Consider the following 56,558-nt stretch of genomic DNA (forward strand, 5'->3'; position numbering starts at 1 on the left):
CGTCGCGCTGACCGGGGCCTCGACGAGCCGGCACACGCCGGTGGTGTGCTCGCGGGAGGCTCTGGAGCGGCTGCTCGGCGTCGGGGAGGCGGTGACGGCCGAGCGGTTCGAGGAGGTGCTCGACGCGCTGGCCGACCGGGCGCTCGCGCTGTCGGACGGCACCCGGCTCCTGCTGCACCCGGGCGTACCGGAGCTGTTCCAGGCCCCGCTGGGCCGCCGCCACGGTGCCCACGCCCAGCGGCCTAGGACGGCGCCGCTGGAGCCGGCCAGGATGGTGCCGAAGACGCAGCCGGTGGACCAGACGAGGCGGGCGGGGGTGGCCGCGGCTGCGGCCGCCGCCGCGCTCCAGCGCGTCGACCGGCTCCTGGAGGTCTTCGCCGAGCCGTCGTGGCCCGAGCTGAAGCAGAGCGGCGGGATCGGTGTCCAGTCCGTCCGCCGCCTGGTCCGCCTGCTGCACGTCCCCGAGGGCGAGGTGCGGCTGTGGCTGCACCTGGCCGCCGAGCTCGACCTGATCGCCGTCGTCCACGGCCGGTGGACGCCGACGAAGCAGGCGGCCGCCTGGAAGGCGGCGGAGCCGGCCGCGCGCCTGGTCGACCTGGGGCGCGCCCTGCTGGGCCTGAGCGCGATGCCCCTGGCACCGGTCACCGATCCCGACCGCCCCGGTTGGCGCGCGGCGACTCTGAGCAGGGATGCCCACGTCTACCGCGCCCCCGAGGTCCACCACGCCGTGCTGCGCGTCCTGGCCGACCTCCCCGACGGCCACGGCATCCTCGACGACGACCAGCTCGCCGCCGCCGTCTACGACCGCACCCCCACCGTCTTCGCCCCCTACCGCCACCGCCCGCCACTGTCCGACGACCCCTTCTGCTCCCACCTGAGCATCTGGTGCGGCTCCTTACTGGAGGCGGACATGGTCACCGCCGCGGTGCTGCGCGAGAGCGAACTCCTGGCTTCGTGACCGCGGTCTTCTTGGGTTGGCGGGGCACGGTCTTGGCCTTGTCGAGGTACCCGTACACCGTCGACCGGGGCACGCCGAACATGTCGGCGATCTGCTGGACGGCCTTCTCCCGCTCGTCGTAGAGCCGTTGTGCGAGCGCGGCCTGGTCCTCGGTGAGCTTCGGCCGGCGTCCGCCGACCCGGCCGCGGGCCCGTGCGGAGGCGAGCCCGTCGTTGGTGTTCGCCACGATCAGTTCGCGCTGGAGCTCGGCGAGTACGGACAGCATCCCGAACATCGCGCGGCCCTCCATGGTGGCGGTGTCGATGCCCTGCTCGATCACGTGCAGGCCGATGCCTCGTCGGCGTCCCACTCGACTTTGTCTCTTTGCAGCTCAGGCAGTCGACCGGCGGCAAGATCGGATGAAAAGGGACACCCGCGGAGTAGGGGGCCCCTTCAGCCTGCCAACTGCTGTAGCCATTCGCGCAGCAGGGCCGTCTCCGTGTCTCGCAGAGGTACCCCGGTGCTGAGCGCGGTTTCAAGTGCGGCATCGAGGGCGAGTGCGTGCGAGGCCAGGTCGGACCCGGATGAGGCGGGCGAGTCCGTGGTGACCGAGGCCATAACGGTGTCCCGCAGCCGTGCCGAAGTGGTCAGGTCCCGCTGCGAGGGCTCTTCGCCGATCAGCGCCAGCGTGGCACCCGTCGTCGCCGCATGGATGACGCGGGTCGCCTGCTCCACCGGAACCCGAAGGCGCCCGGCCTCGGCCGCCCGGCCCAGCAGTCTCACCAGCAGGGCGTGCGCCTCGTCCGCGGCGGGGGGCCGCCGCCCGGGCCGCGCAGTGCCATACATGAGCACGTAAAACGCGGGGTGCCGCAGTCCGAAGTCGACGTGCAGGTCCCAGCCGCGGTAGAGGTCGGCCACCGGGTCGTCCGGGGTCAGCGCCAGTGCCTCCCGTTTCTCGGCCAGATAGATCTCGAATCCGTAGGCGGCCAGCTCGGCCAGGAGTCCGTCCTTGTCGTCGAACATCCGGTAGAGCGCGGGGGCCGTGATGCCCGCGGCTGCGGCGACCGCGCGCGTGGAGACCGCTTCGCTGCCGCCCTCCTCCAAAAGCTTGGCGGCCACCTGCAGTACCTGGCGTCGCGCGGCGCGTCGTCCCTCGTTCATGGAACAACGATATCGCATTTTGCGTATCGCCGTCTTATCGGTGCTACTGTTTGGAGCGGAACGACGATCCACGCTGATGGTGGTCGGCGCCGGCCCGCGACACCTGGGCATGCCCCGCACCCCGGCCCGGGACGTCGGCCCCCACTCGTGGAGCAGTGCGGCCGACCGCCGCACCGGGCAGCTCATCGTCTGCCGGCACACCACCGAACACGCCGCCTCGCGGCAGGATAGGAACACCCGTGTCCGACATCTCGATCGTCATCGCGTCGCATTCCGGCTACGGCCACACCGCGCAGATCGCCACTGCCGTCGCCGACGGCGTGCGCTCCATCGCCGGGACGCACGTCCACCGTGTGGACGTCGCCTCCCTCAGCGACGCCGACTGGGAACTGATGGACGCCGCGGACGCCATCATCTTCGGTACCCCCACCTACATGGGCACCGCGTCGGGGGCGTTCCACGTTTTCGCCGAGGCCACCAGCAAGCGGTGGATGACCCGCGCCTGGAGCGACAAGCTCGCGGCGGGATTCACCAACTCCGGCTCCATGAGCGGCGACAAACTGCACACCCTGCAGTACCTGGCGCTCCTGGCGGCCCAGCACGGAATGCTCTGGGTGAGCCTGAACCTCCTGCCGGGCTGGAACACCACCACATCCGGCCCTCAGGACGACAACCGCCTCGGCTTCTACCTCGGCGCCGGCGCACAGAGCTTCAACGACACCCCCGCCGTCCACGACGCAGACCTCAACACCGCCCGCCACCTCGGCCGGCGCGTCGCCGAGCACACCCGCATCCACCGCGCCGGACTGACCGCCGCAGCGCACTGACACAACGGTCCGCCAGAAAATGCCTTCTGGTGTCTTTCCGAGGAGTGAGTCATGCAGCACCGGACACTCGGAGGCCAGGGCCTTGAGGTCTCGGCGATCGGCTACGGCGCGATGGGCCTGACGATGGCCTACGGACCCACCGACGAGGAGGCCGGCGTCGCCGCCCTCCGCCGCGCGCACGACCTGGGCGTCACCTTCTTCGACACCGCCGAGATGTACGGCTGGGGCACCGGATCCAACGAGATCCTCGTCGGAAAGGCAGTCAGGCACTTCCGCGACGACGTGGTCCTGGCCACCAAGTTCGGCGTCGACATGTCGGTACCGCCCGAGCAGATCGGCGGCCCTCTCAACAGCCGGCCCGACAACATCCGCAAGGTCGCCGACAACAGCCTGCGCTACCTCGGCGTGGACCACATCGACGTCTTCTATCAGCACCGCGTCGACCCCAAGGTGCCCATCGAGGAGGTCGCAGGCACCGTTAAAGAACTGATCGACGCGGGCTGGGTGAAGTACTTCGGTCTCAGCGAGGCCGGGCCCGAGACGATCCGCAGGGCGCACTCCGTGCAGCCGGTCTCCGTCCTGCAGACCGAGTACTCCCTGTTCGAACGGGACGTCGAGCAGCTCTTCCCGGTCTTGGACGAACTCGGCATCGGCTTCGTCGCCTACTCGCCCCTCGGCCGCGGGTTCATCACCGGCACCGCCAAGCCCGCCGGCCGGTACGAAGGCAACGACATACGCAACGTCGACCCGCGCTGGCAGCCGGGCGACTTCGAGAAGAACGTCGAAGCCGTCGACCGGCTCGCCGAGCTCGCGGCGGCCAAGGGTGCCACCGCCTCCCAGCTGGCCCTGGCTTGGCTCCTGACCCGGGGCGAGCACATCGTGCCCATCCCCGGCACCCGCAGCCCGAAGCGCATCCGGGAAAACGTCGGCGCCGCCGACCTCACCCTCACCGACACCGACCTCAAGGCCATCGACGAGGTCCTCCCCCACGGCGGCTTCGGCGCCCGTTACACCGAGGGGTACGTGCCCACCTGGATCTGAGTGGGCGTTTTGCGAGCGTTCGCCGAATTTCAGTTTGAGTTGGCTTCTGGGGCGCCTGGCGCCGCCTTGGCAAGGGTGAACAGGCCGGGCTCGGGTTCGATGAGGATGTCACGGTTCACCAGGCGTTTCAGCTTGGCCCGGGTGTTCTCGGTGTGCCGTGGCTCGGGGCCGAGGTCAAGTGCCCGGGAGACGTCCCTGGCACGGAGTCCTTCCCCGGCCTGCTCGAAGAGTGCCAGGATCTCGCGGTAGCCGGCGGGCAGCGGCTCGGGTGCTGGGGTGCCGTTCTCGGCGGTCAGTTTCAGGATGGTCTCCCAGGTGGTCTCCAGACGGTTCAACGTCCTCTCGGCCGCGGTGAGTTGTTCGGTGAGCCGAGCAATCTGGTCACGCAGTTGCTCGACGGTCTCGCGGACGAGCCGCTGCCTGGTCTCGATCTTCTCCAGGAGTTCCCTCATCGACGCTCCCGCTGGTCGGGGATGCTGGCTGCCATGTCGGCGGGTCGCGCCAGGTCGGGGTGGAGGCGCGGGTGAGGCGGCGGAGCATGACGTCGGTCATGGACCAGTGGATCATTGCCACCGAGCTGGCCGGCCGTGCTTGGTAGTCGCGTGTCAGGCGCCGGTGGAGCATGAGGGTGCCCCAGGTCTGCTCGACGATCCACCGCTTGGGCTCGGGTACGAACCCTCGTGCACCGGGCTCGCGTTGAACGATCTCGACATCGATACCGAGACCGGCACCGTGGTCGGTCACCTGGTTCTTGAACCCGGCATCCACCCACGCCTTCGTCACAGTCGGCGCGCAAGCGGCGACCTTGTCCAGCAGCACGACGCCGATCGCGTTGTCGTGAACGTTGGCCGCGACCACGACAGCCGCGATGACCAGGCCGAGAACATCGGTGGCGATGCCTCTCTTGCGTCCCGGGCTCTTCTTCCCCGGATCCAGCCCCGTCGTCTCCTTCGGTGCGTTGACGGATGCGCGCACGGTCTGGGAGTCCATCACGACCGCGGTCGGGTCCTCATGGCGCCTGCGGCTCTCGCGGACCTGCCAGCGCAGCAGGTCATGGATGGTCTCGGCGGTACCGTCGTCGCGCCACTTGCCGAAGTAGTAGTACACCGCGCTCTTCGGCGGCAGGTCGTGGGGAAGGTATCGCCACTGGCAGCCGGTGCGGGCCTGGTAGAGGATCGCGTTGACGATCTCCCGCATCGCGTACTGGCCCTCATGCCCACTGACCGAGGGGTGACGAGCCTTCCAGGCAGCGATGACCGGCCGGATCAACTCCCAGGCCATCCGACAGATCGCTCGGGTACGCAGGACGCTCACCCACGTCCACCAGCACACCGCAGCGACAGCGAACCGCAAGGCCCCGAACCGGACAACCGTCCGTCAACAGCTACGAGAACAGCCGAACACTCGCGGAACACCCACTGAAAGGCCCTTTCAGGGACTGGGTACCGCCATCGCGAAGCTGCTGGGCTCACTGGCAGAGGCCCACCGGGTGTGTGCGCGTGACCAGTTGCGGGGTCCCGGTGGTGTTCTCGACCCAGATCACCTGCCGGCCGCCGGGGCTGGCGACCCCGGTCTGTTCGCCGGGATCGCAGGAGACCCGCTGTTTGGTGCCGTCAAGCGAGAACTGCCATAGCTTGCCCTGGGCGGAGACGTTCAGCGCCTCGTCGGAGGCCGCCAGGTTGTCGGCCTGCAGCGCATCGGGGCCCGTTCCGGGGCTGAGGTCCACCACGTTCGTGCCGTCCAGGTCCGCGCGGCGAACCGCGGTCTCCCCTCTGTCGCGGTCCTCCTGCACGAGCCAGTAGACGTGTCGGCTGGTGATCGCGGTGGACCGGTAGCTCGTGGGGCGGCTGAGCTGTCCCATCATGGTGAATGTGCCCGTGGTGGTGTCGAAGACCTCGGTGCCGTAGGTCAGGGGGGCCTCGGGCTCGGTTCGGTAGTACATGGTGTAGGCGATCCGCCCGTTCTTCACCGAGGGGTTGAAGCCCTGCTTGCCGCCGTCCTCCGGCAGGACGCGGTGACTGGTGTGGCTCTCGTCGCTCAGCCGTATGTAGCGCGGGGTGCGTCCGCCGGGGTGGAGCCGGGTTCGAAGACGACCAGGTCGCCATCCACCGCGAGTTTGACCACCGCCCGGCGGCCCCACCACAGGGTGGTGACCGGTCCGCCGTCGATCGACCTGGCCAGGATGGCCGTGGTCCGCCTGTCGTGCGTCAGCCACACCACGGTCTTGCCGTCGGTGACCGGGCTCACGTGCGAGCGACCGTCATCCGGGCTGATCCGCTGGGGAGTGCCGGTACCGTCGGCCCGGCCGGCCCACACGGCCGACTGCCCGGTGCCCTCGTCCGCTTTGGACGCGGCCCACCAGCCGCCACCGGCACCGAATCTGTCGTTGGCATCAACCCGGTCCAGTAAGACGTCGAAGTCCTTGGCCGACGCCGGCTTTCGAACGCTCTCGACCAGTGCCGGGGCGGCGCTGCGCTGCGCGGTGACCATCTCGTCCACCCCGGCCGGCCTCGCGACCGCAGGCACCGCCGAAACCATCAGGGCGGCGAGGCCCAGCATCGCCGCCGCGCCCGCCGCGCCGCTCCGACGTCTTGTCGTTCCCATCCGGCTCGCCCTCCGCGGGAGGCGCGCCTCACCCACGTTGGGTGTCTTCGGTCTTGCGCCACGTACTCCCAATCCGTACACGACATCCCCTTCCATCCCGTAACCGGTCCGGGGTATACAAGCGTGACGCCCGCCGGCACGGCAATGACGCACGGGAAGAGACGGCGCTTTCCAGCCCCTGCTCACAGGGGAGCCCCCGCCCAAAGATCCAGATGAGCGGTTCGGACACAGGTGCACAGACCAACGTCCGAGCGTGGATTACCGGGTCAGAGCAGACTGATGTGTCTGCGAGTTGCGCGAGACGGGGTTCACGTCGGTCGACCTGACGGCGGCGACCTTCGACGCCTGCACGATGAACTTCACCGCGTTCGACAGTGGCCGGTACGCCGGCTGCGACCTGCGCGGCAACCACCTCTCGGCCGTGCGCGGGGTGGCCAACCTTCGACGGGTGGTCGTCGACCGGCCGCAGCTCCACCAGCTCGCGCAGGCCCTCGCAGGGGACCTGGGCGTCGCCTTCGGCGAGGACCTTTAGGACTGAACCCTCACGTCCGGAGGAACCGTGCGGATTACGTTGTGCGCATCGTCCAGCCACACGTGTTGTCCTGTCTTGTCGACCATCAGCCCGAACCTGCGAAAGCCGGGCCGTCCCTGCTCCGCCCACCAGGCGTGCGCGGCCTCGATCTCAGCCCACAGCCGGCGTCGACCGTACTGGTAGACGGTGAACCGGGTCCGGTCATCGCGGAACAGGACACAGGCCCACGAGCGGTCGTTGAGGCTGAGGAGCCACACTGGGCGGGCGCCGCCTTCCTCCGGCCCTCTGGTGTGGACGACATCGGGTACGCGCAGATCGAGAGCGAACTAATTGTCATCCCAGGCCGCCGCACCGAGCACGTCGTCGTGCGCCAAGGTGGTGTGGGATTCGTCGGCGCCCGCTTTCGCCTCGGCGGTCACGTACGCGTCGTACGCGTCGACGGTGAGTCGCTGGGCTCGGGCGCGCATGAACGTCACCCGCTGTGTGAAGGGGCCCTGTGCCGACGTTCCGTCTTCGGCGACGACGAGGCGTGCGGTGGCCTCCGTCGGGGTGAAGTGGATGCCCCCAGGGATGAGGAGCACGCCTCCCGGTCGCATCTGCTCCATCAAGGCGTACGGGATGGTGCGCAGTCCGCACGTCGCGGTGATCCGGTCGTACGGTGCTGCCGCCGGGTGCCCGGCGAGGCCGCCGCCGTGGATCACCGTGACGTCGACGCCGGCTCGGAACAGGGCGCGGCGCGCGGTGTCGGCGACGGTCGGGTCCACCTCGATGGTGAAGACCCGTCCGCGGCCGGCTCTGACCAGGCACCGAGGCACGGGGCAGCTACGGTATTCGGCCGATGCGCTCTTCAGCACTTCATCCCTTCGTGTGAGTTACGCGATGCGGTGAGCGTGTCCTTGGCTGTGCTGGTCACCAGAGCTGTATCGGCTGCGCCGAACCGCGGTGCGGCAAGACCCCATCGGAGGCAGAAATGAGTGACAGTGGTGGGCTCGTCGACGTGAACGAACTGCTCACGCCCAAGGGCCCCGTCGCCGAACTCTGCAAGGGAGTCCTGGGAGTCGGTGTGGGCGGGAAGATCTCCCAGGACCTGGAAGATCTCCCAGGACCTGATCGACAAGGCCCAGCAGGTCAAGGACAAACTCCCCTCATAGTCCCGACTGCCTGTCCCGGCCATCCCAGCCGGGACAGGGGGCGACAGCGTCCAGGGGTCTGCGCACGGCAAGCACGACGGCTGCCGGAACGAGGACATCCGCCAGGCGACCGGGTGGCACTCCTCGCAGGCCGGACTCCAGTCAGACCGCCGAGTTCCGGGCGTGAGCAAGGTCTTCGGCGAACGCGCGCTCGGCCTGGGTGGGCACCCACGTGTGGGCCTCGTTCTGCGCCAGGAGCGCAGAGACGTCAGCAGTCGTCATGCCCGGGCCAATATCGGGGGTGAGCGCAGGGAACGGGCCGCCCGACGTCGAGAGCCTCGCCACTCCCCAGGCCGCCGAAAACCGGGTCCTCCCCCAGGAATGGCCCGGGTCGGCGGGGCGTAGGCGTCCGGCCACCTGCCGGGCGGCTTCCGGCTTGACCGGGGGTCGTCCGGCCTACCGAGCGCAGCCGGCCGGTGTCGTCGTGGCGGCCCAGGAGCAGCATCTGCGGATGGTGGAGGGTGCCGGTGACGCCGCCGGTGATCGCCTTGGTGGTGTGGCGCCGCCGGACCTTCACCAGCCGCGACGACCCTGCTCATACCTCTGTTCGAGACCCTTGGCTACGACCCCTTCGACGCCCGGGACTTGGGTCCAGGTGCTCATCCACGGATGCGCCTCCTCGACATCGCCGCTCACCGGACACAGCGCCCACGGCGGGGCCAGGGAGTGCTCGGTGAACAGCGCCTCCAGCAGGGCGCGGCGCTCGCGGCAAGGGCGGCTGAACAGTTCTCGGCCGTCGAGCTGGGGGACGTCGAAGGCGATGAAGTGCGCGGGCATGGATTCGGCGAGTCGAGGGACATCGCGTCGGCCGGCGGACGCGCGGCGCTGCAGCGCCTCGAACGACAGCGCTCCCATGTCCCACACCACCAGCTCCCCGTCCGCGACGAGGGCTTGGGGTAGTTGGCGGGCCGCGGCGGCCAGGTCGGGGAAGCGGGCCTGGATGAGTGCAACCGCGCCGCGACTGCAGCAGCACGGCGCCGCCGGTCTGGCTCGGGGTGAAGACGAAGCACCTGTACCCGTCCTCCTCCAGACTCGGTGTGTCTCATGAGACGACAGCTCGCGTCTGCGCCGCCCCATCTCAGAAACGATCAAGCACCGCAGGGGCCGCTCGTGTCAGGATGCTGGGCATGTCTGGTCGCGCCCTGAGTTTCGGAGTGGTGGCGGCAGCATACGAACGGTTCCGGCCAGGGTATCCCGTGGAGCTGTTCGACATGGTGATGGCCTATGCGGGCCACCCGGTTCGGACCGCCCTCGAGATCGGTGCCGGGACAGGCAAGGCAACCCGCCTGTTCGCTCGACGAGGGGTCGTGGTCACCGCCACTGATCCTGACGGGGCCATGCTCGCCGAACTGCGCGAGCACGTGCCGAAGAGCGTCAGATCGGTGCAAGCCGCGTTCGAGGACTTGCGATCGGGCGAACGGTATGGACTGGTCTATGCGGCAGCAGCGCTGCATTGGACGAACCCGGAGGGTCGGTGGTCGCGCGTGGCCGCACTGCTGGAACCGGGTGGCGTATTCGTCTCATGCGGCGGGCCATTTCAACTGGCTGACCCGGCTGTGGAGGAAGCTGTCCGCGCGGCGCGAGCACCTTTTTTGGAGAGTGACGAAATTCCGTCGCCTGACGGGACGCCACCGGATCATGAGATGCAGTGGCCGGGTACGGAGCTGCAACAGTCCGAGTGGTTCACCGGCGTTCAGCAGTCCGTGATCGAACGGCGAGTGACGATGAGCGCTCGCGACTACGTCAGTCATCTCTCCACCATCTCGGCTTATCTCGTCTTGCCGACCGCGGAGCGAGAGCATGTATGCAGCCAGATCATGCAGGTACTACCGGACAGAGTCGAGATGACCGCCGACATCACCGTCCATCTCGCGCGTCGGCGCCACGGTATGAGCTCTCACCGAATCTGACCCATGCTGAGCGGCACTGAACCGCGGTGGATCAGATTCGGTGAGCCATGAGGTAGCCGACCATATGTCAATGAAGTCGATCCGCCTCTGGTCAGACGGAAACAAGGCCTCAGCGGCGGTCGGAGACGCGCCGAGCACCGTTGCGGATGGCCGACACGGTCAAGCCTGTTACGACCATCCGCTCTACGGGTCCAGACGCCGGCGCGGCGGCCTCGCGGGCATAGTCGGTGAGCTCTTTGGGTTGACGGCCCGGGGCCTCCCGGGCGTGGACCTTTACCTCGCCGTCGACCGGCGGCCTCTCGACAACCAGTGTGCCGGTGTCGGCCTCGGGCACGCCCCGGGAGCTTCGTGACTACTTCAACCGTTGGCGGATGCGTTGCCGTGCCCAGGTCGCCGGGACCGTGGGCACGATCGCGGGGCGTTCATCGCGGCCGGAGGCTCAGGAAACAGCGACGTTTGTGGGCGCGGTCCAGCCGGTAGCTCGGATCCACTCGGCCAGGTCCAGGGGGGCCGGCTCGATCGAGCGCACCGCCGCGGGGCTCGAAGGGTATTCCGCCGCCTTCGCGAACTCACGGAACATCGCCTTGTCGAGGTCGTTGGGAAGCACGCTCAACGGGAGGGCCTCGTACCGTGCCGGGAGCCCGGCGCGCGTGCCGAACGCCGCGGCGATCTGGGGGCCCGTCAGCTCGTCGCCGATGAGCTCGACGGCTCCGCCGGGCGCCTCCGCGGTGTCGAGCAGGAGCGCGGCGGCGACCCGGCCGATGTCCCTGACCGAGATCATCTTCAGGGCGACGTCCTCCGGCAGCGGCATCCTCAGCACGATCTCCCCACGTTCCAGGCTCGGTGCCATCACGCTCGTGAAGTTCTCCATGAAGGCGGTCGCGCGAACTATCGAGGCCCTGAGGCCGGACTTCCTCAGGTGCTCCTCGATCGAGTGCTTCGAGTCGTGGTGCGGCACACCCGACTCCCGGTCCGTTCCGAAGACCGAGTTGAACACGACGTGCGGGACGCCCGCCTCGACCGCCGCGTCGACGAGCGCAGTACCGATGCGGATCTCCGCCTCGACCTCCTCGAGGCTGTTCGCCTCCGGGGTCATGAAGTAGAACCCCTCGACCGTCGCCAGTGCGGCGGCCAGCGACGCCGGGTCGTCGGCCCGGATGGCTGCCAGCTCGACGCCGCGGGCGGCCAGCGCCTGAGCCCGGTCGGACTGCGGGTCGCGGACCAAAGCCCGCACCCGCGCCTTGTGGTCCAGCAACGCGTCGACCACCGCCCCGCCCTGCTGCCCCGTCGCGCCGAAAACCGCGATCGTGCCGGTCGTCTGTGTGTTCATCGCTGCCACCCTTCACTAGTTCACGCCATGAACGAAATTAGTTCATGGCGTGAACATCGTCAAGGTGTGGGTGTAGCGGGACCTCACGGTGTGACGGGTTGGTTCGAGGTGGGCGAAGAGAGGTCCGAGGTGTCCACGATGGCGGTGGCCACGCGCTCGAAGTGGCGCTGGTCGTCGGCGTCGAGGTTCCCCGCGATCTCGGGCAGGCGCTTGGCGACCTCGGCGTAAACGGCCTCGGCGAGCACCTTCCCCGTGGGGGTCGCACTGAGCATGACGACCCGTCGGTCCTGCGCCGAGCTTTCCCGGCCGACCAACTCGCGCCGCGCGGTGCGATCGACCAGCTGGCTCAATGCGTTCTTGGTCATGCCCAACGACGCGGCCAGGTAAGCCATCTGCCGCGGCTCGTTCCTGACTGCGCAGAGCAGCGTGGCCTGCGAGGGGGTCAGGTCGAATTCGGCGCAGATCTGCGCGTACTTGCGTTGAATCACAACCGAGAGCCAGAAGAGCTTGTCGCCATAGTCCACGCCGGCCTCCCCGGTCCGATGACAAACGATCAGCCTACTCGTCGCGGGCCGGCAGACCACGCCACTCACCAGGAGATGCACACCTCTGCGAGACAGGCCTGGCACCCCTACCCCAACCACTTTAATCGACTTACCCTGCCCCTCCACCCACAGGTGGCGCCTCCACCGGCGCGCGCCGGTGCCATGTCACTTCTGTGCCGCGTCGAGGGTGGGATAGCCGGTGTATGCGGTGTGGTCGCCGCCGTAGACCGTGGCCGGGTCGGCCGCGTTCAGCGGCGCGTGCGCCTGGAGGCGGGCCGGCAGGTCCGGGTTGGCCAGAGCGGCCGCCGCGACGGTGACGACGTCGGCCGGCCCGACATCGAGGTCGGCGATCCGGCCCTCAGGGGAGCGCGGGCGCGGTTGAGGAGCAGGACCGCAGGCCATTCACGGCGCAGCCCCACGACGAGGTCTTCGTCTCCGGCGTGGATCATGTGCAGGTAGGCCAGGTTCAATGCGGCCAGGGCGGCGAGCAGAGCCGGGTATACCTGGTGCGTGTCGTGCTCGGTGCGGTCGTTGTACGAGTTGCCCGGCGAGACCCGCAGGCCCGTACGGGCGGCGCCGATCTCGTCGGCCACCGCCGAGGCGACCTCGACGGCGAAACGGATGCGGTTGGTCACTGCGCCGCCGTACTGGTCGGTGCGCTCGTTGCCGATGGAGACCTTGCGCTTCTCGAAGTGCGCGAGGAAAGCGTCCCATTCCTCCTCGGTCGGCGTCCGAGACTCTTCGCTGGGCCGACTGGCCCGGTGACGGTCGATGAAGGCGCGGTGGGCCTTGATGGTCTCGGCCGGGCAGATCGTCTTGTAGCCCATCGTCGCATCAAGTCTCCGATGCCCGCAGAGCACTTGCGCGATGCGCGGTGGCAGACCGTTCATGACGGCTTCGGTCACGAAGATCCTGCGGAGGTCGGGCGCTCTCACTGGTGGCGGTGTCGATTGTCTCGTCGCGATCGTCCGCCGCTACGGCGAACTGACGGACCGCCTGACCGGTTCGACCCCGTACGCCGCCCGCAGCATGCGGAGGTCATCCGGTGCCTGACGGCGGGTCATGGCCGCTGCGGACCCCGGAACGGGAGCGTCTGCCGGTACACCACGCTGGTGGTGGTGCTGCCCAGGCCGGCCAGCTCGTCCATCAGCACCTCCAGGTGCTCCATCGACGTCGCCGCCACCTTGAGGGTGTAGCAGTCGTCGCCGGTGGTGCGTAGGCACTCCAGGATCTCGCGCCGCTCGGCGAGCAGCCGGTGCAGCGGCTGGTGGCGGTTTCCGGGGTACTTCAGCCGCACCAGTGCCAGAAGTGGGTAGCCGACCTTCGCCAGGTCCACCGACGCGTAATAGCCGGTGATCACGCCCAGCGACTCCAGCGCGCGCACCCGCTCGGTGGTGGCCGAGGCGCTGAGGCTCACCCGCCGGCCCAGCTCGCTCAGCGAGATCCGGGCCTCCTGCTGCAACTGGGCGATGATGGCCCAGTCGGTATCGTCGAGGGTCGCGGTATTCACGGTCACGACGCGAGACTACCGGCAGATCCACGGCGGAACGAGGCTCATGCCGGGAAGATCATATTCCTCTGGCCGTGATCACCGGGATAGCCTCGAATCATGCAACTGGGCGTGAACGTACCGAACTTCGGACCCGGCACCGATCCGGGCGTGCTGCGCGACTGGGCGAGGATCACCGAGGGGCTCGGATTCGACCTGCTGATGGTCTCCGACCACCTGGTGATCACGCCGGATGTGGCCGAGCGCTACCCTGAGCCGTTCTACGAACCCTTCACCACCCTCTCTTGGCTGGCCGGCCTGACCACCCGGGTGCGGCTGGGCACCACCGTCCTGGTGCTGCCATACCGGCACCCGCTGGCGGTGGCCCGGATGGCCGCCAACCTGCAGCAGCTGAGCGGCGGCCGGTTCGTCCTCGGGGTGGGCGTCGGCTGGGCCCGGCGGGAGTACGACGCGCTCGGCGTGCCGTTCGGCGCGCGCGGGCGGCTCACCGACGAGTGCCTGGGCGTGCTGCGCGAGGCGCTGCCCACCGGGTACGGGCGGATCCCGGTCTGGATCGGCGGCAGCAGCGCGGCAGCACTGCGGCGCACCGCCGAGTTCGGCGACGCCTGGCACCCGCTGCGGCTGACGCTCGGCGCGATGAGCGGCGTGCTGGCGGAACACCGGCTGCCCGGTTTCGCGCCCCGGATCGCGCTGCGGCTGACCGATGCGCCGGTCACCGCCCCCGACCGGCCCGCCGGGGTCGGCACGCTGGAACAGGTCCTCGCCGACCTCGAGCAACTGCGGGCGCTCGGCGCGGACTCCGTCGTCTTCGACCCCTTCCACGGCGACCCCGAGGAGACCCGCCGGCCGCAGCCGGCCTGGCGGGACCTCGCCGCCGTCGCCGCCCACTGGAGGACCCGACCGTGATCACCACCGCCGACCAGGCCCTGCTGCGCCGCGCCATCGGCCTGGCCGCCCGCGCCGTCACCCTCGGCGACGCGCCGTTCGGCTCGCTGCTCGCCGGGCCCGACGGCACCGTGCTGGCCGAGGACCACAACACGGTGCGCCGCGACAACGACATCACCGCCCACCCCGAGCTGAAGCTCGCCCGCTGGGCCGCCCGCGAGCTCGACCCGACGACGGCCGCCCGCACCACCATGTACACCAGCTGCCAGCCGTGCAGCATGTGCGCCGGCGCCCTGGTCCGCTCCGGTCTCGGCCGGGTGGTGTACGCGCTGGCGACCGAGCAGCTGGTGGAGCTGCACCCGGCCGCCGGAGACTGGCCGGTGGTCGCGCAGGACGGCCCGGACCTGTTCGAGGAGGCCCGGGCGCCGATCGACGCCTACTACGCCTGACCAAAAGGCGCGAACGGGTCAGCGCCGCCGGGCGACGGTGATGCAGGCCACCACCAGCGCCGCCACCGGGCAGGCGTTCGCCGGCACCAGCACAGCCCAGCAGAGCGTCAGAGGCGGCAGCTGGGTCTCGCACTACGACGGCGCCGCGGCCCACGACGCCAGCGCCCTGGACATGGACCGCGTAGTCCAGCTCGCCGAGAACTGGGATTCCGGGGCTTCCCAGTGGACCGCCAAGGAGCGTCAGGAGTACGCCAACGACGAGCTGGCTTGTCGCTCGTCCTTGGGCCGCGAGCGGGACGTGAAGGAAAACGGGGGTGGTGTGTGAGAAGCTGCAGGTCGCTTGAGCGCTCGACGGTCCAACGGTCTGAGGCGTCCCCCGCGCACCGGCCGCCGGCTGGCCGGCTCGTCCCTGGTCCCCTCGGAGCCACCCGGCTGGTCCGGTGGGGCCCGGCAGGACGACGACCGCTACGGGCCCGCGCCAGGGCGAGCTGATGCGGCCGACGCGGGGCGCCGTCGTAGGAGACGTCAGGGACGCGCTCGACGCGGGAAGCGCAGCGCGAGCGTGCCCAGCGCATGGCGCGGCTCCCTGCACCCCGCGCCGACGACCAACGCGCGGTGCGGGCCGGGGAGTTGGGCCCGGCGGCGTGTTCCTCGGCGTCCACCAGTGCCAGGACCGGGGAAGTTGGGCGGTGCGGGTGTTCCAGATGGCCTGGCTGCCGTCGTAGATCACGACGTTGCCGTCGTCCTGGACGGCGAGCCGGGAACCAGGGTGGCCGGCGGTCTTCGATGAACGCCGTCGTTTCCGCGCTCGGCGGAGGCGAGGCGCTGACGGCCCACAGCAGGCGGCGGCCATGACCTTCTCCCGCAGTTCCTGGCGCATCTGCTCCCGCGCCTGCTCGGCCGTGTCGCCGGCCGTCCCGGTCCGGCGGGACAGCTACGCCCGGTAGTGCCGGAAGAGCATGTCGCAGATCCGGGGAACCATGACGAACTCGGTGGGCCGGACCAAGGGAGACGTCCTCGAAGAGCGTCGACAGATCGCGCGTCGACAGGTCGCCGGACGCCGCGAAACAGGCGAGTCCCCCTTGGTGAGCGTCCCGACAGCACGCCCCTTACCATCATGTGGCTCAGCGGCAGGTAGATGAGCACGATGGCCGGCCGCACCGGCTGGCCCGGTACGAAGTCGACCCACACCTGGCGGGCCACACGCTCGGTGTACATGGCCCCTTGGGGGGCGCAGGTACTTCCCGAAGTGTAGATCAGCGCGCCGGTCGCCGAGGCGTCGGGCACCCGCGGCAGCGGCGGCAGCGCCCTTCCCCGCTCGACGACCGACGCCAGCGTGTCCAGGGCCGCTCCCCGGCCCCCACCGCGAGCCGGGCGCGCGCGGACTCCAGCTTCTCCTGGTGGGCGGTGGCCTCGGGCCGGTGGCCGATGACGACGATCCGGCCCAGCCAGGGGGCGTTCACCGCGAGTGCGAGCGCGACGTCCAGCTGGTCGACGTCCAGCACGAGCAGGCGCGGCCCGCTCTGCTCGACGACGGGGGCCGGATGCGCCGCCGAAGCACCCGGCGGCCGGGGGACGGACACCGCGCCGGAGCGGACGCAGGCCAGGTCCGCCACGATGTACCGGGCACTCGGAGACCCGAGGCCGCGATGGTGGCGGCTCGGGCGGCCCGGCCTTCCACCGGAGGATTCCCTCCTCGTCACTGCCATGCCCACGATCACGCCTGGGACCAGGGGTATTGGCGTATGCCCACGCGCGGCCGGTCTGCCGGTACTCCTCTGCCGGGATCGGCTCGACGCCGGGCCGCATGCGAGTGGTGTAGAGCAGGCCCTCGAGATGGTCGATCTCGTGGGCGACGAGCCGGACGAGCCCGCGCTCGTACACCGTGGTCACCTCGGTGCCGTCCGGCTCGGTGGTCCCCCGCCCGCCCTCGATAGGGTCCGGCGGTGGAGATCTTTCACCTGCGCTACTTCGTGGCGGTCGCCGAGAACCTCAGCTTCTCCCGCGCCGCGCGGCAACTGCACATGGCCACCTCGCCGTTGAGCCGGCGAATACGGGACCTGGAACGGGAGCTCGGCCGGCAACTCTTCGACCGGGATTCGCATCACGTCGCGCTGACCCCCGCCGGTGCGGCACTGTTGCCGGCGGCGAAGGACGTCCTGGGCCGGTTCGACGACCTTCCCTGGCGGCTTCGCCAGGCCCTGGGGGCGGAGCGGCGGGCGGCGTACGTCGGCGTGGTGCCGGTCCTGCACCCACAACTGCGGGAGCGCCTGGCGCGGCTGGAGACGCGCTGCGCCGACGGGTACGACGTCAAGCGCTGGCCCGGCAACAGCGCGAACCTCGTGGCCGCCGTACAGCGTGGCGACCTGGCCATGGCACTGGTGCACCTGCCTGTGCACGCGGAAGGCATCGAGGTGCTGGAACTGCTGCACGAGCCGTTGGGCGCGCTGCTGCCCGGCGCCGAGTTCGGCGGGCGGAGCTCGGTGTCGTTGAACGAACTCACCGACCATACGTACGTGACGTCCGCGCCCGGCACTCTCCCCACCTATTTCGACCAGCTCAAGGTGCGGTTGAAAGCCGCGGGAATCCACCGGGAGATCACTCTCGATATCGGGGATTACGCGAGCGTGCGCGAAATCGTGGCGAACGGTTCGGTCTTCGGTATCACGCTGCTCAGTGCGGGCAGCCGTGGGGAGGGAAAGGACACGAGCATCGTCCTGCCGTTCCGCGATTTCTCGCCCGCCCTGGCGACCGGTCTGGTCTGGCGCCGCGACCGCGCCCGGCCGGACGGCGACCTGCACGCTCTTATCAGCACGGCGGAAGCGGTGTTCGCCGCGCCCCTCGACCCATGCGAGGACGCTTCCGCCGGCGCGTCGAGACCTACTCCCGCCGACTCTCCTGACCCCCCTCCTCCTGGCTCCGACTCCCGCCCTCCGCGCGGTCTGTACTGATCAGCCCGCCCCCGCCCCCATCACCCCTCCGCTCCGCCACTCCGCCACCGCCCTCGCACTCGTCCCGGAATACGGCGTGACCATCCTGGTCACGCCGTTTTTCGCGCATCGGTATCACCGATCACTTGGGTTCCCCCGTCCCGCGGATCTAGCGTTTTCCCTGTCACCGGGGAAACCCGTGAAGCTCTCCGATCCCTTTTCCTGTCCCGTCTTCCTGTCTTCCGTGCTGGAGTGGTGATGGAATCCGCTGAAAACACCGACGCGCCGGGCGGCCCGCTCGCCGGAGTGCGCGTTATCGACCTGTCCACAGTGGTCATGGGCCCTTACGCGGCCCAGATCCTCGGCGACCTCGGCGCCGACGTCGTCAAGATCGAGTCGCCGAACGACACCGTGCGGATCGGCACCCTGCACCGCACGCCCGGCATGACCCCGCTGAACCTGAATGTGAACCGCAACAAGCGCAGCGTGCGGCTCGACCTCAAGGACGAGGACGAACGCGCCAGGGCACTGGACCTGATCGGCACCGCCGACATCCTGATCACCAACATGCGTGTCGGCGCCCTACGCCGCCTGGGCATGGACCACGACAGCCTCGCCGCGGTCAACCCCCGCCTCATCCACGTCCACGCACAGGGCTTCCGTTCCGACTCCGACCGGGCCCGGCTGGCCGCGTACGACGAGACGGTGCAGGCCGCCTCCGGTCTCGTCGACCTCGCCCAGCGCGCGGGCGACGTGGGGGCGCCGGTGGTGCTGCCGAGCATCTTCGGCGACAAGGTCGCGGCGCTGACGATCGTCTACGCGGCGCTCGCCGCCCTCGTGCACCAGCGCGCGACCGGCCGCGGGCAGCGTGTCGAAGTGCCCATGGTGGACACGCTGCTGGCGTTCAACCTGGTCGAGCACTTGCAGGGCCGGATCTTCGAGCCGCCGGCGGGCCCGACCGGTTTCCCGCTGTCCATGAACAAGGGGCACCGGGCACGTCCGACCAAGGACGGCCTGGCGATGGTCATGCCGTACAGCCCGGAGAACTTCCGGGACCTGTTCGTCGCCGCGGGCCGCCCCGACCTCGCCGAGGACCCGCGCGTCAACGGGGAGTTCATCGACTCCACGCGGGACGGCGAGGCCCTGGCCGAGCTGCTGGAATCGGTGACGCCCCAGCTGACCACCGGGCAGTGGGCGGCAGTCTGCGCCCGGCACAACGTCCCCTTCGGCCCCGTGCTGCGCCTCGACGAGGCCGCCGACGACCCGTACGTGCGGGAAGGCCACCTGCTCGACGTCGCCGAGCACCCCACCGAGGGCGCCTACCGGGTGATCGGCATACCGCTGACGTTCTCGGCCACCCCGGCCTCGGTGCGCCGGCACGCCCCGCTGCCCGGCCAGCACACCGACGAGGTGCTCGACGAACTCGCCCAAGGGGAGGCCGGACGGTGAGCGAGAGCACGCGTACCGCGGCACCGGAGCCCGTCCGTACCCGCGCCGTCGGCCGCACCCTCGTCGTCACCATCGACCGGCCGCGGGCCCGCAACGCCGTGGACGCCGAGGTCGCGCGGGGCATCGCCGCCGCCGTGGACCGCCTGGAGTCCGAACCCGGGCTGCGGGTGGGCGTCCTCACCGGCGCGGGCGGCACCTTCTGCGCGGGCATGGACCTCAAGGCCGCCGCCCGCGGCGAAGAGGTGACCGTGCCCGGCAAGGGCTTCGCCGGGCTCGTCGAGGCGGCCACGTCCAAGCCCCTGGTCGCGGCCGTCGAGGGCCACGCGCTGGGCGGCGGCTTCGAACTCGCCCTCGCCTGCGACCTGGTGATCGCCGCCGAAGGGGCCTCCTTCGCGCTCCCCGAGGTCGGGCGCGGGCTGATCCCGGGAGGTGGCGGGGCCGTCCGGCTCCCCAAGCGCGTCCCCCACCACCTGGCCATGGAACTCCTCCTCACCGGCCGTACGGTGACCGCCGCCCGCGCCCGCGAACTCGGCGTCGTCAACCGCCTCACCCCCGACGGCCGGGCGCTGTCCGCCGCCCTGGAGCTCGCCGAGGAGATCGCCGCCAACGCGCCCCTGGCCCTGGCCGCGGTGAAGCGGACCGTCCGGCGGGCGGACGGGATCCCGGAGCAGGAGGCGTTCGCCGCGCAGGCCGCCGAGATCGGCGCGCTGCTGCGCTCGGCCGACTTCGCCGAAGGCGTGCGCGCCTTCAGTGAAAAGCGCGCGCCGCGGTGGAGCGGACGGTGAACCGCGCACCGGTCCTGCGAACCCTCGACACGCCCCTCACCGCACCCGCGTACGCTCCCGCCACCGTCCACTTCACCGACCGCGAGTACCCGAGCGTCGCCTACCGCACCGACCCCGACGCGCCGCGGGCGATGGTGCCCGAGCCGCTGCGCGTCGACGCCGACGAACCGCGGGTGCGGTTCGAGGGGATGAAGACGGGCCACGTCACCTCCTACGGGCCCTACGCCGAGGCGGGGCAGGCGATCGCGGTGCGCTTCGGGGCCAAGCGGGGCGAGTACCCGCACGCCATGGACCCGGACAGGTTCGCGGCCACGGCCGCCGGCCGCGAGGTGGGCGCCTACCCCGAGGCGATGGACAGGCCCGCGCTGTACGCCGGACAGGCCGCGCTGATCGGCACGCTGAACCACGGCAGCGTACCGGTGGCCACCGCCACGATGGTCTACACGCACCGCCCGCTCCACCCGGCAGCCGTCCGCGAGCGGATCGCCGTGCCCACGTACCTGCTCAAGGCCGTCCCCTGCCACGACGACACGCCCGTGTGTGCGAGCTCGTCCATGCCCGGATCGCCGACCTGACGGTCAGGGAGGCCCACACCGGGCCCACGCGGCTCCAGTTGTTCCCGCACGTCCTGGCGCCGCCGGCGGACCCGCCCGCGTCCGGGATCGCCTCCGCCAGCCACGCCGTCACCAACCCCACCCTGGCCCCCGCCGTCCCCGTCCACGACCAGCTCACCGAGGAGACCCCCTCATGACCACCACCCGCCCGCCCGGGACCGCCGCCGTCGTCGGCGCCGGCACCATCGGCCTCGCCTGGGCCGCGCTGCTCGCCGCATACCGCTGGGAGGTGACCATCACCGACCCACGCCACGACCTGGACCGGGCCGTGGACGAGGCACTGCCGATGCTCGCCGCCGGGCTCCCCGGCAGCGACGCGGCCGGCCTGCGCGGCCGCATCCGCACCACGCACGACCTGGCCGAGGCCGTGGCCGGCGCGCGGCTGGTGCAGGAGAACGGGCCGGAAGACGTGGAGTTCAAGCGGCGGCTGTTCGCCGACGCCGCCCGCCACGCCCCGGCCGACGCGCTGCTGGCCACCTCCAGCTCCGGCATCGTCGCCACCCGCATCGCCGAGCGGCTGCCGGACGCCGTCGCCGCGCGGCTGCTCGTCGCCCATCCCTTCAACCCACCGCACATCGTCCCGCTGGTGGAGATCGTCCCGGGCGAACGCACCACGGAGACGACCGTGACGGAGGCCCTCGCCCTCTACCGGTCGCTGGGCAGGACGCCGGTACGGCTGCGCGGGGAGCTGCCCGGGTTCGCGGCCAACCGGCTGCAGAGCGCCGTGCTCCAGGAGGCGTTCCACCTCGTCCTGAGCGGTGTCCTCGACGCCGCGGAGCTCGACACGGTGATGAAGACCTCGCTGGGCGGCCGGTACGCCACCGTCGGCCCGTTCGAAAGCTTCCACCTCGGAGGCGGCCCCGGCGGCGTCCGGCACATGATGCGGCACCTGGGCCCGGGCCTGGCCGAGGGCTGGCGTCGGCTCGGCCACCCGGAGCTGGACCCCGACGCCGTCGCCACGCTCGTCACCCAGACCGAGGCCGCCTACGGCAGCGGCCCCGAGGCGTACCGGCGGCGCGCCGCGCTGCGCGACCGCAAGCAACTCGCGCTGAACGAGGCGCTGCGCCGGGCCGAGCAGAGCTGAGCAGAGCTGAGGCGCCCGTTTGACGGAGCCGTAGCGCTCGTCTGACGGAGCTGAAGCGCTCGTCTGAAACCGCCTGATACCCGCGGGGCCGGCGAGGCCGCGCCCCACCGCCCCCACCCTAAGGAGAAGGAGTCACCCATGTCCAAGCCCGCCGATCCCACCCCGGACTTCTTCGGGTACGCCGACCTGCTCGACGACGCCGACCGGGAGGAACTGGCCGCCATCCGCGACCACCTGGAGAAGGAGATCAAGCCGCTGGCCGACGCCGCATGGGCGCGGGCGGAGTTTCCTTTCGAGGCGGTCGAGAAGTTCACCAGGATCAACCCGGCCGGCTACACCTACCCGGAATTCGGCGACGGCCGCGACCGTGGCGCACTGTTCTCCGGTTTCCTCACCCTGGAGCTCAACCGTGTCGACCCGTCACTCGGGGTGTTCTGCGGCGTCCACACCGGACTGGCGATGGGCAGCATCCACGGCGGCGGCAACGACGAACAGCGCGAGCGCTGGCTGCCGGACATGGCGGCGATGAGGAAGATCGGCGCCTTCGCCCTGACCGAACCCGAGGGCGGCTCGGACGTCGCGGGCGGCATGCGCACCACAGCCCGACGCGAGGGCGACACCTGGGTACTCAACGGCGCCAAACGGTGGATCGGCAACGGCACGTTCGCCGACCTCGTGGTGGTCTGGGCCCGCGACACGGCCGACGGCAACGTCAAGGGCTTCGTGGTGCCGAAGGACACCCCCGGCTTCACCGCCACCAAAATCGAGGGCAAAATCGCTCTCCGCACCGTGCAGAACGCCGACATCACCCTCAAGGAGGTACGGGTCCCAGAGGCCGACCGCCTCCAGCGGATCGACAGCTTCCGTGACACCGCCGCCATCCTGGCCCGCACCCGCGGCGGGGTGGCCTGGCAGGCGCTGGCGATCGCGGTACGCGCCTACGAACTCGCCCGCGCCTACGCCGTCAACCGCACGCAGTTCGGCCGGCCCATCGGCGCCTTCCAGCTGATCCAGGACCTGCTGGTGAAGATACTCGGCAACGTGACCGCCATGTTCGGCATGACCGTCCGCCTCGCCCAGCTGACCGAGACCGGCCGGGACACCGCCGAACAGGCCGCCCTCGCCAAAGCGTTCACCACCGCCCGGATGCGCGAGTGTGTCGCCTGGGCCCGTGAGCTCTTCGGCGGCAACGGCATCGTCCTCGAATACGAGATCGCCAAGTTCTTCGCCGACGCCGAAGCCTTGTACTCGTTCGAAGGGACCCGCGAGATGAACACCCTCATCGTCGGCAAGGCCGTCACCGGGCACAGCGCCTTCGTGTAACACCCGCCTCCGAGTGACGCCCGCATCCGGAAGGCCCCGGACGGCCACGCCAGGGGCTGGTGACCCACCGTCACCAGCCACCCTGCCTGGCCGAGGCAGCCGCGCGGGGCGGCATCCCGGCCGTCGAGACCGAACCGCGTGCCGCACCACCGGCGACGGGGAGAGGGTGAGGCGCCCTTATGCTCCTGCGCCACACGGCGTGTTACCGACGGTAGGGGGTTGCGGTTCTCATGGTCGAGCAGGGCGTGAAGGGCGCGGAAGCGGGCAGCGAGGCAAGGTTGAAGCGCGGAGGCACCGCCCGGAGGGCATTCCTCGGCGGGGTCACGGCCGCCGCCGCGGCCTCCGCGCTCGGCGGGACGGCGGGGGCGGCGGCCGCGTCACCCCGGACCGGGCCCGCCCGGCGCGGCGGCGGACGCCGGGGGCCGCCGGCCGGACGGTCGCCGTGCTCGGGGACGGTGTCGCCGGCCTGACCGTCGCCCACGACCGAGATCGACCGGGAGCAGCTGCGCGCTGTGAAGAAGGGCCGGCGCTCCCCGCTCGCCGCCCTCCAGCGGCAGTCGGCCTGACGAGCACCGGCGGGAAGCGAGGGTGCCTCTTCCCCCGCGGGGAGGGAGCGAGAAGGAGGCACCGCCGTCCCACACGGGCGCATCGCTGTCCTGAGAATCGGGAAACACACGTGGGCTGAGGCTGTGGTCGGCAGGATGGGCGTATGGGTCATGGGAAGATGCAGCCCGACGGGGTGCGGCCGATCAAGGTCAGGTATCCGGCGGGTCCGGTGGAGGCGGTCGTGGAGGCCGACGCGCTCGACGCCGCGCTGGAGGTGGACACGGTGCTGGTGCGGGGCCCGTTGTTCGGGGTCGTCGCACAGGACGCCGGCGAGGGGCCACGGTGGCGAGTCGTGATCGCGGTGCAGGACGGCTTTCCGCAGCTGGCCCGGGACGGTCTCAACTCGCTGTTGTGGTTCCGGGCGAAGGACGAAGCGAAGGACACGGCGGAGCGGCAGGCCCTGCTGGCGGCGGTGGCCCGGCTGGAGAGCGAGCGCGTCGACGAGCTCACCGTGCTGGGGACCCGTTACCGGGTGGTGCGGGCCGAGGAGTACACGGGGCTGGGGCCGGACGGTATTGAGCAGCCCCGGCCGAGCGACTACGAGCCTGCCGTCCCCAACTGGGACCGCGGCGCCCGGGACGCGCACATCGATGACGGCTTGGTCCTGGACCCCGACGCGCCCCTCACGCCCCTCCAGGCCGCGGAACGCCTGGCACTGCGCGATCTCGGCTACGCCGGGGGCCACTTCCCCGACAACGTATGCGAGGACTCCCGGCGGGCGCTGGCGACCCATCCGGACGTGATGCTGCTGCCCCCCGTCTTCCGGATCGTGGAGCAAGAAGAGCAGGGGTGGAAGGCCGGCGGCGGCCCGCACGCCACCGCCCACGACGCCCGCAAGTCGCTGGACTTCGCCCTGACCTGGCTCGAGCCCCGCCGACAGGGCCTGATCCCCTGGGACTGCGACGACAGAACCGTTGACGCCCGTGCGGTCGCCACGCAAGGGACCGACCCCGCGGCCGAACAACTGGCCGCGTATGCGCAGGCTGCCGACCGACTGCGGACCGAACGCGCCAACCAGCTCGAGGCCGGCGGCACCCTCTACCGGATCTGCCGCGCCCGCCGACTCCTACGCTGGGGCCCCGACGGGCCCGAAGGCCCCCGCCCCTCCGATACCGATGGCCACCCACCCTCCCAGATCCACCCCTACCTCGACGAAGACGGCAACGTCCACTACGACGACGACAACGACGAAACCTGAGGTCGATGGACTGGACAGCACCAGTGAGCGCGGCGGTCGGCGGTCCGTTCGCCGTCATCGCCACCCTCCTCGCGGACCGCACACGCCGGGCAGCCACACCCGGCAGTCGCTGAGCGGTGGCCACCGTGCTCTGGGCGATTGTCAGACGGTGATCACGCGGTGGGAGGAGAGGGCCGCCTGCCCTCATCCCTTCGCCCCCGGAGAGGATGGACCGCTGAGATCGACATAGGCGTGTCGGTCTCCCGGAGGTTGGGCGAGCTGCAACACGGTGTGCGACGCACGTCCCTGACCCCGCCTTTGGACGAGAGTTCTTGCAGGTTGGGGCTGCAACACACCCTGTGTTGCAGGGCTGTGTTGCAGAGTGCACCTTACTCACGGCATAACGCGGGTCCCTCGCCGTGTGGCGGCCCGCACGGAGACGGTCCGGCCCCCGCCGAATCGAGCGCCCGCACCGCCGGTCAGCTCCCGAGAACGGCGGGCTGCCGCCTGGGAAACGCAAGCGCTTCGGAGGGCGAAACGCTCGGTCAGCAGCAGTTGGGGAAGTCCCAAGGCGTCCAGCTCGCCCCAGGGACGGAGCGCGTCCTGCCCACCAAGGCGCCGTTGCTGTTGCGGAGGGTGATGGCCGTTTGCGATGTGCCCGGCTGGTCGGTCACGGTGACACGGCTGGTGGCACGGGCGGAACCGGCCGGATCCGGCATGCCCAGGGACACCCATCCCGTCCACCGCTCGTCCTTGGTCCAGCGCGTCCACACCGCGTAGTCGGCGCCGATCACGAACTGTTCCTTCTCCCCCTTCGGGAGCGCATGCTGCGTCACCCCGTAATCGCATATGTACCTGCCGCCGCCCCCGGTGGAGCAGACATCCGCCGCCTGCGCCGGTGTCACGGTGACGGACATTCCTGCCGCGGCGACGACGGCGACGACGACCGCCTTGAATCTCTTCATCCTGAACGCCCTGTTCTCTCGACGTAGATCCCCCGAAGGCCGGCTGTCCCCGACCCGCATATGACACGCCGTCAGCCTACTGTCGCCGCACCATCGTTGATCACCGGTGTTCCGGCCACCCTCGGCATCCGTCACACAGCGCCACGTCCCACCACCGGTCAGATGCGGGCCCAGGGGTGTCCTTCTCCGCCGCAACGTACAAGGCGTGCTCCTGCCCTCGGTGCGGTCGAGGTCAAACCAGCCGGACGTTTCTGCGAGGAACGCGCCCGCGCCCGTCCAGGCCGGCGGGACGTGGACCTCCCGACGGTGCCGATGTTCCACCGACAGCGCCCGCGAGTGGATGCCGACGGTCGAACGGCCGTGCCCGCACGTCAGGCACCAAGGCGGGTCATCGAGCGCGGCCGGGTCAGCAGGTGCTGATGCGCGCCGCCACACAGGGGTCTTCGTCGCGGTAGCCAAGGCGGGTGTAGAGCCGGTCGGCGGGGGTGTTGTCGGCCAACTGCCACAGGGTGCACAAACCTTGGCGGCGGACAGCATGGCGAGTCAGCCACGAGGTGAGTGCCGCGCCGAGTCCCTGCCCGCGCAAGGCCGCGTCGGTAGCGACGGACGCCAACAGCGGTGCACCGCTGTCCCGCAAGGTACTCAAGGCGCCGCACGCCACCAAGCGCCCGCTTGGGCCACGGATCGCGGCCCAGCGGCTGACATCAGAGGAACCGGGCCCGGTGGAGTGAGCCGGGCTGTGCTTGCCGAGGAAAGCACGTAGCTCGCTGTGGTCTGCCTCACCCAGCTCTCTCACCTGTTCCTCCCCGGGATGCAGTGGTGGCTCATCAAGCGTCCAGCGGAACGCCCAAGCAACCGGATCAGTCACTGCGAGGTGACGGCCGAGCAGCGCATCGACACCCCGCGGCCCCGTGAATCCCCTGATTTTTCCCGGGAGTTGGTGCGCCGCGCGGAGCATGAGGCCGGCCGCGGCGGCCGGCTCACCGACACTCCACACATGACCGCGCGGTTCATCAAGCCAAGCCACCGCACCATCACCGGACCAATCGAACCGGCCGGCCGGGCGCGGCCGCGCGGCGCCGAAGCGCAGCAGGGCCGAGCCGGGCTGCAGTTCCAGATCCTGGGTAAACAGACTTGCGGTCCGGGGAGAAAAAGTCGTGACCTGCATCGGCTTTCCGGGGAAAAAATCCCTCTGCGGAGGGCGGGAGAGCGGACGGACGGACGGTTCGGGCCCGCGCAGGGCAAGACCGAAACCATTGTTCGGGAATGGAAGATGTCAGGGGCCCCGGCGGTAGACCGCGCACCGGACGCGCCGGAGAGCGCACCGCAGGGCCCACCCACTGTCGCACACCGCCCCCGGCCCAGCACAAATCCCACCCCCGGCAGCCGGCCCGCCACCCCTTACCCGCCATCACCGAAAGCTGCCCCGGCCTCCACGGGGGCAAGGCACGGCCACCCGGCCCGGTTCGCGCAGGAACAGGCCGGTCACGCCAGGTGCATCCCCATCTCACAGGCGGAGACAGGGAAGGGGAACGTGCCGGCACGGGTGTGACCTGGCAGGGGCGCGGCATCCTCAACCGGGACGGACCGGAGGCCGTCACGCATGCCGCTGGTGCGGGGACGGCCGTCAGGTGATCGAGGTCCTGGGCGACCAGCCGGGCCGGACGACTTTCGCCCTTCCTTGCGTCGTCATCACGGGCGCGGCCCGGAGCCGGCAGGCTCGGTCAGCCGATCGGTGGTGCGAGGTATTCCAGCGCGTAGCCGTCGCCGGAGGGGGTCACGCGGGCGACGCCGGGTGAGTCCAGGTGAGCGCCGGCTACGAAGTGCTGCGGCTGGGCCAGCTGTTCGAGGAGCGCCACTCGCGCGGTGCGGGCCTGAGACTGATCGCCGTCGAACTCCCAGGCCACGTTCGGCCGATCGAACTGGAGCGTGGGAACGTGCACGGTGTCGCCCCAGACGAGAAGACGGCCGGCACCGCTCCTGACCTCGTAGACGGTGTGACCGGGCGTATGGCCCGGTGCCGGGAGCGCGGTGGTCCAGTCGTTGATCGCGACCTTCTCCGACACGGGTACCACCCGCTCACGGACCGGCTCGAGCCGCCCCGTGAACACCGAGGTGTCGCCCGTGCCGATCCACACGCGCTCGAGGGCGGCGAACGCCTCCGAACCGTCCGGCGCGATCAGGCCGCTCACGTGGTCTTCGTGCCGGTGGGTGATGGCCACATCGGTGATCTGCGCGCGGTCGATTCCCGCTTCGTCGAGCGCGTCGTAGATCAATCCCATGGTGGGACGCACAGGTCTCCACCGGACTGCTGCCCGCCTATCCCCCGGGCACGGAGAAACAACTCCTCGTGCTCGAAGGCACCCTCACCGTCGCGATCGGCGGGATCAACGAAACCCTCGACGCCGGCGACTCCCTGTTCCTCCAAGCCGACGCGGGCCACGGCTTCGCCAACCGGACGAACGCTCCCTGCGAATACGTCATGGTCATCTCCCGCCCGACCTGACCGACCACGACCTGTGGACTTGGACAACGCCGGCCAGCGCGTTACCAATTCACGGCGCCCCGAGAAGAACCGGCCTCCAGGCAACTCCGCACGGTGCGCGGAAAGGCCGGCGCTCTCCCCCTCGGAAGACCACGGGGGCTTCGGGCCTTCCGACCGCCCATTCGGCACGGTCGAGCGGATCAGCGAGCCGACTCCGGGCTCAAGCCGACGCGAAGGGCCTGGTCACGGGGGATGTGAACGTCGACTCCATCGTCTGCCAGCCCAGTTGCACGCCGACGGACGTTGAAGGGGTCCCTACAGTCGTGGCGTGCCGGAGAGGACTTTTGCTCGGGGAAGACCACCCGGACAGCCATGGATCGAGCCATGCTCACTGTCGCGCATCAGCTCGTTGAGCACGTTTCGCGGCCGTTCCATGCCCAGAGACATGCCCAGAGATCCGAGCCGAAGTCGGCGTGGCGGAGGCCGGGTTGCTTCAAGCAGGCTCTTCCAGTGCCGGCGCATCCGCGGAAGAACGAGACGTTCGCGCAGGTGGGTGCCGGATTCGGGGTGTCGCAGTCCACGGCTTGGAGGTACGTCGACGAGACGCCCGGCATCCCCGCGGTCTGGGCATCCGGTCTTTCGCGAAGCGCTGTCGGGTCCGGGTGAGGGGGATCGCGTCATCGTTGACGGGACGCTGATCCCGACCGACCGGATCGCCGCGGACGACGCCTGCTACTCGCGGAAACACAAGCAGCGCGGCATGAACGTCCAGGTCGTCGCCGCCTGGACGGCATACCACTGTGGTTCTCCCGCGCACTGCCGGGACGGACCCATGATCTGTACGACACCAGCTGCTGCCCCTCCTCGCCCCTCCCCCGATGTGTAACGTTCGGCATGCGTGACGTCCGCCGGCGGGCCGGTGACCGACGGCGGGGGAGGAGAGGACAGTGCGCGGGATTGTCGTTCACCTGCCGGGGAGCAGCGATGCCGGCGGTGATGGTGAGCCGTGTGGTGACGCCGTGACGTTGCGGCTCGCCCCGGGCGAAGTGGCGCGGTTCGGGCGCGGGTCCCCCACGGTCCCCGTCGAACTGCGGCTCGTCGACGCCGCGATCTCCCGGCTGGCCGGCGAGATCCGGGTGACCGACGACCACTGGCAGCTCAGCAACCACAGCACGACCCACAGCTACCTGGTGGAGAACCCCGAAGGGGCGGGCGAGTACCTGCGGGTGCCGCCACGACGCGCCGGCGCTCCCATCCCCTTCGAGTTCTCCCGCGTCGTGCTGCCCACCCGCGGCAGCGCGACCGTGTCCTTCCAGGTTTATGCGCCCGACCACGTCTACCTCGACCCCGGCGGCATGGGCGGCCCCTGGGGGAGCCGTACGGTCACCGCGTACTCGCTGGACGAGACGGCCACCTACTTCCTGGTCCTGGTCGCCCTGTGCGAACCGCGGCTGCGCGACGTGTCACCGGTCGCCGTCCCGACGACCCCGCAGATCGTCGAACGGCTCGCCGGCCACCCGGCCTGTCCCCGGCTGACGGCCCGGGCCGTCAGCTCGCACATCGACTACCTGGCGGAGGAGAAGATCCGGATCAGCACTCCCGCCGGGGCCGACGCGCGGCGCGACGCCCGCCGCAACGGCAAGCGCGAGGCGCTCGTCGGGCTCGCCCTGCGGTTCGGGCTCGTACGGGAGGAACACCTGGCGCTGCTGCCGCCCCGGGCGGGGAACGGTCCCCGGGACGCGGGGCCGGGGCGGACCGGAGGAGGGAACGGTGCAGGGGTCGTCCGGCGGACCGGGGAGTGACGGGACCCGGCCGCTGCCGCCGGGCCACCGCATCGGCGGCTGGGAGGTCACCGGCCCGATCGCCGCGGGCGGCTGGGGAACGGTCTACGCGGGCCGCCCGGCCACTCCGGGAACGGGCGGCCCGGAAGTCCCCCGTACGGTCGCGCTCAAGATCCTGCCGACCGGCGGGCTCGCGCCCAGCCAGGCCCGCAAGGTCGCCGAAGTCGCCCGTCGGGAGGTGGAATTCGGCCGCCGGGCCCGGCACCCGCGGCTGATCCGCCTGCTCGACTCCGTCGAGGTCAGCGATCCGGACCAGCCGTTCCTCGACGGCGCGATCGTCCTCGTCATGGAGCGGGCCGCGTGCAGCCTGCGGGAACGGCTCGACACCGCGGTGACCGGGGCCGAGGGCGCCCGGCTGGTCGAGGGCATCTGCGAGGGCCTGGCCCACCTGCACCGCAGCGGCTGGGTGCACGGCGACCTCAAGCCGGACAACGTCCTGCTCATGGCGGACGGTTCCGTCAAGCTCTCCGACTTCGGGCTCGTCACCGAACTGACCGGCACCCACGGTACACACGGCTACGCCCCTCCCATGGGCACCTTCGACTACCTCCCGCCCGAGCGGTGGAACGCGTCGCTCAGCGAACAGGGCGTGCGGGTCCGGCCGAGCGCCGACATCTGGGCGCTCGGCATCGTGATCCACCAGGTGTTCGCCTCCGGAGCCTCTCCGTTCCCCGGAGCCACGCCCGTCTCGCGCGCTGCCGCAGCACAGGAGTACGCGGACGGGCGGGCGCCCCTGCGCCTGGACCCGGCCGTACCGCCGTTCTGGCGCCAGCTGGTCACCGACTGCCTGGCTCCGGCCCATGCCGCACGGGCCGAGCACACCGCCGAGAGTCTGCTGGACCGCATCGCCTCCCACGTGGCCACGGCGGACGCGTCCGACACACCGGCCGCCGGGAAACCCCGTCGCCCCCGCCGCACCCGTGCCCTCCGTACCGGTCTCACCGTCACCGTGTGCGGTGCGCTCGCGGCGGGCTGGTGGTACGCCGCCCGTGACACCGCTCCCCCACGGCCGGGCCGCGACGGGGCGTCCACCGCGGCCGCGGCCGGCCCGTCGTCCGGTGTAGCCGCCGGCCGCGTACGGGTGTTCAACGCCGATCGGACCTGCCGGGACCGCGCCGGCAAGCCGGACCCCAACTGCAGCCTCGGCCTGGCCATCGACCCTCTCCGCCCCTACACGCCGGACAACGTGGTGCCGACGCGGGTGTGGCACGGTGACGTCCTCGCCGTCGACTGCCGGTTGCCGCAGGGGCTGCCCATCGTCGACGAGACGGGCCTGCGCTCGTCCCAGTGGTTCCGCGTCCGGCTCCCGGCCGGCTCGTCCGGGCCGGGCACCGCCTGGCTGCCCGCCGTCCGTACCAAGGACCGGCCCTCCGTCCCCGTGTGCCCCCGCCCCACTCCCCCACCGTGAGGCACGCGGGGCCCGGCCGTCACTCCGGATCGTTCCGGATACCGCCCCCGTAACCCCGCTACTACCTTCCGGGCCGTCGGTCACCTCACCCACACGGAACGGAAGACAGCATGCGCCGGATACGCACGCTCCTGATCGGCGGGGCCCTTGCCGTCACCTCCTTCCTCCCGGCCCCCGGCGCCCTGGCCGCCGGGCACGCTGCGGGCCACGGGCAGCCGCCCTCGGCGCATAACACCGCCACCATCCCGGGCCCGCTGGGGCACGCCGCGCCCGCCGAGGCCTTCTGCGACATCCCCGCCGAACGCGACATCGCGGTGACCCGCAAGGTCTACGAGGTGGGGCAGCGCCGCAACGTCTCCGACAAGGTGATGCTCGCCGGCTTCGAGACCGGCTGGGTCGAGTCCCGTATGAACAACCTGAACTGCGGCGACCGCGACTCGCTCGGCGTCTTCCAGCAGCGGCCGTCGCAGGGCTGGGGCACGCCCGAGCAGGTCCTCAACGTCGACTACGCGGCCAACAAGTTCTTCGAGGTCGCCCAGCAGATGGAACCGCGCATGGAGGGCAGCACCGCCGGGCAGCTCGCCCAGGCCGTGCAGCGGTCCGCCTACCCGGCCCGCTACGACGAGGCCGAGGGCGTCGCCCGGGCGATGCGGGACGAGGCGTTCCAGCCGTACGGCTCGATCGGCGCGAAGTACCAGAGCCTCGGCGGTCCCGGCGGCCCGCTCGGCGAACCGCTGCGCGCCGAGGAGGACGCCCGGCTGGGCGGCCGCTTCCAGCTGTTCCGCAACGGGATCGTCATCTGGCACCCGGACGCGGCCTTCGCGGTCTACGGCGACATCCTCGCCAAGTACTGGGCGACGGACTCCGAGCAGCGCTGGGGCTTCCCCACGATGGACGAGGCCGACGCGGGGCGGGCGCCCGACGGGACGCGCGGCCGTTACCAGTTCTTCGAACGCGGGCTGTTCCTCTGGTCGCCGGCGACCGGCGCCCACACCGTCCACGGCGAGATCCTCAAGGCCTTCCAGAACGCCGGCCACGAAGCCGCGGTGGGTTACCCCCTGACGGACGAGACGGACGAGGCGGGCGGCAAGGCCCAGAAGTTCCAGAAGGCGACCATCCACTGGAACCCCTCCAGGGGCACCTGGATCACCGACAACTAGCTCCTCCTCCACCCATTCACCGACCAGGGAGTCGCGTTGAACGAGCAGCAGCACCCCACCCGCCGGGGCATCCTCAAGGCCGTCGGCGGAGCCTCCGCGGCGCTGGCCCTGGGCGCCGGAGGCGTTCTCACGTCGGCCTCGTCGGCCCACGCGGCCGACGACGGCCTGACCGTCGTGGACCGCAACGAGTCCGACCCGCGCATGTGGTACTACCGGTTCGCGACCAAGGAGATCGCCTGGCAGCCCGCCGTCAACGTCCTGCTTCCGGACGACTACCACACCAGCGGTCGCACCTACCCCGTCCTCTACCTGCTCCACGGCGGTCTGGAGGACTTCATCTCCTTCGACGTCAAGGGCATCCGCCCCTGGACCGCCGGCAAGCCGCTCATCGTGGTGATGCCCGACGGCGGGCCCGCGGGCTGGTATTCCAACCCGGTCAGCACCAACGTGGGTCCCCGCAACTGGGAGACCTTCCACATCAACCAGTTGATCCCGTGGATCGACGCCCACTTCCGGACGTACGCCGAGTACGACGGCCGCGCGGTCTCCGGGTTCTCGATGGGCGGCTTCGGCGCCCTGAAGTACGCCGCCAAGTACTGGGGCCACTTCGCCTCGGTGAGCTCCCACTCCGGCCCGGCCAGCCTGCGCGGCAACGCCGCCGGGATCGCCGGTGGCGTCGTCCACTGGGCCAACCTGTCGTCCGCGGCGAAGGAGCTGGGCGGTGGCACGGTCTACGGCGCGCCGTTCTGGGACCAGGCCAGGGTCTCCGCCGACAACCCGGTCGAGCGCGTCGAGAGCTACCGCAACAAGCGGATCTTCCTGGTCTCCGGCACCAGCCCCGAACCGACCTTCTGGGACCGGTTCAACGAGACCGCCGTGCTGGAGACGCAGCGCGAGTTCCGCGGCTTCCTCGGCAGGGCCGGCATCCCGCACGAGTGGCACGAGGTGCCCGGCGGCCACTTCGTCCGGCCGGACCTGTTCAACGACGACCTCAACGGCATCATCGACCGGCTGCGCAAGGCGTAAGCCCCGCAGGCACGGCAGGACATCACGGCTCCCGGGCGCGGCGGTCTCCCCCGGCCCCGCGCCCGGGAGGGTCCCCACGGAGGAGGAACGCCACGTGTTGCACCGCCTTTCCCGACGCGCGCTGAGCGTCGTCGTCGCGGCGGCAGCCGCCGTACTGCCGGCGCTCGCGCTGCCGTCCCCGGCGTCCGCCCGGGCCCAGGTCGCGGGCTTCGCCGCCGCGTGCCCCACCGCGGGCTTCGTATCCGACCACTACGGCGGCGCCCGGGACCACGACGGGGTCGACATCGCCAACAACTACGGCACGCCCATCTTCGCCGTCGGTGACGGCGAGGTCATCGCGTCCGGCCCCGCCCAGGGCTACGGACAGTGGATCCGGATCCTGCACCCCGACGGGACCGTGACCGAGTACGGGCACATGTACCAGCGGGACGTCGCCGTCGGCGAGCGCGTGACGGCCGGCCAGCGCATCGCGCTGATGGGGGCCGAGGGCGAGGCCAGCGGCCCGCACCTGCACCTGCGGGTGCGGCGGGACACGTCCATGAACCACGGCATCGACCCCGAGCCCTACCTCGCCGAGCGTGGGGTGACCCTGCCGTGCACCCCGGGGCCCGCCCCGGGCCGGCGCCGCTGGTGCATCCGGCGGAGTCGGGACGGGTGGTCTCGGCCCGGTCGGCGGACGGACGCCTGGAGGTGTTCGCGGCCGCGGCCGACGGGGTGCACCACGCCTGGCAGCTCCAGGCCAACGGCGGCTGGTCGCCCTGGGAGCAGCTGGGCGGCCCGGGCGGCGCGGAGCTCGCGATCGCGCCGAACGCCGACGGCCGGCTGGAGGTGTTCGCGGTCAACGGGAAGACGTTCCGGCACCGTTACCAGATGTCGCCGTCCGGCGGCTGGTCCGGCTGGGAGGACTTCGGCACGGGCGGGCGCGACGCCGCCGCCGGGGTCAACGGCGACGGCCGCATCGAGGTGTTCGCCTCCGGCCCGGAGGGGGTGTTCCACCGGTACCAGAACGCGCCGAACGGCGGCTGGTCGCAGTGGGAGCCGACGGGCGGCGGCCCGGCCGCCGGCCTGCTGGCGATGGAGAAGTCGCCCGACGGCCGGCTGGAGGTCTTCGCGCTCAACGACAAGGTCTTCCAGCACCAGTACCAGACCGCGGTCAACGGCGGGTGGTCGGCGTGGGGCGAGTTCGGTGGTGGCGGCCACGACCTGACCGTCGACCACAACGCCGACGGCCGCCTGGAGGTGTTCGCCTCCGGCCCGGAGGGCGTCTTCCACCGGTACCAGACGGACCCGGGCAGCTGGTCCGGGTGGGAGCCCACGCGCGGACCCGCCAACGCGCAGCTCACCAGCGACCGCACGGCCGACGGGCGCGTCGAGGTGTTCGCCGCCACCAACGACGTTTCCCTGCACATGTGGCAGACGGGCGTCAACGCCCCGTACGGCGACTGGACCGCTTTCGGCATCGGCGGGAGCGAGATCACCGCCGCCACCAATGCCGACGGCCGTCTCGAAGTGTTCAGCACCAGCGGCGCCGGGGTCCGCCACAAGTGGCAGACCGGCTTCAGCACCTGGTCCGACTGGTCCTGGGTGAACGCCACGTCCGGCCCGGTCATCACCTGACACCGCGGAGAGCGGAGGAGCGGAGGACCCATGCGCCCGATCACCCGTCCGATCACCAGACGGCAGTTGTTCCGGGGCTCCGCCGCGGCGGGCGCGCTCGCCCTCCTGGGTTCCGGCGCCGCCCCCGCCGCGGCCGGGACGGCCGCGCCCGCACCGCCGCACCCGTGGATCGGCGCGGGGCCCTTCACTCACGTCTACGATCCGTCCACCCCCGGGCGCAGGCGCTATCTCAACGACCACACCCTGATCAAGACGGCGGGCCGGTGGCACCTGTTCAGCATCGTCGGGGCGAGCGCGGCTGACGGCCAGTCACCGGACAGCGGCGCGGAGGTGTCCTTCGCCCACGCCTCCGCACCGGACCTGTCCGGGCCGTGGACCACACACGCCGACGCGCTGACCGTCGACCCGTCGTACTTCGGCGAGGAACACCTGTGGGCGCCGTACGTCGTCGAGGCGGACGGCACGTACTGGATGTTCTACGCCGCCGGCGGGCGGGACGGTGCCGCGATCGATCTGGCCACCTCCACCGACCTGTTCACCTGGAGGCGCCTGCCCACGGGCCCGCTGTTCCGGGGCCTGGTGGCGCGGGACCCCATGGTGCTGCGCATCGGCGACGAGTGGGTGATGTACTACACCGAGGTCTTTGGGGGCTCCGGGCCCCCGGTCAGGAGGGCCGGCACGTCGTGGCATGCCGGCGGTCCCTCGACCTCGTGCACTGGGGCCCGCAGGCCGTCGCCTTCACCGACGCGACCACGACGGCGACGCTGTCCATCACCGAGTCGCCCTTCGTCGTCGAGCGCGACGGCTGGTACCACCTGTTCGTCGGGCCACGCAACGGCTACGACGGCACGGACGTGTTCGCCTCCCGCGACCCGTTCCGCTTCGGCATCGACGGTTACGCCGGTCACGTACCCGGCCACGCGGTGGAGGTGGTCACCGACGGGCAGCAGTGGTACGCCAGCGCCGCCGGCTGGTTCCAGCAGGGGCTGTACGTGGCCCCTCTGCTCCGGCGGGACACGCCACCGCCCTGGCAGAGCCCGGACAATCCCGTGGCCGGTCCGGACGTCGAGGGCCGGCTGACGGTGTTCGCGCTGTCGGCGGGCGACCGCTCGCCGATGCGGCGGGTCCTGCTCGACGCGCGGTCGGGTGAGCAGGGCACGTGGTCGGCGTGGGAGTCGTTCGGCGGGCCCGCCGGGGCGGTTCCCACGCTCGGCCGCAACGCCGACGGCACGCTGGTGGTGTTCTCCCTCGACCCGGGCGGCGCCGGCCTGCACCACCGGGTGCAGCGGCCCGACGGCGGCTGGTACGAGTGGGACGGGTTCGGCGGTCCCGCGGGTGCCGCGCCGGCCGTCGCGCGCGACGCCGACGGACGGCTGGAGGTGTTCGCGCTCAGCCCGGGCGGCACCGGCATCGCCCGCCGGCGGCAGTCGGCGCCCGGTTCGTTGACGTGGGAGGCGTGGGACGCCGGCTTCGGCGGGCCGGTGGGCGCCCCGCCCGTCGTGGCCGCCAACGCCGACGGACGGCTGGAGGTCTTCGCCCTCGCGCCCGGCGGCGCGGAGATCCTCCACCGGTGGCAGGAGACGCCGGGCGGGGCGTGGTCACCGTGGCAGCGCTTCGGCACGGCGGCCGGCTGCGCGCCCCGGGTGGCACGGGACGGCAGCGGCCGGCTCACGGTCACGGCCATGGCCCCGTCCGGGGTGGCGGCGTTCCAGCGGCGTCAGACTGTGCCGAGCGGCGGCTGGGACGACTGGCAGCCGCTGTTCGGCTGGACGGCCACGGCCCCGGTGCTCGCCCCCGGCGCCGACGGCCGGCTGGAGGCGTTCGTCCTGTCCCCCGGCGGCGCCCGGCTGGCCCACCGCTGGCAGACGGCCCCAGGCGGCAGCTGGGCCTCCGGGGACGACTTCGGCGAGCCCGGCGTCCGGCTCGCCGCCCCGCCGACGGCGGCGGCCGATGCCACGGGACGCATCCATGTCCTGGCCGTCACCACGGAGGGCCTCATCCGCACCCGGGTCCAGGATCGCCCCGGCGGCGGCTGGCGCCCGTGGACCGGCTTCGGCGACCGCGCGGTCGCCCCGATCCGGTCGGGCAGCCCGGCCTGGTAGGTCACGCGCCGCACAGGAAGCCGGAGCGAGGGCCGGGCGTCGCCGTGATCCCTGCGCCGGCCTGGACGGTCGCGCGCTGCCGGACAGCCGCCCTGGGCACGGGCGACCGGCGGGCAGGGCGGCGACGTGCCGGTCCGGGGCGGTGCACCGGTAGCCGCGCGGGACCCGGGAGTTGAGGGCCCAGGGCCGTCCGCCGGTGCCGCCGTCGCATACCGCGCCACTGGCCATCCGCCGCCCGGGGGCCGCCCGCCGCAGCAGGGCGTGCGGCCGCTCACCGTCCTCTGCGCGGGACAGGCATTCCACCGGCGGCAGACCGCCGACGGTGCGGGGTGAGGGGACGACGGCGTTCACCCGAAGGCATTCCTTTTCCGGGCGGGGTCAGGCGGTCGTGTGCCGGGCGGTCCGCGCCTCCTTCCGTCGGCCGGCCCGCGGTCGTTCCCCTCCGGTTCCCGGGCGGTCGCTTCGTCCGGTGGGCCGCTGCGTAGACTGCCTGGCTGAGGGGACCTTCCCCTCCGCCCGCGCCGTGTCGAAGCCGGGGGACGGCAGGCGGCCGGCGGACGTCGTAAGGAGACCGAGGGTGGAGACCCCACACGCGGTGAGCGGGCCCGGCGGCCCGGCGGGGCCCGCGCGGGCCGCGTTGGAGGTGGGCCCGTTGCCCGGCCGCCCAGGGATACGCGCCAGAGGCGAGATCAGCGTGATCACCCGCCCGTCCTGGGAGGCGGCCCTGACCGAGCTGGCCCGGCGGCACGGCGACGTGTCGTACGTGGAGCTGTCGGGGGCGGAGTTCCTCGACGTGGGCGGGGTGACGGCGCTCGCGGTCACGGCCCTGCGCCTGCCCGCCGGAAGGATCGTGGTGGAGCACCCGCCACCCCACGTACCGCGGGTGCTGGAGATGTTCTGGCCGGGACTGCGGCGGATCGAGGTGGTACCGCGATGAGCACGACGGCCGTCGACGAGACGTTCGAGCACCCGGCGCTGTTCTACCGCACGGAGGAGGAGTACACCGAGCAGACGCTCTCCTTCGTGCGCGAGGGACTGGCCGCCGGTGAACCGGTGGCGGTCGCCGTCCCCGGCCCCAACCTGGAACTGATCAGGGCAGGGCTGGGGGCGGACGGCGAGGGCCTGCTGTTCCTGGACATGACCGAGGCCGGGCGCAACCCCGGCCGGATCATCCCGCGCGTGCTGCGGGGATTCGCCGACGCGCACCCCACCGGACGGGTGCGGATCATCGGCGAGCCGATCTGGGCGGGCCGCAGCGCGGTGGAGTACCCGGCGTGCGCGCAGCACGAGGCGCTGATCAACGCCGCGTTCGCGGGCCGGGAGGCGACGATCCTGTGCCCCTACGACGAGGCGCGGCTGGACGAGGAGGTCCTGGCCGACGCGCGGGTCACCCACCCCACCGTCATCACCGGCGGGCGTACCGAGTTCAGCGCCGCCTACGACTGGGAGGCGGTCGTCGCCCGGTACAACGAGGAGCTGCCGGCCGTGCCGCACGCCGCGGTCTTCTCCTTCGGCGCCGGGGACCTGTCCGCCGTCCGGACGTTCGCCGTCGCCGAGGCGGCGCGGTGGGGACTGGCGGGCCCGCGGCTGATCGACGCGGAGCTGGCCGTCGCCGAGCTGACGACCAACAGCGTGATCCACGGCGGCGGCCGGGGAACACTGGCGATCTGGTCCGAGGCGGGACAGGTCGTGTGCGAGGTCCGCGACGCCGGACGGCTGACCGATCCCCTCGCCGGCCGCAGGCCACCGGAGCCCGGGCAGCTCGGCGGGCGGGGGCTGATGCTGGTCCACTACGTGTCGGACCTCGTACGGCTGTACACCGGCGACGACGGCACCACCGTGCGGTTCTACCTCGCTCTGTGAGGCACCAGCGAGAGCCGGGGCGGCCGTTTCCCGCGGACAGCCGCCCCCGGCCGGGCAAGCCGGGACGACGGTGATCGCCTGACGCCCCGCCGTATCGGTTCGACGGGGGCAGCCCGCGAGGGTGCGGGCTGCCGGGGGCTTGGAGGGTTGGCTGAGAAGTTCGACGGCGGCGCGGGTGCCGTCGTTCGACGTTGGCGTACGTGCCGACGTTGCCGTTGTTCCAGCTGATGAGCACGTGGCTTTGCCCTCAAGGACCGGGGAGACCGCGCAAGCCCAGGGGGTTCACAAGCCGGCCAGGAGCTCCTTCGCCTCGGCCGCCTCCGGTGCGCCGGCGGAGACCAGGAGTTCCACCGCCTCCGTCAGCCGCTCCCGGGCCAGGTCGCGCTCACCGGCCGCGGCGAGGCCGCTGCCCAGGAGGCGGAGCGTGCGCGCCTCCGCGGCGCGCCAGCCGAGCCGGCGGGCGGCGGCCAGGGCCCGTTCGCCGCACTCCACGGCTTCCCGGGGGCGGTTGCCGGCCAGCAGGGCGGTGGTCTCCGACACGGCGTTCAGCACTTCGAAGGCGGGGTAGCCGCGGCCCGCTCCCAGCGCCGCGCTCCGCCGGTGCCGGGCGACCGACTCGTCGATCCGTCCCAGGTGCCGGGCCACCACCCCCAGGTGGTACAGCGCGTACGCCTCCCCGTAGTGATCCTCCGACGCACGAGCCGTCTCCAGGGCGATCCGAGCCGTCTCGGCCGCCTCCTCCGCCCGTCCCAGCCGCAGCAGCGGACCGACGCTGTTCAGCCGGGCGTTGCGGGCACCCCAGGTGTTGCCGCACGCCTCGCCGGCGGCGATCGCCCGGCGGTATCCGGCCTCGGCCCGTTCCCACTCGGCGAGGTACTGGCACACCAGGGCCTGACGGGTGAGCACTTCGGTGCGCACGGCCTCGTCCCCCACGGTCCGCGTCGCCAGTTCGGCGTCGTGGAGCGCCTTCTCGGCCTCGTCGAACCTGCCCAACTGGGTCAGGGCGCTGCCGAGCAGGTATCCGACGCGGCCCGCCGCCCGCAGATGCCCCTGTTCCCCGGCGGTGTCCAGGATCGCGCGGGCCGGGGAGACCAGGGAGTCCCACAGGAACGAGCCGTCCAGCGACGGTTCGAGGGCGAGCACCAGATCGGCGACCGGGCCGATCGCCGAAGGGACGGCGCGCAGCGTCTGCTCGGCGACCGCCAGTACGGCGGCCGGCGCGGGCAGGGGCGGTCCCTCCCCGTCGTCCGGCGGGAGCGCGGAGGGCCGGAGGAGGCCGGCGACCGGGTGGCCCGGGCGGTGCCGGGTGTAGGCGGCGCGGGCGCGGGCCAGGAAGTGGTCCACGAGCCGGGTGAGGGCCGCCGCCCGCTCCTCGGGCCGGTCCTCCTCCCCCGAACGCGCTGCCGCGAACTCGCGGAGCAGGTCGTGGTAGCGGTAGACGTCCGGGGCCGGTGTCTCCAGCAGTCCGAGGTCGGCCATCCGCTCCAGGTACCGCCCGGCGTCGGCCGGCGGCAGGCCGGCGAGCGCCGCCGCGCCCGCGGTGTCGGCGGTGGCCTGCCGGGGTATCGCCAGGAGCCGGAACAGCCGGGCCTCCTCCGCGCCGAGCAGGTCGTAACTGAGCTGGAAACAGGCGGCCGGCCCGTTCTCGGCGCCGGCGGGCGTGTCCATGATCCAGCGGGACCCGTCGAGCAGGCGGACCATGTCGGACAGGGCCCACGCGGGCCGCGCCACCAGCCGCGATCCGGTGAGCCGCAGGGCCAGCGGTAACCCTCCGCAGCGAGCGGCCAGTGCCGCGGCGGCCTCCGGCTCGGCCGCCACCCGCTCGGTTCCGGCGATCCGGCCCAGCAGCGTCAGCGCCTTTTCCCCGGGCAGCACGTCGAGCCGCAACCGGGGTGCGGCGGGCAACTCCGGGAGGGTGCCGCGGCTGGTGACCAGTACCGCGCAGCCCGCCGAACCGGGCAGCAGCGCCTCGATCTGGGCGTAGTCCCGGGCGTCGTCGAGGAGCAGCAGGACACGCCGGCCCGCCAGCCTGGACCGGAAGAGGCAGGCGCGCCCTTCCCGGTCGTCGGGGATCGCGGAAGGCGCCACGCCGAGCGCCCACAGGAAGCCGGCCAGCACCGCGGCCGGGTCCGCGGGGTCCTCCCGCACGCCCCGGAGCGCGGCGTAGAGCTGCCCGTCGGGGAAGTGCCCGCGCAGCCGCTGGGCCGCGTGCACGGCGAGCGTGGTCTTGCCCACGCCCCCATTCCGCTGACGGCGGCGACCGCCACCCGCTCGGCGCCCGCCGGCGCCAGCGCGTCGAGCAGCGCGCGCAGTTCCTCCTGGCGGCCGGTGAAGTCGCCCGGGACGTACGGAAGCTGGGCGGGTGGGGGCAGCGCTACGGCGGCGGGGGCCGTGCTCGCCGCCGGTTGGACCCCTGCCGGCCGGACGGTGCCCGAGACCCGGGCGGCCTCGCCCCGGCCGGGGCTGTGCGGGACGGACCCGTCCCGTACGGCCGCGTCCTGAACGGCCCCGCCCCGTCCGTCTCCGTCCCGTCCGCTGTGCGCCAGCGCCGTGCCGATGAGCGTCTTCAGCCGTCCGTCGTGGGGGTATTCCTCGCACAGCCCGGTCAGTTCGGGAACGAGCCGGGCGTGGCGCCCCAGCCGCAGGTCGAGTTCGATCCGCTCCAGCAGGACGGACAGCCGGAGCTCCGACAGGCGCCTGCGGTGGATGCGGGCGTGCGGGCCGGGGAGTCCCGCCAGGGGAACCCCCCGCCACAGGGACAGCGCCCGCGCCAGCGATTCCGCCGCGGGTCCCGGCCCGTCGGCCGGGAGCAGCGCGCGGGCCCGGTCCACCTGCTCCTCGAACGCTGCGAGGTCGAGGGTGCCGCGTCCGAGCCGCAAGGTGTAGGACTGACCGTGAGTGGTGATCGCCGCTCCGAGCTCGCGGCGCAGCCGGTGGACGTAGAGCCGTACGGTGCCCACCGCGGCACGCGGCGGTTCCTCGCCCCACAGGCCGTCGACCAACTCGTCGAGCCCGACGGCCGCGTCGCGCCGCAGCAGCAATATGGCGAGCAGCGCCCGCTGCTGCGGCGGCCCGAGGGGGAGCAAGACGTCCCCTCGCCGCGCCTCGACCGTCCCCAGCACGGTGTAACACGGCTCGGCCGGTATGCCGCTCATCGGTGTTCGCTCCCCGTCCCCTGGCTGTGCGGCCGTGGCGGACGGCCGGGGGCGGAACTGTACCAAGTGGACTTTCAGGGCGACGGGGGGAGGTGGCCGGGGCCGCGCTGCCGGCCGCACCGGCCGGACATACGACAGGACAGGCCGCGGGGCCTGAACCCCGCGGCCTGTCACGGCCCCTGAGGGGCCCTCACCATCCGTCCTGGCGGGCCACGTCACCCGCCCGCGACTCAGATGGTGATGTGGCACTGGAAGCTGGCGGAGCTGCCGAGCAGCACCTCGCCCTCCTCGTGGTTCTCCAGCTGCTGGAGGCTGAGAATGGACATGGAAATCACCTCCTTCCTATCCGTCAGGGGGGTTACGCCGGCCGGGATCGGCGCGGCGGGCTTCAGGCGGCGGTGGCCGGTGCCGGTCCGCCGAGCAGGGGACGCAGAGGGTCGGTGCGGCGCTGGGCGGCGTCCAGCGCCAGGAGGACGCCGGCCGATCCCGTCGCGAGGTCCATCGAGAGCCGGACCAGGTGCTCCCCGGGGAACGCGAGGCCGTCGCCCCGGGGGACGGCGTGCCGCCAGACGTCGCGCAGATGGTCCTGGAGCGCGGCGTCGTCGGCGTCGCCCCGGCCGGCGACCGCGAGGAAGTACAGCAGGCCCGCTCGGCCGTCGAGCAGACCGGGGAACACGGTGAACCGGCAGCGCGCCGCCGTGCGGATCGCGTCGAGGGCGTCGGCCAGGCCGGCGTCGGGGCGGTGCTTCAGGAAGGCCGCCAGGGCCAGTCCGATGCCGGTCGATCCCGTGCCGAGGTAGAGCACGGACCGCCGGCCGTCGTCGACCTGAAGGGACCCGTCGACGGTCACGCACTGTCCGAGGTCGCGGCGCAGCGCCTCCTCCGCCAGGTCGAGGCAGCCGGTGTCGCCGGTCCGTTCGTGGAGGCGGACGAGGAACAGGGCGGATCCCGCCGCCCCGGTCGTCAAGCCCGCGCCCGGGCGCGCTCCGGCCGGGCGGGCGAGCGCGGCCTCGACGCGGCCGGCGATGCGGCGGGCGTGGTCGAGGTAGCCTCCGTCGCCGCTGCGGGCGTGGAACCCCAGGGCGGCCAGACCGGTGCCGGGCAGCCCGGTCAGCAGGCCGAGACTGGTGGGTTCGGCGGTACGGGACAGGGCCCGGCCCATGATGTCGGCGGCCGCGTCGCGCCGCCCCAGGAGGTCGAGGACGGTGGCCGCCCCGCTCGAACCGTTGAACAGGCCGACGGGCGCGGCGGCGATGTTCCGCAGGGTCGCGGTGGCCAGCCAGTCGGTCCACGCGGGATCGACGGCGTGGCCGGTGACGTGTAGGGCGTACAGGACGCCCGCGGCGCCGTGGGCGAGGCCCGTGCCGCCTCCCTCGCGCGATCCCTCGGGGTCGTTCGGGAAGAGGCGGTCGCTCCGTCCGGGAGTGGCCGAGGCGGTGAGCGCGGCCACGAGCCGCGCCCGGTTCTCCTCCCCGTCCGCACCCGCCGGGCGCGGCCGGCACGCCGGCCGCGCGGACGTTCCGGCGATCGTCGCCATGGCGCGGGCGGCGTCGCTCGCGTAGCCGGCGGGCAGGGGGTAGCGCTCGTGCGCCCACCGGGCGAGCTGTTCGGGCTTGGCCGGGTCGAGGGCCGCCAGGGCGCCCAGCGGTATGAACTGGCCCAGCCGCAGGGCGGCGAGGCCGTAGGCGTCGACGTCGGTACCGGTGACGTGGGCGGGCGCCGCGAATCCGGGTGCGCCCAGCAGGCCGGTGCGCGGCTCGCCCACCGGATGGGCCGCCTCCAGGTCGACGAACGCGACGGTGTCGTCGGGGCGCACGATGACGTTGTTCGGGTGCAGGTCGCCGAGGACGATCCCGGCCCGGTGGACGGCGGCGGTGGCCGCGGTGACCCGGTCGAGGACGCCGAGCGCCCAGCGCGTGTACTCCTCGTACGCGTCCGGGGCGGCGCCGGGACGAATCAGCGGCAGGCGCAGCACGGTGGCCTTGGCCAGGGGGTCGCCGTCGATGTGCTCCTGGACCAGGAAGTGGTGCTCCCAGTAGGTCTCGTAGCCCAGCACGCGCGGTACGAGGCCGGTGCCGGCGAGCGCGGTGAGCATGCGGTGCTCCCGCCGCAGCCGGGCGACGGCGTCGAGCCCTTCCGCGTCGAGCCCGGCGAGCGGCCGTGCCTCCTTCAGCACGACCAGGTCGCCGCTCCCCGGGTCCTTGGCCAGGTAGACGCCGCCTCCGTTGGAGAAGTGCAGCGGGCGCACGATCTCGTACGGCAGGTCGGCACGGCTGCTCACCGCGAACCGTTCGATCCGGTCCCGGACGAAGTCGGGGACCGGTGCCCAGCCGGGAGGGGTGAACGCGGCCGTACGCGGGTCGGCCACCGGCGTTCCGTCCGGCCGGAGGACGGCCATGACGGGAGCGTCGCCCCCGTCGGGGGCCCACCGCGCGGCGAAGGCGCCGTAGCGTACGAAGACCGGGCTGCTGTCGCTCCAGCGCAGGTCGGACAGGATGTAGGGACCGCGCTGTCCGTCCAGCGCCGCCGTCAGCCCGTCCAGGAGCGCCTTCAGTTCCCCGTCGTCCGCGGGGTAGACCGTGATGAACTTCCCGGACGAACCGCGGTGGGCGTTCTTGGAGTTGAACACCGCCAACAGGTGCGCACTGCGCAGGTACTTGAAGGCGGTGCGGTGCGCGGCGCAGACGGCGGCGGCCGCGTCCAGGACGCCCTGGGCGGCGTCGCCCGCGGCCGAGACGTGGATCTTCCAGCCCTGCGGCGGCAGCCGCCGGCCGAAGAACACCCGCACCCACACGTCCTCGTCGTCCTCCGACCGGACGCCGTCACCCACCGCCGGCGGAACCCAGCGGGAACCCTCGTCCCTGATGCGGTGCGGTGCGTCGAAGAACACCGGGTCGGCGAGGCAGTACGCCTCCATTTGGGCCGGATTCATCATGTTCCCTCCTCCCCCGCACATGCGGTCCTGCCGGCGACCGGGCGGCTGAACCGCCGGTCCCGCCGGACATGGGCACCACCTTGCGGTGGCCCGGTCCACGCCCGATTAGCGCACGGTTACCACCGCAGGCACCCCTTGCTGATCGCCCGCTCATCACACGTGGACCGGCACCGGCGACCTTGATCGCGGCGGCCGGCGAGCCGCCCACCCGGCAACGGAAAGGGAACACACCATGAAAAGCCCGAACACCCCGCAGCGCCTTCGACTCCTGGCCCTCGGCCTGCTCACCGCGGCGATGGCGGCCGTGACCGGCCCGGCCCTGGCCGCACCGGCGGTCCTGCCCCCGCCCACCCGCGGAGGACACGAGACGACCCAGCGCTGCTACTCGGACGTAGCACCGAGCCGCTACGACCGGATCACCAACCACGCCCGGCAGCGGATGAGCGAGCGGGGGATCAGCGAGGACGAGCTCGCGAACGGCGTCCGCATCGGCGCCAGGTCCGCCACGTGCCAGCAGAACGGCAACTGGCGCTACACGCTCGGCATGGCCAACGGCCAGCTGACCGTCATCATCGGTCTCGGTGAGGGAGGCTGGAACGTCATCACCGTCTTCTGGAAGGGCGAGAGCGACTAGCAGGGGGAGGAGCACATGGAGCCTGACGTCCGCCTGTTGGGGGCGGTCGGTGTGCGGCTCCGGGGACGGTGGGCCCGGCCGGGCCCACCGCGGCAGCAGGCGGTCCTCGCCATGCTGCTGCTGCGCCGGGGACGGCCGGTCACCGTGGACGAGCTGATCGACGGCGTCTGGGGGCAGGACGCCCCCGCCCGCGCGGTGCGCGGCGTCCGCACCTACGCGTGGGCGCTGCGCGCGCTGCTCGAACCCGGCCGTGCCCCCCGCGAGCCGGCCGGCCTCCTCCTCTCCGACGGCGACGGTTACGCGCTGCGGGTGCCGCCCGACACCGTGGACGCCCACCTGTTCGAGCGGCACCTGCGCACCGCCCGTGAGGCCCGTGAACGGGGGGACGCCGCCTCGGCCCACGGCGCGCTGGGCGACGCCCTGGCCCTGTGGGGCGGCGAGCCGCTCGCCGGCGTGCCGGGACCGCACGCCGAGGGTCAGCGCACCCGGCTGCTCCGCCTGCGGATCGAGGCCCAGGAGCGGTATTTCGACCACGCCCTCGACCTGGGGATGCACGGCAGGGCGGTCCCGGAGCTGTCCGCGCTCACCGAGGAGCATCCGCTCAACGAGTGCTTCCGCGGCCTGCTGATGCGCGCCCTGGACGGCTGCGGACGGCGGGCCGAGGCCCTGGAGGTGTACGCCGGCACGCGCCGGCTGCTCGCCGCGGAACTCGGCGTTCCGCCCGGCCGTGAACTGGCCGCCCTCCACGCGCGGCTGACCACCGGCGAGCGGCGGCCCGTCGCCGCCCCGACCGCCTCCCCCGCTCCGCACGGGTCGCTCGCACGGGGCGGGGACGACACGGACCGGGCGTGTGGGGGCCGGGAGTTCCCGGGTCACGGGACGGTCCTCGACGCGCTGGAAGCCGTGCTCACCGAGCCCCGGGACCACGACGTGCCGGTCGCGGTGGTGACGGGCCCCGGCGGGGCGGGGAAGACGGCGCTCGCGACGCGTCTGGCGCACCGCGTCGCCGCCGCCTTCCCGGACGGCCGGGTACACGTCGACCTGCGCGGTTCACGAGCCGGGCGGATCGACCCGGGCGACGTCCTGGCGCGGCTCCTCCGGACCCTGGGGGTGCCGGCCGGGGACACCCCCGCGCAGACCGGGCAACGGGCCGCGCTGTACCGGTCCTTGCTCGCCGGGCGACGCGTCCTCGTCGTCCTGGACGACGCCCTCGACGCGGCGCAGGTCGGCCCCCTGCTGCCCGGCTCGCCCGGCTCCGCCGTCGTGATCACGGCCCGCGGCCGCGCGCTCGTCCTGCCCGGCGCGGTGCACAGGGAGCTTCCGCCACGGCAACCGCCCGCGACGAGATCGGCGGCTGTGACGGCGCCGGCCGGCGAGATGATGCCGGTCGCTGGGATGACGCCGGCCGCCGCCGGGCTCGCGTCCGGCCTGGCCCACGCCCTCGACTCGCTCGCCCGGAGCGGAGAACCGGACCTGCCGATCGAGCGGATCGCCGCGCTGCTGCGCACCGGCCGGGAGGAAGCGGAACGCATCGCCGAGTCCCTGGTGGACGCCGGACTGCTGGACACCCCCGCCTACGGCAGATACCGCCTCAAGGGCGGGTAGGGGCCCACCCGGGACGGCGTAGGCCCCGCACGGCATGGCACCGCGCAACCGCCGAGGAACCACGCCGGGCCCCGGTCGTACGGGTGAGGGGCCGGGGCTCCGGGCGGGTGTCGACGGCGGGCATGGGCTGCTGCAAGCCGGGCGATCGGCCCCGGCTGATCTACGCGATCCCGATCTTCATGCGGACACGTCGGCCGTGACTGGTCCGGGCGGATAGAGGTCGAGCACGACGTCCAGCCCGAGTGCGCCGACCTCGGCGAGCAGGCGTGCGGGCAGGACACAGCCTCCCTGACCGTTCTCGCTGCCGAAACCGAGACACAGCTCCAGGTCGCAGTCGGCGGACAGGCTCGCCAACTCCTCGCGACGCCCGTCGACGAGTTCGACCAGCGCTCGCACATGGTCCGTGAGCTCGCTGTCATCAGACAGTCCGCTTTCCCTGATCCAGACGCTGGTCTCGCGTCGAGCGCCGGCCGGATTGCGGGGACTCATCAGGCTGTCCCGCTCGAACTGCTGGTCCGCCGTGATCCCCAGGCGATCCGAGATCTCGCCGGCAGTGACCGTGCGGCTCGTGATCCGGATCGACCCGACCGACCACTTCGTGACCGGCGCGGCCGGCCGCATCCTCACGTTCTTTGGCACGTCCTCACGATCGCAGGACAACTGACGGGATACCAACTCATTTCCGCAGGTCCGAGGCGCGTCTGAGGCCGGCGCAATCGACATCACGAGTTCAGGCTCAGTAGCTTTTCCCGGCCGGTTCTTCAGCGGGCGATTCTTCAGCGGCCGGTTCTTCGGCGGGCGGTCGGATCAGCGTCCCGATGCCGGCGCAGAGCAGCTTCAGGCTGCGGGTGAACTTCTCGTCCGGTCCATGGGCGGCCGCGGCGGTCGTTGTCCGGGGGAAGTTTCGGTGGAGGGCGGCGATGGCCTCGGCGGTGACCGGCATCTCGGGTGGCTCGCTCTGCTCTTGGAGCACGTAGCCGGTGACGTGGCTGAGTACGGTGTCGGCGGCGGTGCCGCGGTGTTCCGGGGGCACGCCGGCCTCGGCGAGGGTGGTGAGCAGCCGTTCCATCAGCGAAAGTGCGCCGGGGCTGAGGGTTTTCGGGCTGCCGGCGAGCAGGATCGCCCCGCCGGGGTGCTGTCGGATGCTCTGCCTCAGGGCGGCGGCCTGTGCCGTGACCCGTGCCGGCCAGTCTGCCTGCGCGGGCAGTGCGGCCAGGGCGGCGGTGCCGGCCTCGTATGCGTGTCCAGCCACCCGGTCGGCCATCAGCTGGAGCAGTGCGGTCTTGCTGGGCACGTGGTAGTAGAGGCTGCCGGCGTGCACGTCGAGGTGGTCCGCGACCTGGCGCATGGAGAAGCCGTGGTAGCCGGTCCGGGCGAACACCGCCATGCCCGCGTCGATGATCAGGTCTGCGGTCAGCTTCACGGCCGCAGTCTAGCGAGCCGTACCAGTTTTCAAACGCCGTTCGAAAAAGCCCTGGGGCCGCGCTACTGTCATGATCAGCACAATCGCACACGACTCGGAGGGGGGTGGTGACGATGGACATCCTGCTGTTCAACGTGACCACGGCGGCACTGATGGTGCTGATGTTCAACGGCGGTCTGGCCCTGGTCGGCCGGAGCACACTGAGTCGGCGGCGGATCCCCTGGGCCGGCGTCGGCCTGACCTCCCTCGCACTCGCCGGTGTGGCCCTCCAGCTCTGCTGGCCGGGGGCGATGGACGCGCTCGACGCGGACCCGTCGAAGTCCGGCTGGTGGCGTGTGGTCACCTCGGTCTTCATGCAGAACGGCGGCTTCGGCGGGGTGGCCTGGAACATCGCCACCCTCGCCGCCGTCGCGGCCCTCGCCGACTGGTTCTGGGGTGCGCCGCTGACCCTCGGCCTGTTCACCGCGGGCATCCTGCTGCCGGAGCAGATCGACAAACTGTGGGGCCAGACCTCCCACAGCACCGACCCCCGCAACTTCGCCGGCAGCTCCGGTGCCACCTACTTCCTGGGCGCGACGCTGGCCGCGGCCCTGCTGCTTCGCGGCGGCGCCGACGAGAACTCGGGCAAGGCCGCGGAGAAGGGGTTCGACGACGAGAGCGCGGGCCATGGCACGGCCGCCCGCAACAACCGGCTGCTGGCGCTCGGCGTGCCGGTGCTCGGGCTGGCGATGTGGTTCGCGCAGGAGAACGGGCACGGGCTAGTCTCCTGCTACGGCTTCGCCCTCGGCGCACTCGCCTGCGCCGCCTTCCGCACCGTCCTGCACCCGGACCGCGACCTGCGGCAGCCGCCGCGCACGACGGTCGCCTCGCTGACCGGGCTCATCGGCCGACGGTCCCGCAGCGCCGGCTAGCACTGGCCGGCAGTACGGGCACGGCGGCGCGGGTCCTGCGGTCGTCGATCGCCTGCCGCAGTTGGCCGAACAGGGGCGTGCCACTCTTCGGCGAGGCGCTCCAGGCGCTGTGACAGCCATGCAACGGGACTACTCCAGGACGGCGGCCGCGGACTGTTCGCGTTCGGGCAGGCCGATCGCTCAAGGCGGCGGCACAGCGATTCCACTGTGTCCACGGACTTTGTGCACCGGGTGTCGGCGAGCCGGCGGACGAGCTTCTCGCTCGTCGGCCGCTCCACCGTGCCGGAGACGGTGCCGACGGCCGTCGGACGGTCAAGGGGCCGGGCGCGGACGTACGGCGTGAGTGAATGATCCGCTCGGCGGCCGCGGTTCGCAGCCCTTCGGCCGTCATCGCGCAGTCGGCGAGGGCGAACCACGAAGGGCATCGCGCCCGCGGTCGGCTTCGCCGGCTGATTCAGGTGATGCTGGAGCGGTGACGACTGATTGGGGTGGCGCCGCCACCGTCGCAGACGATGATCAGCCAACGGTGGGGGTGGAAGAGGAGTACTTCCTCATCGATCCTGTGACGCGCCTGGTGGTTCCCGGCGGCCCGGGGGTCGCCGCGCGCGCTGCCGAGGCTGTGGGGGATCTTGTCGCCAAGGAGTTCGCGGAGTGCCAGGTCGAGGGGCGTACGCCGCCGTGCCGGACAGCCGGTGAGGTCCGCCGTCACCTGACGCGAGTGCGCGGGGCGCTGGCGGCCGCGGCGTGCGCCGAGGGGGTCGCCCTGTGTGCGTCGGGTACGGCGGTGCTCGGTGACGACGGGCCGGCTCACGTGGGCGACCATCCGCGTTACCAGGCCGGCCGGGAACAGTACCGCATGATGATGGACGACTTCACCGTCAGCGCGCTCCACGTCCACGTGCACCTCCCCGACCGCGAGCTGGCTGTTCTGACGGTCAACCATCTGCGGCCCTGGATTCCGCTGCTCATCGCGCTATGCGCCAATTCGCCCTTTCACCGGGGTCGTGACACCGGATATGCCAGTTGGCGCTCGGTCATCAGGAGCCGTTTTCCGTGTCTGGGGCCGCCGCCGTACGCGGCGTCGGTGGAGGAGCACGACCGGCTCGCTGTCGCGATCGCTGATACGGGGGCGATGCTCGAACCCGGCATGCCGTTCTGGGACCTACGCCCTCACCCCAGGCTGCCCACGGTGGAGATCCGCTGTATGGACGTGCTGCGGGACGTCGACGATGCCGTGGCTGTCACCGTGCTGCTGCGGGGCCTGGTCGTCACCGCCGCCGCACTGGCCCGGCTGGGTGATCCGGGTCCGGCCTGGAACAGCGAAGTGCTCCGGGCCGCTTGCTGGCGGGCCGCTCGGGACGGCTTCAGCGGCAGTGGTTTCGACGCCCTGTCGGGCCGCGTGAGGCCGGTGACGGAGCTTGCCGACGAGGCGGTGCGGCATGTCCGCCCGGTGCTGGAGCGGTATGGGGACCTCCAAGAGGTCACAGGATTCGTGCGACGGCTGGCGCAGTACGGGGACGGCGCCCGTTGGCAGCGCGCGTGGGCAGACGATGGCGGGCCGACAAGGGTAGTGGACCAACTGGCGCGGGCTACGGCCGGTCTCCCCTGCTCGCCCGGCAAGCTCAGCGGGCCGCGAGGGTGGTGACCAGCGCGTCTTCGTAGGCCGGCCGGGCGCGACTCTCGGAACTCGGACACAGGTTCTGCGCCGCCAGCGCCTTGGTGAGCTGCCGGTCGGCACCGGCCGTGCCGCAGGAACATGCAGTGACTTCTCAGCGACGGTGCGGAACGCCTCGACCACCTGAGCCGGGAGCAGCCGGCCACCGGCCGGAGTGGAGAACACCGGCCTCTGGGTCCGCGTGCCGGCGAGCTGCCGGAGGGCGTCGGCCGTCCCACCCCCAGCTCGGCGGCCTTCTTCAGGATGGTGGCCGAGAGGCCCCGCAATTGTGGATGAGCGCCCCCCTTGGTGGCGATGCCGAGGCCCGAGCGGTTGCCGCGCGCGGCCGTCCAGGTGCCGATGACGCTCTCGGACTCACCGCCGGAACGGCCCTCCACCCACACCGAGGAGGCGTCGGCGGTGTCGATGAAGTTGTCACCGGCCTCCCAGTAGGCGTCGAGGACGGCGAAGGACGCCGCCGTGTCGACCGTCCAGCCGAAGACGTTGCCGCGCAGCACGAGGGGTGACACGCGCAGTGATCGAGATGGTCTTCCTGTCGTGCCCCCACCGACGCGGGACGGATGGACCGTGCGACCCGGACCGTGGCACGGCGCTTCGCGGCACTCCTCCCCCGGAACTGGCGCTCAGCGGCCTGTGGCGTGCAAGGCGGTGGCCATGTCCAGGAGGCGGATCACGGCCGCGTCGGCGTCAGGGCGGCGGATGGCGTACACGGCGGTGTCGAGGTAGCCGGTCCGCCCCCGGAGGGGGATGAGACACACGCCGTCGACGGTCAGCTCGCGCATGCCCTCGGGCGCGAGGCTGACGCACAAGCCCGCGCCGACGTAGCTGAACAGGCCGCTGAGGTCGTCGGCGATCGCTATCCCGCGGGGGGCGAATCCCGCCTCCCGGCAGGCGACTTGGAGTTGCTCCGCGAGAGCGGGCAGCACGGTCGGGTCGGGCAGCACGAAGTCCTCGTCCGCCAGCTCGGCCAGGTCGATCCCGGTCGCCCCGGCCAGTCGGTGATCGCGCGGCACGGCGGCGGCGATCCGCTCAGTGGCGATGACCGTGCTGATGAGGTCGTCGGTGAGTCGTGCCGGATCACGGACGAAGCCGAGGTCGAGGGTTCCGCCTCGGACCTGGTCGATGACACCGGCCGAGGAGTCGTGCTGAAGGTGGACGCGGAGTCCGGGGAGCTGTTCGGCCGCCGCGCGCAGCATGGGGGGCAGGTACAGGTGGCTCAGGAGGCTGACGTAGCCGACCCTGACGCCTCCTTCCATACCGGAGGCGACCCTCCGGGCTCGCGCGACCGCGGCGGTCTGCAGATCGAGCAGCCGCTGTGCGTCGGTGGCGAAGACCTTCCCGGCCGCGGTCGGACGGACGCCACCCGGGCCGCGGTCGAACAGGCGCGCGCCCACGACCCGCTCCAGCCGCTGGATCGACTGGCTGAGCGGCGGCTGGCTCATGCCGAGCCGCTCGGCGGCCCGGCCGAAGTGCTTCTCCTGCGCCACCACCAGGAACTGTTCCAGCAGTCGCCGCGAGAGGTTGATATCGCTATCCATATCAGTCACTACCAGATCATATATTGGACAGACCTGGCATGGCGGGTGTCCACTCTGTAGTGCGACAAGTTCGCTGAAACGGACGGCCCGTTCGTGGTCGTTCCGCTCGGCCGGAATTGCCGCCCGCCCCCCGCTCCGTCTTTTCTCCTGAGTTTTTCTCCTGAGCGCAGAGCTGGGGCTCAAATCTGTCGTTCTTCGCCATTCCTGTGGAGTGCTCTGTGGCAGTCGTGACGATCGTCGGTGCCGGGGTCATCGGTATCTCCTGGGCCCGTCTGTTCCATGCGGGCGGCTGGGAGGTGCGCGTCAGCGATCCGCGGCCCGACTTGGACGAATTGGTGACACGCGAACTGGCGGGCGTACCGGTGACGACCACTGGCGACCTGGCCGCCGCGGCGACGGGGGCGGACTTCGTCCAGGAAGCCGGGCCGGAACGGATCGAGGTCAAAAAAGAGGTGTTCGCCATATTGGCCGCGCACACGCGCGACGACGTGGTGCTGGCCTCGTCCTCCTCATCCCTGCTGCCCTCACTCATCGCGCAGGACAATCCGGCGGCCGACCGGATGGTGGTCGGCCACCCGTTCAACCCGCCGGAGCTGATGCCGCTGGTGGAAGTGGTGCCGGGCCCGCGGACCGCCGCGCACACCGTCGAGCGGGCGATCGAGGTCTACCGCGAGCTCGGCAAGCTCCCGATTCGGTTGAAGAAGGAGATTCCCGGGTTCGTCGGCAACCGCCTCCAGAAGGTTTTCAACGACCAGTCCATCCACCTGGTGCAGCAGGGCGTCATCGACGTGAAGGACCTCGACGACCTGGTCCGGGCCTCGCTCGGGCTGCGCTGGGCCGTGACGGGACCGTTCGAGAGCGGCGCCTTGGGCGGCGGACCGGCCGGCATGCGCCATCTCATGGAACACGTCGGTTCACAGATGGCCTTCGAAGACGGCCGTCCGGACCCGGCCCGGATGGACGAGGTCCTCGACGCCGTCGAGGAGACCTACGGCACCGGCGAGTCGGCCTACGAACGCCTCGTCCGGCGGCGCGACGGCCGCACCCGCGCCGTCCTGGGCCCGCTGGGCTGGACGGAAGCCGCGTCCGGGGACGGCGGCCAGGGATGACCGGCGGCCCCGCCCGGCGCAGAAGCCGGGACAGATCGACAAGCACCGAGAACGAGGAAGACCGCCATGCCGAAAGAACTGCTCGCACTGCAGGTCATACCCGGAAAAATCCTGCGGGTGAGCCTTCCGGACGGCCGGGTGCGCACGCTCCTCGACGATGCCGGGGCCGCACCGGACGGCATCGTCGTGGAATCCGGAACCGCCTACTGGACCACCATGGGTACCCCGGTGGTCGATCCCGGCAGGCCCGGTGAAGCAGGCCAGGACTTCTCCCGGCGCAACGGCGGCGTCCACGCCGTAAGCCTCGACGGCGGGCCACGACGCGACGTGCTCCCGAGCGGGGCGCTGACCACCGGCAAGCAGCTGACCTCCGACGGCGCCGGCACGCTGTACTGGGGCGACCGCGAGGGCCACCGGATCAGCCGGGTCCGGGTCGACGGCAGCGGCCTGACCGTCCTGGTGGTCAACCCCGCCGAGGACGAGATCATGGGCGAATGCGTCGGCGTGGCGGTCGATCCCGCCCGCGGACACCTGTACTGGAGCCAGAAGGGACCGGCCAAGGGCGGCAAAGGCCGTATCTTCCGCGCGGGCCTTGAGATCCCGGCCGGTCAGACCGCCGAGAACCGCTCCGACATCGAGGTCCTCTGGGACGGGCTGCCCGAGCCGATCGACCTGCACCTCGACGGCGACTGGCTGTACTGGACCGACCGGGGCGCCGCGCCCGCCGGCAACACGCTCAACCGCGCACCCGTTCCGGCCACCGCGGCGGCGGGTCAGGCGCCTGAGATTCTTGCCGGCGGGTTCGAGGAGGCGATCGGCCTCGCCGTCGACGGTGACGCGGGCATCGCCTACGTCTCCGACCTCTACGGTCACATCCGCGCCGTCCCCCTGCCGGACGGCCCCGCTTCCGGACAGGACCCGTATGAGGTCGTCGCCCTGCCTTACCCGCTGACCGGACTGTGCCTGCTGGACCCCCATCCAGTGTGACGCCCCCGAAGTCGATGCCGCACCAGGGCGGTACACCCGTGCCCCGCGTACGGCGCACGTCACCGCTCCGGCCGGCACGCCTGCCCCGACCCTGCGACGCTCCCCCGCCCACGACAGAAAGCACCGGAACAGAAATGGCCTTCACCCTCCCCACCGACATCCGCAACCGGCCCGTCGCCGTCATAGGCGCCGGCACCCTCGGCCGCCGCATCGCCTTGATGTTCGCGACGCAGGGTGGCCTGGTGCGGATTTACGACAAGTCGCGGCAGTCGGGCGAGGCGGCCCGCTCCTACGTCGAGCAGCACGTGGCCGAGGTCGCGGCAGGAATCGAGGGCGGGGCTGCGGGCAGGGTCGCCGTCACCGACGATCTGACGGAGGCGGTGCTGGATTGCTGGCTGGTGGTGGAGGCCGTGCCGGAACGACTCGACCTCAAAAAGGAGATCTTCGGTCAGCTCGACGGAGCGGCGCCGTCGGATGCCATTGTGGCCAGCAATTCCTCCTCGTACGCCACCAGCGAGTTCATCGACCGGGTCCAACATCCCGAGCGCGTGCTCAACATGCACTTCTACATGCCGCCGCACCAGAACGCGGTCGACCTCATGTCCGACGGGCACACCGACCCGGGAATCTTCGACCTGCTCAAGCGTGAACTTCCGCGCTTCGGGGTCTTCCCGTTCGTGGCGCACAAGGAGTCCACGGGCTTCATCTTCAACCGCATCTGGGCCGCCATCAAGCGTGAGGCGCTGGAGGTCGTGGCCGAAGGAGTCTCCACGCCCGAGGACGTGGACGGGATGTGGAAGATCAACACAGGGCTCGATGCCGGCCCGTTCCGGATGATGGACCAAGTCGGCCTCGACGTCGTCCTGGACATCGAGAACCACTACGCGCAGGAATCTCCCCATCTGCCCGCAGGGCCCAGGGAGTTGCTGAAGGAGTACGTCGATCAGGGGCACCTGGGTGTGAAGACCGGCCGGGGCTTCTACACCTACGAGTCCCCGAGCGTCGGGACGACAGGTATTCGGCCGCAGCAAGCAGAGGCGTAGTCAGCCGTTTTCACCGGGCGGGGCGAGTGCTGGAACGGGGACGGATTCGAGCGTCACCTCATCACTGCGCTGTGGAGTTTCGCGTGGCGGCGAGGAGAGCTTGTGCCTGTTCACGGGCGTGGCTGATGGGGTCGGCGATGATGTTCAGGCCGTGGGCGACGAGCGCTCCTTCGTGGAGCAGCATGAG

At 71.8% G+C, this 56,558-nt stretch carries 50 protein-coding genes and 7 pseudogenes (1 of these 57 running past the window's edge); 33 read left to right on the top strand and 24 right to left on the bottom strand.

Annotation, left to right across the window (positions count from 1 at the left end; all coding sequences use genetic code 11):
- Positions 1–958, top strand: a 958-nt coding sequence (locus tag ACQEVS_RS00005; protein ID WP_433013227.1) for a hypothetical protein, incomplete at its 5' end; no start/stop codon positions are given.
- On the opposite strand, the gene ACQEVS_RS00010 is transcribed toward ACQEVS_RS00005, so the two are convergent.
- Positions 915–1,307: a recombinase family protein gene (locus ACQEVS_RS00010; RefSeq protein ID WP_433013230.1), complete on the bottom strand. Its 393-nt coding sequence runs from the start codon at positions 1,305–1,307 to the stop codon at positions 915–917. The genes ACQEVS_RS00005 and ACQEVS_RS00010 overlap by 44 nt on opposite strands.
- A gap of 83 nt (positions 1,308–1,390) precedes the next feature.
- The gene (locus ACQEVS_RS00015; protein WP_433013233.1) at positions 1,391–2,098 is read right to left on the bottom strand and encodes a TetR/AcrR family transcriptional regulator; all 708 of its coding nucleotides are present in this window, start codon (positions 2,096–2,098) and stop codon (positions 1,391–1,393) included.
- 239 nt (positions 2,099–2,337) lie between these two features.
- On the opposite strand from ACQEVS_RS00015, the gene ACQEVS_RS00020 reads away from it, so the two are divergent.
- Positions 2,338–2,925: a flavodoxin family protein gene (locus ACQEVS_RS00020; RefSeq protein WP_433013236.1), complete on the top strand. Its 588-nt coding sequence runs from the start codon at positions 2,338–2,340 to the stop codon at positions 2,923–2,925.
- 51 nt (positions 2,926–2,976) lie between these two features.
- Positions 2,977–3,966, top strand: coding sequence for an aldo/keto reductase (locus tag ACQEVS_RS00025; protein WP_433013239.1), 990 nt, complete (start codon positions 2,977–2,979; stop codon positions 3,964–3,966).
- 29 nt (positions 3,967–3,995) lie between these two features.
- Here ACQEVS_RS00025 and ACQEVS_RS00030 read toward each other — a convergent pair whose 3' ends face one another.
- The 4 genes and pseudogenes from ACQEVS_RS00030 to ACQEVS_RS00045 all read right to left on the bottom strand — a co-directional run bounded on the left by ACQEVS_RS00030 (position 3,996) and on the right by ACQEVS_RS00045 (position 6,570).
- Positions 3,996–4,418 (bottom strand): hypothetical protein, encoded by a 423-nt coding sequence (locus ACQEVS_RS00030; RefSeq protein ID WP_433013242.1) that lies wholly within the window; start codon positions 4,416–4,418, stop codon positions 3,996–3,998.
- A gap of 43 nt (positions 4,419–4,461) precedes the next feature.
- Positions 4,462–5,284 (bottom strand): annotated as a pseudogene (locus tag ACQEVS_RS00035) (IS5 family transposase); the annotation flags it as partial.
- Positions 5,285–5,434: 150 nt separating this feature from the next.
- Complete coding sequence (locus tag ACQEVS_RS00040) at positions 5,435–5,908, bottom strand: hypothetical protein (RefSeq protein ID WP_433013245.1); 474 nt, start codon at positions 5,906–5,908, stop codon at positions 5,435–5,437.
- Positions 5,909–6,003: 95 nt separating this feature from the next.
- Complete coding sequence (locus ACQEVS_RS00045) at positions 6,004–6,570, bottom strand: hypothetical protein (RefSeq protein WP_433013248.1); 567 nt, start codon at positions 6,568–6,570, stop codon at positions 6,004–6,006.
- A 292-nt stretch (positions 6,571–6,862) separates the two neighbouring features.
- Here ACQEVS_RS00045 and ACQEVS_RS00050 point away from each other — a divergent pair, with 292 nt between their 5' ends.
- A complete protein-coding gene (locus ACQEVS_RS00050; RefSeq protein ID WP_433013251.1) occupies positions 6,863–7,102 on the top strand; it encodes a hypothetical protein in 240 nt (79 codons plus the stop codon).
- A gap of 326 nt (positions 7,103–7,428) precedes the next feature.
- Here ACQEVS_RS00050 and ACQEVS_RS00055 read toward each other — a convergent pair whose 3' ends face one another.
- Positions 7,429–7,917: a hypothetical protein gene (locus tag ACQEVS_RS00055; protein ID WP_433013254.1), complete on the bottom strand. Its 489-nt coding sequence runs from the start codon at positions 7,915–7,917 to the stop codon at positions 7,429–7,431.
- 888 nt (positions 7,918–8,805) lie between these two features.
- A complete protein-coding gene (locus tag ACQEVS_RS00060; protein WP_433013257.1) occupies positions 8,806–9,369 on the bottom strand; it encodes a hypothetical protein in 564 nt (187 codons plus the stop codon).
- 119 nt (positions 9,370–9,488) lie between these two features.
- On the opposite strand from ACQEVS_RS00060, the gene ACQEVS_RS00065 reads away from it, so the two are divergent.
- Positions 9,489–10,202 carry a class I SAM-dependent methyltransferase gene (locus ACQEVS_RS00065; protein WP_433013260.1) on the top strand — a complete coding sequence of 238 codons (714 nt, stop codon included), beginning with the start codon at positions 9,489–9,491 and terminating at the stop codon, positions 10,200–10,202.
- Between the two features lie 439 nt (positions 10,203–10,641).
- On the opposite strand, the gene ACQEVS_RS00070 is transcribed toward ACQEVS_RS00065, so the two are convergent.
- The 4 genes from ACQEVS_RS00070 to ACQEVS_RS00085 all read right to left on the bottom strand — a co-directional run bounded on the left by ACQEVS_RS00070 (position 10,642) and on the right by ACQEVS_RS00085 (position 13,593).
- Positions 10,642–11,532: an NmrA/HSCARG family protein gene (locus ACQEVS_RS00070; protein WP_433013263.1), complete on the bottom strand. Its 891-nt coding sequence runs from the start codon at positions 11,530–11,532 to the stop codon at positions 10,642–10,644.
- 83 nt (positions 11,533–11,615) lie between these two features.
- Positions 11,616–12,056, bottom strand: a complete 441-nt coding sequence (locus ACQEVS_RS00075; RefSeq protein WP_433013266.1) for a MarR family winged helix-turn-helix transcriptional regulator — start codon at positions 12,054–12,056, stop codon at positions 11,616–11,618.
- Between the two features lie 269 nt (positions 12,057–12,325).
- Positions 12,326–12,982 carry a hypothetical protein gene (locus tag ACQEVS_RS00080; RefSeq protein ID WP_433013269.1) on the bottom strand — a complete coding sequence of 219 codons (657 nt, stop codon included), beginning with the start codon at positions 12,980–12,982 and terminating at the stop codon, positions 12,326–12,328.
- Between the two features lie 155 nt (positions 12,983–13,137).
- Positions 13,138–13,593, bottom strand: a complete 456-nt coding sequence (locus tag ACQEVS_RS00085) for an Lrp/AsnC family transcriptional regulator (protein ID WP_433013272.1) — start codon at positions 13,591–13,593, stop codon at positions 13,138–13,140.
- 93 nt (positions 13,594–13,686) lie between these two features.
- Between ACQEVS_RS00085 and ACQEVS_RS00090 the strand changes: the two genes are divergently transcribed.
- Genes ACQEVS_RS00090 through ACQEVS_RS00100 form a run of 3 tightly spaced genes read left to right on the top strand, consistent with a single transcriptional unit; the run spans position 13,687 to position 15,246 of the window.
- On the top strand, positions 13,687–14,493 hold the full coding sequence (locus ACQEVS_RS00090; protein WP_433013275.1) for an LLM class flavin-dependent oxidoreductase: 807 nt from the start codon (positions 13,687–13,689) through the stop codon (positions 14,491–14,493).
- A complete protein-coding gene (locus ACQEVS_RS00095; RefSeq protein WP_433013278.1) occupies positions 14,490–14,921 on the top strand; it encodes a nucleoside deaminase in 432 nt (143 codons plus the stop codon). Before ACQEVS_RS00090 ends, ACQEVS_RS00095 begins: the two co-directional genes overlap by 4 nt.
- Before the next feature lie 40 nt (positions 14,922–14,961).
- Entirely contained in the window at positions 14,962–15,246 is a 285-nt protein-coding gene (locus ACQEVS_RS00100; RefSeq protein WP_433013281.1) for a hypothetical protein, read from the top strand.
- A gap of 931 nt (positions 15,247–16,177) precedes the next feature.
- Here the strand turns inward: ACQEVS_RS00100 and ACQEVS_RS00105 are convergent.
- Complete coding sequence (locus ACQEVS_RS00105) at positions 16,178–16,537, bottom strand: hypothetical protein (protein ID WP_433013284.1); 360 nt, start codon at positions 16,535–16,537, stop codon at positions 16,178–16,180.
- Positions 16,538–16,867: 330 nt separating this feature from the next.
- Between ACQEVS_RS00105 and ACQEVS_RS00110 the strand changes: the two genes are divergently transcribed.
- The 7 genes and pseudogenes from ACQEVS_RS00110 to ACQEVS_RS00140 all read left to right on the top strand — a co-directional run bounded on the left by ACQEVS_RS00110 (position 16,868) and on the right by ACQEVS_RS00140 (position 24,910).
- On the top strand, positions 16,868–17,872 hold the full coding sequence (locus tag ACQEVS_RS00110; protein ID WP_433013287.1) for a LysR family transcriptional regulator: 1,005 nt from the start codon (positions 16,868–16,870) through the stop codon (positions 17,870–17,872).
- 237 nt (positions 17,873–18,109) lie between these two features.
- On the top strand, positions 18,110–19,300 hold the full coding sequence (locus tag ACQEVS_RS00115) for a CaiB/BaiF CoA transferase family protein (RefSeq protein ID WP_433013290.1): 1,191 nt from the start codon (positions 18,110–18,112) through the stop codon (positions 19,298–19,300).
- Positions 19,297–20,085, top strand: a complete 789-nt coding sequence (locus tag ACQEVS_RS00120; protein ID WP_433013293.1) for a crotonase/enoyl-CoA hydratase family protein — start codon at positions 19,297–19,299, stop codon at positions 20,083–20,085. Before ACQEVS_RS00115 ends, ACQEVS_RS00120 begins: the two co-directional genes overlap by 4 nt.
- Positions 20,082–20,836, top strand: a pseudogene (locus ACQEVS_RS00125) (acetoacetate decarboxylase). The gene ACQEVS_RS00120 and the pseudogene ACQEVS_RS00125 overlap by 4 nt, the downstream one beginning before the upstream one ends.
- Positions 20,833–21,783, top strand: a complete 951-nt coding sequence (locus ACQEVS_RS00130; RefSeq protein WP_433013296.1) for a 3-hydroxyacyl-CoA dehydrogenase NAD-binding domain-containing protein — start codon at positions 20,833–20,835, stop codon at positions 21,781–21,783. Before ACQEVS_RS00125 ends, ACQEVS_RS00130 begins: the two are co-directional and overlap by 4 nt.
- A 138-nt stretch (positions 21,784–21,921) precedes the next feature.
- Positions 21,922–23,106 (top strand): acyl-CoA dehydrogenase family protein, encoded by a 1,185-nt coding sequence (locus ACQEVS_RS00135; protein WP_433013298.1) that lies wholly within the window; start codon positions 21,922–21,924, stop codon positions 23,104–23,106.
- Positions 23,107–23,815: 709 nt separating this feature from the next.
- The gene (locus tag ACQEVS_RS00140; RefSeq protein WP_433013301.1) at positions 23,816–24,910 is read left to right on the top strand and encodes a DUF5954 family protein; all 1,095 of its coding nucleotides are present in this window, start codon (positions 23,816–23,818) and stop codon (positions 24,908–24,910) included.
- A 524-nt stretch (positions 24,911–25,434) separates the two neighbouring features.
- On the opposite strand, the gene ACQEVS_RS00145 is transcribed toward ACQEVS_RS00140, so the two are convergent.
- From ACQEVS_RS00145 to ACQEVS_RS00155, 3 genes are all read right to left on the bottom strand, one after another.
- Positions 25,435–25,854, bottom strand: coding sequence for a hypothetical protein (locus ACQEVS_RS00145; protein WP_433013304.1), 420 nt, complete (start codon positions 25,852–25,854; stop codon positions 25,435–25,437).
- Between the two features lie 406 nt (positions 25,855–26,260).
- Complete coding sequence (locus ACQEVS_RS00150; RefSeq protein WP_433013307.1) at positions 26,261–27,022, bottom strand: GNAT family N-acetyltransferase; 762 nt, start codon at positions 27,020–27,022, stop codon at positions 26,261–26,263.
- A gap of 556 nt (positions 27,023–27,578) precedes the next feature.
- Entirely contained in the window at positions 27,579–28,136 is a 558-nt protein-coding gene (locus ACQEVS_RS00155) for an MBL fold metallo-hydrolase (protein WP_433013310.1), read from the bottom strand.
- A 68-nt stretch (positions 28,137–28,204) separates the two neighbouring features.
- Between ACQEVS_RS00155 and ACQEVS_RS00160 the strand changes: the two genes are divergently transcribed.
- The 10 genes and pseudogenes from ACQEVS_RS00160 (at position 28,205) to ACQEVS_RS00205 (ending at position 39,356) form a co-directional block, all read left to right on the top strand.
- Complete coding sequence (locus tag ACQEVS_RS00160; RefSeq protein ID WP_433013313.1) at positions 28,205–28,360, top strand: cupin domain-containing protein; 156 nt, start codon at positions 28,205–28,207, stop codon at positions 28,358–28,360.
- Between the two features lie 351 nt (positions 28,361–28,711).
- Positions 28,712–29,227, top strand: a pseudogene (locus ACQEVS_RS00165) (transposase family protein); the annotation flags it as partial.
- 59 nt (positions 29,228–29,286) lie between these two features.
- A complete protein-coding gene (locus ACQEVS_RS00170) occupies positions 29,287–30,141 on the top strand; it encodes a serine/threonine protein kinase (protein WP_433013316.1) in 855 nt (284 codons plus the stop codon).
- The gene (locus tag ACQEVS_RS00175) at positions 30,110–31,588 is read left to right on the top strand and encodes a serine/threonine-protein kinase (protein WP_433013319.1); all 1,479 of its coding nucleotides are present in this window, start codon (positions 30,110–30,112) and stop codon (positions 31,586–31,588) included. The genes ACQEVS_RS00170 and ACQEVS_RS00175 overlap by 32 nt, the downstream gene beginning before the upstream one ends.
- A 110-nt stretch (positions 31,589–31,698) precedes the next feature.
- Positions 31,699–32,748: an LGFP repeat-containing protein gene (locus ACQEVS_RS00180; RefSeq protein ID WP_433013322.1), complete on the top strand. Its 1,050-nt coding sequence runs from the start codon at positions 31,699–31,701 to the stop codon at positions 32,746–32,748.
- A gap of 36 nt (positions 32,749–32,784) precedes the next feature.
- The gene (locus tag ACQEVS_RS00185; protein ID WP_433013328.1) at positions 32,785–33,774 is read left to right on the top strand and encodes an alpha/beta hydrolase; all 990 of its coding nucleotides are present in this window, start codon (positions 32,785–32,787) and stop codon (positions 33,772–33,774) included.
- Positions 33,775–33,868: 94 nt separating this feature from the next.
- Positions 33,869–35,391, top strand: a pseudogene (locus tag ACQEVS_RS00190) (peptidoglycan DD-metalloendopeptidase family protein).
- Positions 35,392–36,074: 683 nt separating this feature from the next.
- Positions 36,075–37,493: a family 43 glycosylhydrolase gene (locus ACQEVS_RS00195; protein ID WP_433013331.1), complete on the top strand. Its 1,419-nt coding sequence runs from the start codon at positions 36,075–36,077 to the stop codon at positions 37,491–37,493.
- 577 nt (positions 37,494–38,070) lie between these two features.
- A complete protein-coding gene (locus tag ACQEVS_RS00200; RefSeq protein ID WP_433013334.1) occupies positions 38,071–38,430 on the top strand; it encodes a hypothetical protein in 360 nt (119 codons plus the stop codon).
- Entirely contained in the window at positions 38,427–39,356 is a 930-nt protein-coding gene (locus ACQEVS_RS00205) for an anti-sigma factor RsbA family regulatory protein (protein ID WP_433013337.1), read from the top strand. Before ACQEVS_RS00200 ends, ACQEVS_RS00205 begins: the two co-directional genes overlap by 4 nt.
- Before the next feature lie 282 nt (positions 39,357–39,638).
- Here ACQEVS_RS00205 and ACQEVS_RS00210 read toward each other — a convergent pair whose 3' ends face one another.
- From ACQEVS_RS00210 to lanKC, 3 genes and pseudogenes are all read right to left on the bottom strand, one after another.
- Entirely contained in the window at positions 39,639–41,591 is a 1,953-nt protein-coding gene (locus ACQEVS_RS00210; RefSeq protein ID WP_433013340.1) for an NB-ARC domain-containing protein, read from the bottom strand.
- Positions 41,592–41,887: 296 nt separating this feature from the next.
- Positions 41,888–42,511: pseudogene (locus ACQEVS_RS00215) on the bottom strand (AfsR/SARP family transcriptional regulator); the annotation flags it as partial.
- A 388-nt stretch (positions 42,512–42,899) separates the two neighbouring features.
- Positions 42,900–45,446, bottom strand: coding sequence for a class III lanthionine synthetase LanKC (gene lanKC, locus ACQEVS_RS00220; protein WP_433013343.1), 2,547 nt, complete (start codon positions 45,444–45,446; stop codon positions 42,900–42,902).
- Between the two features lie 232 nt (positions 45,447–45,678).
- On the opposite strand from lanKC, the gene ACQEVS_RS00225 reads away from it, so the two are divergent.
- From ACQEVS_RS00225 to ACQEVS_RS00235, 3 genes and pseudogenes are all read left to right on the top strand, one after another.
- Positions 45,679–46,080: a DUF4258 domain-containing protein gene (locus ACQEVS_RS00225; RefSeq protein ID WP_433013346.1), complete on the top strand. Its 402-nt coding sequence runs from the start codon at positions 45,679–45,681 to the stop codon at positions 46,078–46,080.
- Positions 46,081–46,095: 15 nt separating this feature from the next.
- A complete protein-coding gene (locus tag ACQEVS_RS00230; protein ID WP_433013349.1) occupies positions 46,096–47,685 on the top strand; it encodes a BTAD domain-containing putative transcriptional regulator in 1,590 nt (529 codons plus the stop codon).
- Positions 47,686–47,750: 65 nt separating this feature from the next.
- Positions 47,751–47,855, top strand: a pseudogene (locus ACQEVS_RS00235) (IS630 family transposase); the annotation flags it as partial.
- Positions 47,856–47,862: 7 nt separating this feature from the next.
- On the opposite strand, the gene ACQEVS_RS00240 reads toward ACQEVS_RS00235, so the two are convergent.
- Together ACQEVS_RS00240 and ACQEVS_RS00245 are read right to left on the bottom strand one after the other, a co-directional pair.
- Positions 47,863–48,324, bottom strand: coding sequence for a DUF4279 domain-containing protein (locus tag ACQEVS_RS00240; protein WP_433013352.1), 462 nt, complete (start codon positions 48,322–48,324; stop codon positions 47,863–47,865).
- 97 nt (positions 48,325–48,421) lie between these two features.
- Positions 48,422–49,108 (bottom strand): TetR/AcrR family transcriptional regulator, encoded by a 687-nt coding sequence (locus ACQEVS_RS00245; RefSeq protein WP_433013355.1) that lies wholly within the window; start codon positions 49,106–49,108, stop codon positions 48,422–48,424.
- A 113-nt stretch (positions 49,109–49,221) separates the two neighbouring features.
- Here ACQEVS_RS00245 and ACQEVS_RS00250 point away from each other — a divergent pair, with 113 nt between their 5' ends.
- Positions 49,222–50,019 (top strand): hypothetical protein, encoded by a 798-nt coding sequence (locus ACQEVS_RS00250; RefSeq protein WP_433027135.1) that lies wholly within the window; start codon positions 49,222–49,224, stop codon positions 50,017–50,019.
- A 472-nt stretch (positions 50,020–50,491) separates the two neighbouring features.
- The gene (locus ACQEVS_RS00255) at positions 50,492–51,664 is read left to right on the top strand and encodes a carboxylate-amine ligase (RefSeq protein WP_433013358.1); all 1,173 of its coding nucleotides are present in this window, start codon (positions 50,492–50,494) and stop codon (positions 51,662–51,664) included.
- Between the two features lie 239 nt (positions 51,665–51,903).
- Here ACQEVS_RS00255 and ACQEVS_RS00260 read toward each other — a convergent pair.
- Positions 51,904–52,209: pseudogene (locus ACQEVS_RS00260) on the bottom strand (aldo/keto reductase); the annotation flags it as partial.
- A gap of 108 nt (positions 52,210–52,317) precedes the next feature.
- Positions 52,318–53,232 (bottom strand): LysR family transcriptional regulator, encoded by a 915-nt coding sequence (locus ACQEVS_RS00265; RefSeq protein WP_433027138.1) that lies wholly within the window; start codon positions 53,230–53,232, stop codon positions 52,318–52,320.
- A gap of 218 nt (positions 53,233–53,450) precedes the next feature.
- On the opposite strand from ACQEVS_RS00265, the gene ACQEVS_RS00270 reads away from it, so the two are divergent.
- The 3 genes from ACQEVS_RS00270 (at position 53,451) to ACQEVS_RS00280 (ending at position 56,371) form a co-directional block, all read left to right on the top strand.
- A complete protein-coding gene (locus ACQEVS_RS00270; RefSeq protein WP_433013361.1) occupies positions 53,451–54,341 on the top strand; it encodes a 3-hydroxyacyl-CoA dehydrogenase NAD-binding domain-containing protein in 891 nt (296 codons plus the stop codon).
- Between the two features lie 66 nt (positions 54,342–54,407).
- The gene (locus ACQEVS_RS00275) at positions 54,408–55,328 is read left to right on the top strand and encodes a hypothetical protein (protein WP_433013364.1); all 921 of its coding nucleotides are present in this window, start codon (positions 54,408–54,410) and stop codon (positions 55,326–55,328) included.
- Positions 55,329–55,462: 134 nt separating this feature from the next.
- Positions 55,463–56,371: a 3-hydroxyacyl-CoA dehydrogenase family protein gene (locus ACQEVS_RS00280; RefSeq protein ID WP_433013367.1), complete on the top strand. Its 909-nt coding sequence runs from the start codon at positions 55,463–55,465 to the stop codon at positions 56,369–56,371.
- Between the two features lie 61 nt (positions 56,372–56,432).
- Here ACQEVS_RS00280 and ACQEVS_RS00285 read toward each other — a convergent pair whose 3' ends face one another.
- Positions 56,433–56,558: the 3' portion of a TetR/AcrR family transcriptional regulator gene (locus ACQEVS_RS00285; protein WP_433027141.1), read on the bottom strand. It continues 447 nt past the right edge of the window; the window shows 126 of its 573 coding nt (coding positions 448–573); the start codon falls outside the window, past its right edge — the gene reads right to left on this strand; its stop codon occupies positions 56,433–56,435.

Origin of the sequence: Streptomyces sp. CA-181903 (assembly GCF_050937075.1) — a bacterium.
GTDB lineage: Bacteria > Actinomycetota > Actinomycetes > Streptomycetales > Streptomycetaceae > Streptomyces.

What these genes read in the sequence shown, in the direction of transcription:
- ACQEVS_RS00015 (WP_433013233.1), bottom strand. Translation starts at nt 2,098, where the DNA reads ATGAACGAGGGACGACGCGCCGCGCGACGCCAGGTACTGCAGGTGGCC.
- ACQEVS_RS00025 (WP_433013239.1), top strand. Translation starts at nt 2,977, where the DNA reads ATGCAGCACCGGACACTCGGAGGCCAGGGCCTTGAGGTCTCGGCGATC.
- ACQEVS_RS00030 (WP_433013242.1), bottom strand. Translation starts at nt 4,418, where the DNA reads ATGAGGGAACTCCTGGAGAAGATCGAGACCAGGCAGCGGCTCGTCCGC.
- ACQEVS_RS00040 (WP_433013245.1), bottom strand. Translation starts at nt 5,908, where the DNA reads ATGTACTACCGAACCGAGCCCGAGGCCCCCCTGACCTACGGCACCGAG.
- ACQEVS_RS00045 (WP_433013248.1), bottom strand. Translation starts at nt 6,570, where the DNA reads ATGGGAACGACAAGACGTCGGAGCGGCGCGGCGGGCGCGGCGGCGATG.
- ACQEVS_RS00060 (WP_433013257.1), bottom strand. Translation starts at nt 9,369, where the DNA reads ATGGGGCGGCGCAGACGCGAGCTGTCGTCTCATGAGACACACCGAGTC.
- ACQEVS_RS00070 (WP_433013263.1), bottom strand. Translation starts at nt 11,532, where the DNA reads ATGAACACACAGACGACCGGCACGATCGCGGTTTTCGGCGCGACGGGG.
- ACQEVS_RS00090 (WP_433013275.1), top strand. Translation starts at nt 13,687, where the DNA reads ATGCAACTGGGCGTGAACGTACCGAACTTCGGACCCGGCACCGATCCG.
- ACQEVS_RS00100 (WP_433013281.1), top strand. Translation starts at nt 14,962, where the DNA reads ATGCAGGCCACCACCAGCGCCGCCACCGGGCAGGCGTTCGCCGGCACC.
- ACQEVS_RS00115 (WP_433013290.1), top strand. Translation starts at nt 18,110, where the DNA reads ATGGAATCCGCTGAAAACACCGACGCGCCGGGCGGCCCGCTCGCCGGA.
- ACQEVS_RS00130 (WP_433013296.1), top strand. Translation starts at nt 20,833, where the DNA reads ATGACCACCACCCGCCCGCCCGGGACCGCCGCCGTCGTCGGCGCCGGC.
- ACQEVS_RS00135 (WP_433013298.1), top strand. Translation starts at nt 21,922, where the DNA reads ATGTCCAAGCCCGCCGATCCCACCCCGGACTTCTTCGGGTACGCCGAC.
- ACQEVS_RS00140 (WP_433013301.1), top strand. Translation starts at nt 23,816, where the DNA reads ATGGGTCATGGGAAGATGCAGCCCGACGGGGTGCGGCCGATCAAGGTC.
- ACQEVS_RS00145 (WP_433013304.1), bottom strand. Translation starts at nt 25,854, where the DNA reads ATGAAGAGATTCAAGGCGGTCGTCGTCGCCGTCGTCGCCGCGGCAGGA.
- ACQEVS_RS00150 (WP_433013307.1), bottom strand. Translation starts at nt 27,022, where the DNA reads ATGCAGGTCACGACTTTTTCTCCCCGGACCGCAAGTCTGTTTACCCAG.
- ACQEVS_RS00155 (WP_433013310.1), bottom strand. Translation starts at nt 28,136, where the DNA reads ATGGGATTGATCTACGACGCGCTCGACGAAGCGGGAATCGACCGCGCG.
- ACQEVS_RS00180 (WP_433013322.1), top strand. Translation starts at nt 31,699, where the DNA reads ATGCGCCGGATACGCACGCTCCTGATCGGCGGGGCCCTTGCCGTCACC.
- ACQEVS_RS00205 (WP_433013337.1), top strand. Translation starts at nt 38,427, where the DNA reads ATGAGCACGACGGCCGTCGACGAGACGTTCGAGCACCCGGCGCTGTTC.
- lanKC (WP_433013343.1), bottom strand. Translation starts at nt 45,446, where the DNA reads ATGATGAATCCGGCCCAAATGGAGGCGTACTGCCTCGCCGACCCGGTG.
- ACQEVS_RS00225 (WP_433013346.1), top strand. Translation starts at nt 45,679, where the DNA reads ATGAAAAGCCCGAACACCCCGCAGCGCCTTCGACTCCTGGCCCTCGGC.
- ACQEVS_RS00230 (WP_433013349.1), top strand. Translation starts at nt 46,096, where the DNA reads ATGGAGCCTGACGTCCGCCTGTTGGGGGCGGTCGGTGTGCGGCTCCGG.
- ACQEVS_RS00250 (WP_433027135.1), top strand. Translation starts at nt 49,222, where the DNA reads ATGGACATCCTGCTGTTCAACGTGACCACGGCGGCACTGATGGTGCTG.
- ACQEVS_RS00265 (WP_433027138.1), bottom strand. Translation starts at nt 53,232, where the DNA reads ATGGATAGCGATATCAACCTCTCGCGGCGACTGCTGGAACAGTTCCTG.
- ACQEVS_RS00275 (WP_433013364.1), top strand. Translation starts at nt 54,408, where the DNA reads ATGCCGAAAGAACTGCTCGCACTGCAGGTCATACCCGGAAAAATCCTG.
- ACQEVS_RS00280 (WP_433013367.1), top strand. Translation starts at nt 55,463, where the DNA reads ATGGCCTTCACCCTCCCCACCGACATCCGCAACCGGCCCGTCGCCGTC.